The sequence below is a fragment of the Segeticoccus rhizosphaerae genome (genome assembly GCF_005222685.1).
Classification (GTDB): Bacteria; Actinomycetota; Actinomycetes; order Actinomycetales; family Dermatophilaceae; genus Segeticoccus; species Segeticoccus rhizosphaerae.
Window position 1 is genome coordinate 114087 of the sequence record NZ_SWMA01000006.1, and the last position, 42904, is coordinate 156990.

A 42904-nucleotide genomic window follows, 5' to 3' on the forward strand; every position below is an offset into this window, starting at 1 on the left:
AAGGCCAACGAGACCGGCGCGCGCCTCGTCACGGTGGGCATCCTGCCCACCCTCATGCCCGACGACTTCCACGCGGAGTGGATGAGCGCCAACGCCCGCTACGCGGCGCTCAACGACGCCATCTTCATCGCCCGCGGCGAGGACCTGTTCATCGACATCGAGGGTCCCGACGGCGAGCGGCTCGCGATGTATTCCGACACGATCGCCCCGGAGAGCGCCTGCACCTCCGTGCAACTGCACCTGCAGGTCGCGCCGCAGGACTTCGCGCCCCACTGGAACGCGGCGCAGGCGCTCGCCGGCCCGCAGATCGGCTTGGGTGCCAACTCGCCGTACTTCTTCGGCAAGCGGCTGTGGGCCGAGACGCGAATCGCGTTGTTCGAGCAGGCGACCGACACCCGGGCCGTGGAGCTGAAGAACCAGGGAGTGCGCCCGCGCGTCTTCTTCGGGGAGCGGTGGATCACCTCGATCTTCGACCTGTTCGAGGAGAACGTCCGCTACTTCCCGTCGCTGCTGCCCGAGGTGAGCGACGAGGACCCGGTGGCCGTGCTGGAGGCGGGCGAGGCCCCACGCCTCTCGGAGCTGCGGCTGCACAACGGCACGGTCTACCGCTGGAATCGGCCGATCTACGACATCGTCAAGGGCCGCCCGCACCTGCGCGTCGAGAACCGCGTGCTGCCGGCCGGCCCGAGCATCGTTGACACCATGGCCAACTCGGCGTTCTACTACGGCACGCTGCGGATGCTCGCGGAGGAGGATCGTCCGGTCTGGACGCAGATGAGCTTCGCCGCGGCCGCGGACAACTTCCGGTCGGCCGCCCAGCGCGGCATGGACGCCCGGGTCTACTGGCCGGGATACGGCGAAGTGCCGATCCCCGAGCTGGTGCTGCGGCACCTGCTGCCGCTGGCCCACGAGGGGCTCGCGCGCTGGGGCGTGTCTGCGGCGGTGCGCGACCGCTTCCTCGGCGTGATCGCCGACCGGTGCAGGTCCGGAGTGAACGGCTCGGCGTGGCAGGTGGCCGCGGTCGAGCGCCTCGAGGCGCAGGGACTGGACCGGGTGGCCGCGCTGCGCGCGATGCTGGAGCGCTACGTCGAGGGGATGCACAGCAACGAGCCGGTCCACACCTGGAAGCTCCCGGGCGGCTGAGACTGCGCCGTGGCGCGCCTGCTGGTGTGCCCTGTCCCGGCATTCCCGGCATTCACGAAGGAGCGGGACGGGCAGGTCGGGGCGAGGGTCAGAGGCGGGGGGAGCGGTTCCAGGTGACGATCGCGGGATCCTCGTGCTTGTGGCCCAGCACGCTCACCGATCCGGCGTGCAGGTCGAGCTGGGCGCCGAACCGCGGCTCCTGCCGCAACCACACGGAGGCGAGGATGCGCAGGCAGTGTCCGTGCCCGGCCAGTGCGACGTCGCCCTCCGCCAGGGCGGGCAGTGCGCGGTCGATGACCTTGCGGGCGCGGGCCGCGACGTCCTCGACAGTCTCGCCCGGCGTGTCGCCCGGCACCACGCCCTGGTGGAAGACGTTCCAGTCGTAGCCGAGCTCGGCGCGGATCTCCTCGGTCGTGCGACCTTCGTAGCCGCCGTAGTCCCACTCGAGGAGGTTCTCGTCCACCTGCGCCCCGGTGAGGCCGGCGAGCTCTGCGGTACGCCGGGCGCGCTGCAAGGGAGAGGTGAGGACCAGCGCGAAGTCGCGGCTCGCCAGCAGCGGCGCGGTCGCCCGGGCCGCCATCTCACCGTTCTCGGTGAGGGGCAAGTCGGTGAGTCCGGTGTGCCTGCCGGAGAGGGACCACTCGGTCTCGCCGTGGCGCAACAGCACGAGCTTGCCGGGGGGTGGCTGGGGGATTCCCGTGGTCGTCACTCTGGCAGGCTAGGCCCATGGCCACGTCTGACGCCCACCGCTCCGTCTCTCTCACGCGCACCAGCTCAGGCCGGTATGTCGCCGCGAACGCCCGCGGGGGCGAGCTCGCCTTCGGCAGTGGTGCGGATGACGACTTCACCCCGGTCGAGTTGCTGCTGGCCGCGATCGCCGGGTGCTCGGCCGTCGACGTTGACATCCTGACCACTCGGCGGGCGGAGCCGGAGACGTTCGACGTGACCGTGGGGGCCGAAAAGGTGCGGGACGACCAGGGCAACCACCTCGGCCCGGTCGACATGGTCTTCCGGGTGCGCTTCCCCGAGGGGGACGACGGCGATGCCGCCCGCGACCTGCTGCCTGACGCGGTGCGCAAGTCGCACGACCGCCTCTGCACGGTCAGCCGCACGGTGGAGCTGTCCGCGCCCGTGCGTGTCCACATCGAGAGCGGGCACTGACCCGGTGGCCGCACGCACCGTCGGGATCGAGGAGGAGCTCCTCCTGGTCGACGCCGAGACGGGCGCTGCCAGGGCGGTCGCCAACGTCGTGCTCCAGGAGCTCGCCGCCGACGAACGGCGCTCGTCCCCGGACGGTGATCGGGAGGAGCAGTCCGAGCAAGTGCTCGAAGCCGAGCTGCATCGGCAACAGATCGAGACCCACACCCAACCCCGGGAACGGCTGGGTGACCTGGTGGACGAGCTGCGGTCGCGTCGGGCGGAGGCCGACCGGCGTGCCCGTCGCAGCGGGGCACGCGTTGCGGCACTGGCCACCTCGCCGCTACCGGTGGATGCGGAGGTCATGCCGGTCGCCCGTTACCAGCGGATGATCGGACACCTCGGCCTGACCACGAGGCAGCAGCTGATCTGTGGCGCGCACGTCCACGTCTCGGTGGAGTCCGACGAGGAGGCGATCGCGGTGCTCGACCGCATTCGCCCCTGGCTGCCGGTATTGCTGGCCCTCAGCACCAACTCGCCGTTCTGGCAGGGCGAGGACACGGCATACGCCAGCTTCCGCTCCCAGGTGGCGAGCCGGTGGCCCTCCCACGGGCCGATGGACGTGTTCGGATCCGTCCAGGACTACCGGCGGATCGTCGAGGCGATGGTGGCCACCGGCGTGCTGTTGGACTCCGCTATGGTCTCGTTCGACGCCCGGTCCTCCGAGCGCTATCCCACCGTCGAGATCCGGGTTGCGGACATCTGCCTCGACGTGCGCGACTCAGTTGTCATCGCCGGATTGACGCGCGCCTTGGTGGAAACCGCCGCCCGGGAGTGGCGAGCGGGCCAGGCTCCGGCCGACGTGCCGACGGCGGTCCTGCGCCTGGCCAACTGGCGCGCCGGCCGTTCCTCCGTCGACGGGCCGCTGCTCGATCCCCTGACCGGACGGCCCCGGGCGGCCGGCGACGTGGTCGGCAAGCTGGTGGAGCACGTCCTCGACGCCCTGCACTCCACCGGTGACCAGTCCTGGGTCGTCGACGGAGTCAAACGCATCCTCACCGAGGGCACCGGGGCGCACCAGCAGCGTGCGGCGTTCGAGCGTGGCGGTGACCTGCGGTCGGTGGTGCTGTCGGCAGCCGAGGCGACCCGGCAGTGAGCCGCAGCCGCCTCGGTCACTAACCTGACGTCGAGACGACCACTGGGCGCCGTCCCCGGTCTGGTCCGCGGGGGCACTGACGGCGCTCTCGGACCGAAGGAGCCGATATGCCAGCAGCACCGCTTTCAGCCGACGCGCTCGAAATGCTCCGGCAGCCCAATCCCGCCGTCATCACGTCCGTTCGCGCGGACGGTCAGCCTGTCTCCGTCGCCACGTGGTACCTCGTCGAGGAAGACGGCCGGATTCTCGTCAACATGGATGCCCGACGTGCGCGCCTGAAGTACCTACGTGCCGACCCTCGGGTCTCGCTCACCGCGCTCGCCGAGGGCAACTGGTACGACCACGTCAGCGTCCAGGGCCGGGTCGTCGAGTTCGCCGACGACACCGACCTCTCCGACATCGACCGGCTCTCCCGGCTCTACGGGGGAGACGCCTACCCCAACCGGGAGCGTCCCCGCGTGAGCGCCTGGATCGAGGTCGAGCGCTGGCACGGCTGGGGCGCCTACAGCTGACTTCCGACCGGTCCGGCGGCGCGCGCTGCCCAGCAGCACCCCGGTCACCACGATGAGGCCGCCGACGATCTCGGTGCGGCTCACCGACTCGTCCAGGAGCAACCACGCGGCCGACATGCCGACCACCGGCACGAGCATCGAGAAGGGCGCGACGATCCCGGCGGGGTGCCGGGCCATCAGCCACGTCCACACGCCCGAGCCCACCACAGTGCCGATGACGACCGTGTAGAGCAGGCCGAGCAGGGCGGGGACTGCGGCGGCGCTGCCGGCGGTGGCGAGAGATGTGCCGATGCGGTGCGGCCCCTCGAACGCCAGGGCCAGGGCGAGCATCGGGAGCGGTGGCACGACCGACATCCACAGGGTGAGGTGCAGCGGACTCGGAGGACGCGCCTGACGGTTGCAGAGGTTGCCGACCGCCCAGCCGAAGGCCCCGGCGAGGGTGAGCAGGAAGGGCGTGAGGTCGGCCACCTCGGCCCGGTACGACCCGACCAGGGCCAGGCCGGCCACGGCGATGAGTATGCCGGCCACCTGGCGACCGGAGACGCGCTCGCGAAGCACCGTGGCACCCAGCACGACGGTGAACGGCGCGGAGGCCTGCAGCACCAGCGAGGCGAGCCCGGTCGGCATGCCCGCAGCCATGCCCCAGTAGAGGAACAGGAACTGCAGGGTGCCGAAGCCCAGGCCGTAACCCACCAGCCACCGCAGCCGCACGTGCGGGCGAGGCACGAGCAGCACGGTCGGGACGGCGATGAGCCCGAAGCGCAGGGCGACGAGGAAGAGCGGCGGGAAGTGCTCCAGCGACAGGTGGATCGCCAGGAAGTTCAGGCCCCACATCACCGCGACGGAGGCGGCGAGGGCCCGGTGGCTGAGCGGCATTGCTCCAGAATCACCTTGAACCGGAGTTGAGCACAAGCGAATAGATGTGCACCTATTGTGTAGCATCGCTACATGGACGTTCGGCACCTCGAGCTGCTGCGTGACCTGGCCGAGCGGGGGAGTGTGACGGCCGTCGCCGCAGCCACGCGCCGCACGCCTTCGGCGGTGTCGCAGCAGTTGAAGGTGGCATCTCGTGAATTCGGTGCGATGCTGGTGGAACCGGCCGGTCGCGGGCTGCGGTTGACCGAGGCCGGCCGGCTGTTGGCGGGCGGTGGCCTCGAGGTCGCGGAGGCGGTCGAGCGGGTGCAGGCCACGTGGGACAAGTTCCGCAATGCTCCCAGCGGCGCCGTGGCCCTCGCGATGCTGCCGAGCGCCGCCACCTTCCTGCTTCCCCAGGTGATGCACGAGCTTCGCGGGGAGCGGATCGAGCTGCGCTGCACCGACGTGGACCTGGCCGAGGCCGAGTTCGGTGGGCTGGTGGCCGATCACGACATCGTGCTGGCGCACAGCCTGACCAGCCGTGCTCCGGCCGGGACCGAGGGCCTGCGGGCCGTACGACTCGTCCGGGAGCCGCTCGACATCGCCCTCCCTGCCAAGCACCCACTCACCCGGCGGCAGGCGGTCAGCGCCGAGGATCTCGTGGACGAGGACTGGATCGGTGTGCCTGTCGGCTATCCCTTCGACACGGTGCTGCAGGCGATCGAGCGGAAGACCGGAAACAGCCTGCGGGTCACCCAGCGCTTGCGCGACAACAGGCTCATCGAGGCCCTGGTCGCCTCTGGGCAGGGCCTCGCGGTGCTGCCACGGTTCACCACGCGGGAGGAGCGCGGTCTGGCTCTTCGACCATTGCTTGGGATCCCCTCCAGGCGCTACGTCTTCGCCGTCATGCGACGCGACCGAGCCGAGCGGCTGGCTGTGCGGCGCGTCCTGGACGCGTTCGTCCGGGTCGCGGACGCCGTGACGCAGATGGGAGCGTGAGGCAGGGCTTCGACCCGCCCGCCGGCGGCTCAGCCGACCTAGACTGCCCGCATGGCCACCTCACCGACCTTGCGCATCGCCCAGGAGCCTGCCGCCGACGAGCTGCTCAGCAAGGATCCCTTCGCCCTGCTCACCGGAATGCTGCTCGACCAGCAGTTCCCCATGGAGCACGCCTTCCGCGGACCGGCCAAGGTGCTGGAGCGCTTCGGGACGCTGGCCCCGGCCGCGATCGCCGCCGCCGAGCCGGAGGCGTTCGCCGACCTGTGCGCGACACCACCGGCGGTGCACCGTTACGGGCGTTCGATGGCGGCTCGCATCCAGGCCCTGGCGAGCGTCGTGGTGCAGGAGTACGAGGGACAGGCAGAGCGGATCTGGACGGAGGCGAAGAACGGCAAGGACCTGGTGGCCCGGCTGCGGGCCCTGCCCGGCTTCGGGGAGCAGAAGGCGAGGATCTTCGCCGCACTCGTCGGCAAGCAGCTCGGTGTCGCTCCCGAGGGGTGGCGGGAGGCGGCCGGTGCCTACGGCGACGAGGGCTCGTTCCGCTCGGTCGCGGACGTGGTGGACGAGGAGTCGCTGCAGAAGGTGCGCACGTTCAAGAAGCAGGCGAAAGCCGCCGCCAAGGCAAAGGACTGAACCGGGTCGGTCCGGCTGCGGTCGGGCTCATCCGTCGCTCCCTTCCGGGGGCGCCGTCTTCGGGCCGGACCCGACGCGGCCGCCTGGCAGGCGACCCAGCACCGCAAGTGCGACCACCGCCAAAGCCAGCGCGACGGCCAGCGCGCCCACGAAGGGCCAGCGGCCCCCCGTGCCGACCAGCAGCCCGAAGGCCAGCCCGGCCGCTGCGATCGCCAGCGCCGAGCCGATGGCGTCGGCGATGGCGAGTGCCGAGCTGTTGAAGCCACGGTCGCGCTCGCTCGAGAGCGCCAGCATGCTGGTCGACAGCCGTGGATAGGTCAGGCCCATGCCGAAGCCACCCAGGGTCCAGCCGACCACGGCCACGAGCGCCGGAAGTCCGACGATGGTCGTCACCCACGTGTTCGCGATCGCGATGGAGACGAGCACCGCGCCGATGCTCACCGCGCGTCGGTGGGTGAGCTGCACGGCATACCGGCCCTGGATCGCTGAGCCGACCGACCAGGCGAGCGCGCCTGCGGTCAGCGCCAGTCCGGCGACCGACGGCGTCCACCGGTAGTGCCTGGTCAGGAGGTAGGGCAGGTAGACCTCGGCGCTGCCGAAGGCACCGCCCACCAGACCTCGCAGCAGGATCACGGTCGGCAGACCGGCCGCCGCCCGCAGGGTGTGGCGGGGGAGCAGGGGCCGGAGCGCCAGCAGGGCCAGCGCGGCCGCAGCCATCGTGCAGATCCACCGCAGGGCGGTCGGCAGCGGCGAGACGAGGTCGACGGCGAGCACCGCGCCGGCGGCGATGGCCGACCAGGACAGGCGCTTGAGGCTCCACGGGACGTCTGTCGCCGGCGCCGGGCGGCCCACCATGCGCAAGGCAGGGAGCACCATGATCATCGCGGGTACCACGAGCACGATGACGCCGAGGAAGACCCACTGCCAGCCGATGTACTGCGCGACGAGCCCTGCTGCGAAGGGTCCGATGAGCGAGGGAATCACCCAGGCCGCAGCGAATCCCGCGAAGATGCTCGGATGCAGGCGGGCGGGATAGATCTGCGCGAGCATGACGTAGAGCGCCACCGTCAGGCCGCCCCCACCCAGTCCGTGGACGAGGCGTCCCACCACCAGCATCGGCATCGTGTGCGACAGGCCGGCCAGCAGCAGCCCCGTGGCGAAGAGACCGACGGCCGTGAACAGCGGGGGAGTGGGGCCGGCGCGGTCCGACCAGTTTCCCGCGAGCACCATGCCGATGACGCCGACGGCGAGCGGCCCCGCGAACGCGAGTGCGTAGAGGGACGCGCCGTCGAGCTCCCGGCTGATGGTCGGCATGACGGTGGTGACCGCCAGGGCCTCGAAGGCAGCGAGGAACACCAGCGCACACATGCCGATGGTGATCCAACGGAAGCGTGCGCCGAGCACTCTGTCCACCGGGTGGTCCGGTGCGAGCGCGGGATCGGTCAGCACAGGGGGACTGTAGAGCCTCAACCGGACTTGAGGTCAATCAGTTTGCGCCCTCCCGCAACGGTGGCGGGCCCCGTCGCCGGCGACGCTACTTCTTCTCCCGGGGGACCCGCCCCATGAGGTAGAACTCCGGATTCGGCATCGTGCGGGTGACGCTGGCCACCCGGTTGCTCAGCCCGAAGAACGCGGTGATGGCGGCGATGTCCCACGCGTCCTCGTCGTCCAGCCCGTGTTCGCGCAGGGCCGCGAAGTCGGCGTCCCCGACGTCGTGACTGTGGGTGTTGACCTTGTGCGCGAAATCGAGCACCGCGTGCTGTCTCGGCGTGATGTCGGCGGTGTGGTGGTTGACCGCGACCTGGTCGGCGACGAGAGGTTTCTTCTCGAAGATCCGCAGCAGCGCACCGTGCGCGACAACGCAGTAGGTGCACCGGTTGATGCCGGAGATGCTGACCACGATCATCTCGCGGTCGCCCTTGGTCAGGTGCGATTCCTCTCTCTCCATGAGCGCGTCGTGGTAGGCGAAGAATGCGCGGAACTCTGCGGGACGGCGGGCGAGCAGCAGGAAGACGTTGGGGACGAAGCCCGACTTCTCCTGCACCTGGAGGATGGCCTCCCGGATGTCGTCAGGGACGTCGGAGAGCTGGGCGGGAGGAAACCGTGTGGACATGGCTCGATGGTGCCACTTCCCGCTGCGAAGATCGGCGCCCCACAAGGGGTGTACGACCGCGTCGGCTGGGTACTGTGCGGGCAGGCGAGACACGCCGAGGAGGAGGCTCGACATGGGACTCAGCGACAAGATGAAGCACTCTGCGGAAGACGCGAAGGGCAAGGTCAAGGAAGGTACCGGTAAGGCCACCGACGACGAGCAGCTCGAGGCCGAGGGTCAGACGGACCAGACCTCTGCGAAGGTCAAGAAGGTCGGTGACGACGTCAAGGACGTCTTCAACAAGTGACGACGGCCCGCCCGGCGCCCCACCCACGGGACGTCGGGCGGAGTTGTGCCCGGTCAGCCGTGCTCCGCGGAGCACGGCTGTCTCATTCTGTGGCCATCGAGTGCGCGAGCTCTACGTGCGTCGGTAATCTCCTGTGCTACAACCGAATACCGCTCATCCCGAGGGGCAGAGGGAACGGCCCGCTGAAGCCCCGGCAACCCGACCGCATGCTGGTCGGCCTCCACCGGAGGCCAGCGGTCGACAGGTGCCACGTCCGTCCCGCACTGCGGGAGAGATGAGGAAGACCACATCATGTCCCACACGATCGCCCTGCTGCTGACGCGTCGACGCCACGTCGACCTCTCTCGCGTCACCAGCAGCAGTTGTCGCCACTGACCGCCCGAGCGCCCTTGCGGCCCACGCGAGCCGACGCAGGTCGGTGACGCCCCCAATTCACAGCACGAATGGCACGCGGTATGCCGCTGCGTCGCCCTGCCCGGAGAGAGGCACCATGACCACCACGACCACCACCACGACCACCCACGAGCCCCAGCTCATCCACCCCGAGGTGCTCGCCAGCCATGTGTCGGGAACACCCACCGAGGTGTCCGTCCGGGCTGGCCGCCACGCCTTCACGATCGACGAACCGTCCACCCTCGGCGGCACGGACCTCGGCGCGAACCCCGTGGAGCACCTGCTGGCGGCGCTCGGCTCCTGCCAGGTGATCACCTTCCAGGTCTGGGCCGCCCAGCTGGGCATCACCGTGGACGACGTCGACGTGACGTTGACCGGTGAACTCGACCTGCGCGGCTTCTTGGGGCTGGATGACGAGGTGCGACCCGGGTTCTCGTCGGTCGACGTCTCGGTGCAGCTCACCGGGCCGGAGAGCCCCGAGCGCTACCAGGAACTCATCGACGCGGTCGAGAAGCACTGCCCGGTGCTGGACAGCCTCGCCGGCACGGTCCCCGTGCGCTCCACCTACGCGACCGCCTGAAGCCTTCGTAGCCCACCGCACCGGCGCCTTCCCGGCAGCGACGCGTGGTCGTGGCCGGGAAGGTGCCCTGCGGTCCTGCTCCGGATCGTCCTCGTGGCAGGCCGTCAGGTGACGATCCGCAGCGGCTGCTCGAGCAGGCGGACCAGGTCGCGCAGGAACCTCGCGCCGGTGGCGCCGTCGAGGACGCGGTGGTCGACGGTCAGGTTCAATCGCATGATGGTGGTGGTGCTGAGCTCGCCGTCCTTCAGCACCGGTGCCGGGGCCCCGGCGCCGACGGCGAGGATGGCTGCCTCGGGCGGGTTGATCACGGCGGTGAACTCGGTGATGCCGAACATCCCAAGGTTGCTCACCGTGAAGGTGCCACCGGTGAACTCGTCGAGCTTGAGCTTGCCGGCACGGGCGCGGTCCCCGAGGTCGTGCGCCTCTTCGGCGATCTCCCGGAGCGTCTTGCGGTCCGCATCCGTGACGACCGGGACGATGAGACCGTCCTCGATGGCGACCGCGATGCCCACGTTGACGTGACCCCGCCGGATGATGTGGTCGCCGGCCCACGCAGCGTTGACCTCCGGGTGGGATCGCAGGGCCACTGCGCACGCACGCACCAGCAGGTCGGTCACGCTGACCCGGACCCCGTCGTCGGTGAGCTGCTCGTTGAGCTGTTTGCGGAAGGCGAGCAGGGCGGTCAGGTCGACCGGCATGGTTAGGTGGAAGTGTGGCGCGGCGGCGCTCTCGGTCAGCCGCTGTGCGGTGACGCGACGCATCTGGCTGAGGGGCACCGTCTCGTCGTCGGGGCCAGCGGTGGGGGCAGGCCCGGAGGGTGTAGAGGGTGCGGAGGGTGCAGGCGTCGACGTCGCAGGTGCCGGTGCGGTGGCGTCCTCGCCAGCCCCCTGACCGGTGAGGACCGTGTCCAGGTCGGCCCTGACGATCCGGCCGCCGGGGCCGGACCCCCGAACGGTGGTGAGGTCGATGCCGCGTTCACGAGCCAGGGAGCGCACCAGCGGCGTCGCACGGATCTGGTCGGCTGGCGTGCGCGTGGCCGCCGGGGCACCCTGTCGGCCGGTCGGCTCCGCCGATGGCGGGGCCTGTGACTCGGTCGAGGCGGACGCCGCCTCCTGTCCGGCCTGGGTCTCGGCGTCCTCCGACCTGGCCGCCTCGGAATTCGCTCCGCTGGCGTCGGATTCGCTCTCGCCGCCGGTGGCCTGCTGATCGTCCCCGGATCCGGAGGAACTGACCGCGCCCGGCTCACCGATGACCGCCAGGGGCTCGCCGATCGGCACGGTGGAGCCGGCCTGGGCGATGATCCGTGTCAGCGTGCCGGTGTCGTAGGCCTCCAGGTCCATGGTGGCCTTGTCGGTCTCGATCTCGGCGAGGACGTCGCCGCGGTGGACCTCGTCGCCCTCGGACATGAGCCACTGCGAGACGACGCCCTCGGTCATCGTGTCGGACAGGCGAGGCATGAGCACGTCAGGCATGTGATCTCTCCTAGCGGGTGAACCTGGTCGCGTCGAGGACCTCGCCCACGACCTTCGTCAGGTCCTGGGCGGTCGGCAGGGCAGCATTCTCCAGGGGCTTGGCGTAGGGGAGGGGGACCTCCGCAGCAGCCACGCGCCGCACCGGCGCGTCGAGCCGGTCGAAGGCTCCCTCCTGGATGGTCGCGGCGATCTCCGCGCCCACCCCGTAGGTCAGCCAGTCGTCCTCGAGGACCACGGCTCGGGTGGTCTTGCGGACCGATGCGCAGACCGTTTCCCGGTCCAGGGGCCGGAGGCTGCGCAGGTCGACGACCTCGACGGAGACGCCTTCGGACTCGAACTGACGGGCCACCTCGAGCGCGATGAGGGTGGCCCGCGAGTAGCTGATGACCGTGATGTCGGAGCCCTCCCGGGCGATGGCGGCGCGGCCGATCTCCCCGACCTGCTCACCGTCCGGCACCTCGCCCTTGGTGTTGTAGAGGGACAGGTTCTCCAGGAAGAGGACGGGGTCGTCGTCGCGGATGGACGCGGTGAGCAGGGCCTTGGCGTCGGCCGGGTTGGAGGGCGCGACGACCTTCAGACCGGGGACGTGGGCATACCAGACCTCGAGGTTCTGCGAGTGCGTAGCCGCCAGCTGCTGCCCGCCGCCACCGGGAGTCCGGATGACCATGGGCACCGAGGTCTGGCCGCCGAACATACCGAAGATCTTGGCGCCGTGATTGACGATCTGGTCGATCGCCAGCAGGGTGAAGTTGAGCGTCATGATCTCCACGACCGGGCGCAGGCCGAGCATCGCCATACCGACCGCGGCGCCGGTGAAGCCCTCTTCGGCGATCGGCGTGTCGATGACCCGCTGGTCGCCGAATTCGGTGAGCATGCCCGCGGTGATCTTGTAGGAGCCCTCGAAGATCCCGATCTCCTCGCCGAGGAGGACGACCGCGTCGTCGCGCAGCATCTCGGCTCGCAGGGTGTCGTGCAACGCCTGCCGGTAGGTCATCTCGGTCATGAGGCACCTCCGGTCGAGTCGTCGGCAACGGGGAAGACGGGCTCAGCAGGGAGGCGCCTCGACGCGTTGGCAACGTCCGTCGCGTAGGCGTAGTTGAACAGGTCCTTCACCTGGGGGTCCGGGCTCTTGTCGGCGAAGTCCACCGCCTCGGCGACCTGCTGCTCGGCTTCCTCCTCGAGCGCCTTCGCGTCGTCGTCGTCCAGGACGCCGGCCTCGATGAGCCGGCTGCGAAAGGCGGGAAGCGGGTCGAGGTCGCGGACCCGTTGCGACTCCTCCCGCGAGCGGTAGGTGGCCGGGTCCACCACGGAGTGGCCCTTGAGCCGGTAGCTCATGGTCTCCAGGAGGGACGGCTGACGCTCGGTGCGTGCCCGCGTCAGCGCCGCGCGGGCTGCCTCGCGGACGGCCACCGGGTCGTCGCCGTCGACGCGTTCGCCGGGCATCCGGTAGGAACAGCCCCGCTTGAACAGCTCCGGCTCGGCCGAGGCACGCTCCACCGTGGTGCCCATGCCGAGCCTGTTGTTCACGATGACGTAGACGATCGGGAGGTGCCAGATGGCCGCCAGGTTCAGCGACTCGTGGAAGGCGCCGATGTTGGTGGTGCCGTCACCGAGCAGACACATCACGGCCTCGGCGTCGGGGCCGGGGTCCCCGCGATAGGTCAGAGCCTTGGCGGCGCCGGTGGCCGGCGGGATCTGCCCACCCACGATGCCATAGCCGCCGAGCATCCGCGCCTTGGCATCGAACAGGTGCATCGAGCCGCCGAGGCCCTTGGAGACTCCGGTCGACTTCCCGAACAACTCGGCCATGACGGCGCCGGGGGCAAGCCCTCGAGCGAGCGCATATCCGTGGTCCCGGTAGGTCGTGAACAGGTAGTCGCGCTTCTCCAGCGCCGACATGAGGCCGACGACCGTCGCCTCCTCGCCGAGGTTCAGGTGGCAGTAGCCACCGATCTTCGCGCGTCGGTACATCTCGTTGGCCCGCAGCTCGAACGCCCGGATCAAGGTCATCTGTCGGTAGTAGTCGCGGAGGGTCGCGGGCGGTTCGGCGCGAAGATCCGGGGGCGCGAAACCGGAGTCGGCCTTGCCCTTTGTCCTGCTCGCCATCACCTCTCCTGTCTGCCGGTCGTATGCCGTGCGACCACCTGAGTGCTGACCATCAGAATCCGGGGGACTGCTCCACGAGGTCGAACCGGTTGCTCGTGGCGTGGCAGCGTGGGCACGTCTCCGGGGCGCGGTCGCCACGGACCGACTCACCGCAGACCTGGCACACCCACTCCGTCGCCAACAGCGCGATGACGTCACCGCGGCTGACGATGCCGACCAGTGTGCCGCCCTCCACGACGGGGACGCGCCGGATCCGCCGATCCACAAGCAGGTGGCGCACGTCCGAGATGAGCGTGCCCGTGCTGACACTGATCACGCTCTTGGTCATGACATCCGCCGCGGTGGTGCCCGAACGGGCAAGCAGGTCGTACTCACTGACCAAACCCGCCAGTGCGCCGTTCGACCCGAGGACCGGCGCGCCGCTGATCCGGTTGGCTCGCAGCGTGTCTGCGACCGCACCGACCGTCGACTCGAGGGACACCGTGATCACCGGAGACGTCATGATCTCTCCCGCAGTGGTCGCAGGGTGCCCGGAGACGCTGGATTCAGGTGACACGCTGAGAGTCTATCGGCAGGGGAGTGCGAAGCCGGGGCACACACCCCACGTCTCGTCCGGGTCGATTCAGGCGACGAGGAGGCAGAACGGGTGGCCGGCCGGATCGGCCAGCACGTAGAGCGGTTCGTCGAGGTCGTCCGTGCGATCGAGCAGGACTCGCGCGCCGAGCAGCTCGGCGCGCGCCCGGTGCCGCTCGAGCTCGTCGACATCAGAGACGCTGTAGTCGATGTGCAGCTGCATCGGGACCGCATGAGACGGCCAGGTCGACGGGGTCAGCTGCTCGACCTTCTGGATCGCGAGCACGCGGCGGCCCTGGTCGTCCACCAGCACCAGCCAGTCCGCGTCCGTGTCCTGGCTGCCGTCAGTCGGCGGCTCGTCACCGGGCCGGTAGCGCAGGCCCAGGAGATCGCGATAGAACTCGGCCAGTCCACGGGCGTCGGTCGTGTCCAGCACCGTGTGCAGGAATCGGGGATAGGTGGCCATGGCAACTCCTCGCGCGGGTCACAGGCGGCTGGAATCGGTTCTGCCCGACGCTGTCGCAACTGACGCTGGCATTACTCGACGACACGCCGAACGACACACCTGTATGACGCCCGCTCACCGAAGTAACGCCAGCGCGAGTTGCGCTCCAACCGGCCCGATCCAGATCAGGGGAGTGACCTCGTTGGCGCACGACCGGTGGTGCAGTGGGATCGCTTTAGTTGACATAATGTCGATTATCGGCGTCTCTACACGAGGGTCTCGGGACTGCTGGCGCTGCCATCAATCGCTGCCTTCCGCACGTGGCATCGCGGAGCCCATCATCGGGTGACGGTGAAGCTGTCGCTGAAGGCCGTGTCCTGGCTGGAGGTGCCGACATACACGGTGTAGTCACCGGGTTGGACCACGAAGTCCCTTTCCGCGTGGCTCCACACCGACAACGGATGGTGCGTCGCGGCCGGGTCGACCAGCAGCTTCTGGAACCCCGACGAGCCGCTTCGGCGGCTGGTTCTCGGCCCGCAGCCCGGCCACCGCCGTGCGGTGCAGGCAGGCCCCCGGCCCTCGAGGACGTGCTGGCCGAGAGTGGCCGTCTCGGATCCGATGATCGACCCATAGTCGCGCGCCAGCTCGCGGTCGAAGCCGGCGGCCAACCCGATCGTCGTGGGTAGTGACGTGGCGGGCGGGCTCGGGGTTCCGCCAGCGAGTCCAGGTCCTCGCCGGCCTCCTGGGCCCGACGGCTGAGCTCGTAGATGTCGATGGTCTCCATGGCGCCGTGCAGCTGCGCGATCTTCTGCTCGAGCGACATCGCCGCGACGAGCGCCTCGGCACGGCGGCGCGGGCTCTTCGTCTGGTCCTCCCAGAGCCGGGTCCGGTCGTCACTGCCGTTGTGCTGTGGCACGCGGATCACTTCCTTCATGGATTCGGGTGCGGAGCATGCCGCCGACCCCATAGTGCCGTGATCGCAGCGCTCTGGCACCCGAGGGCGCCGAAGGCGCCGGCACGGACCTCGCCGTCACGCCCCCACGTAGGCCGCGAGGTGCTGCCCGGTGAGGGTGGAGCGGTCGGCCACGACTTTGCCGGGGGTTCCCTCGAAGACGAGGCGTCCGCCGTCGTGCCCGGCGCCGGGGCCGAGGTCGATGATCCAGTCGGCATGAGCCATCACGGCCTGATGGTGCTCGATGACGATGACCGACTTGCCGGAGTCGACGATGCGGTCCAGCAGGCCGAGCAGCTGCTCGACGTCGGCGAGGTGGAGGCCGGTCGTCGGCTCGTCGAGGATGTAGACGCCGCCCTTCTCCCCCAGGTGGGTTGCCAGCTTGAGCCGCTGCCGCTCCCCGCCCGACAGGGTGGTGAGCGGCTGGCCGAGGGTCAGGTACCCCAGCCCCACGTCCTCCAGCCGCTGCAGGATCTTCGCGGCGGCAGCCACACCCACGCCCTCGTCGCCGAAGAAGGCATGCGCGTCGGCGACGGACATCGCGAGCACCTGGCTGATGTCCTTGCCGCCGAGCTCGTACTCGAGCACTTCGGCCTGGAACCGCTTGCCGCCGCACTCCTCGCAGGGGGACTCGACGGTCGCCATGATGCCCAGTTCGGTGTAGACCACGCCTGCACCGTTGCACGTTGGGCAGGCGCCCTCCGAGTTCGCAGAGAAGAGAGCCGGTTTCACGCCGTTCGCCTTCGCGAAGGCCTTGCGGATGGGGTCGAGGACGCCTGTGTAGGTCGCCGGGTTGCTCCGGCGGGAACCCTTGATCGCTCCCTGGTCGACCGAGACGACGCCGTCCCGGCTTGCCACCGAGCCGGTGATCAACGAGCTCTTGCCCGAACCCGCCACCCCGGTGACGACCACCAGCACGCCGAGCGGGAGGTCGACGTCCACGCCCTGCAGGTTGTGGGTGCGGGCGTCGCGCACCTCCAGCGCACCCGACGGCTCGCGGACCGAGGCCTTGAGGGAGGCGCGGTCGTCCAGGTGCTTGCCGGTCAGGGTGCCGCTGCTCCGCAGCTCGTCCACCGTCCCCTCGAACACGACCTCTCCCCCGGCGCTGCCGGCACCCGGACCGAGGTCGACGACGTGGTCGGCGATCTCGATCGTTTCCGGCTTGTGCTCCACCACGAGCACCGTGTTGCCCTTGTCACGCAGTCGCAGCAGCAGCTCGTTCATCCGCTGTATGTCGTGCGGGTGCAGCCCGATGGTGGGCTCGTCGAAGACGTACGTAACGTCGGTGAGAGAGGACCCGAGGTGGCGAATCATCTTGGTGCGCTGGGCCTCTCCCCCGGACAGGGTGCCTGCGGGTCGCTCGAGGGAGAGATATCCCAGCCCGATCTCGGTGAACGAGTCGAGCAGGTGCTGCAGCCCGGTCAGCAGCGGGGCGATCGACCGCTCGTCCAGCTCGCGGAGCCAGTCGGCCAGATCGCTGATCTGCATCGAGCACAGGTCGGCGATGCTCTTGCCGCGGATCTTCGACGACCGCGCCTCCGGCGTGAGCCGGGTGCCTTCGCAGTCCGGGCAGGTCTGGAATGCCACCGCCCTCTCCACGAAGCGACGCACGTGCGGCTGCATCGCCTCCGGGTCCTTGGACAGCATGGACTTCTGGATCCGGGGGACGATCCCTTCGAAGGTCAGGTTGACCCCTTCGACCTTGATCTTTGTCGGCTCGGCGTAGAGCATCGTCTCGAGCTGCTTCTTGGTGAACGTGGCGATCGGCTTGTCCATCGGCAGTCCGATGCCTTCGAAGAGTCGGCCGTACCAGCCGTCCATCGAGTATCCGGGCACGGTGAGCGCACCGTCCCGCAGCGACTTCGAGTCGTCATAGAGCGCCGTCAGGTCGATGTCGCTGACGTGGCCCATGCCTTCGCAGCGCGGGCACATGCCACCCAGGTACACGGCCTGCTTCACCACGTTCTTCTCGACTCGGCCAGCCTTCTCCGTCGACATCACCCCGCTGGCCCTGCGGGTGGGCACGTTGAAGGAGTAGGCCGTCGGCGGCCCGACGTGCGGGTCTCCCAGCCGGCTGAACAGGATGCGCAGCATCGCGTTGGCGTCCGTGGCGGTGCCGACGGTCGAGCGCGGGTTGGCACCCATCCGCTCCTGGTCGACGATGATCGCGGTGGTGAGCCCCTCGAGGTGATCGACGTCCGGTCGGGCCAGTGTGGGCATGAACCCCTGGACGAAGGCGCTGTAGGTCTCGTTGATCATCCGCTGCGACTCCGCGGCGATCGTGTCGAAGACGAGCGAGCTCTTGCCGGAGCCGGAGACGCCCGTGAACACCGATAGCCGTCGCTTCGGCAGCTCGACGCTGATGTCCTTGAGGTTGTTCTCCCGGGCGCCCTGCACACGGAGCAGGTCGTGGCTGTCCGCAGCGGGCAGTGCGTTCTTCTTCGCGGGCCTGTTCATCGTGTCTTCTCCTCGTGCGGGACAGCTGGCGAAAGGTGTCCCCGGCCGCCGATCTCACCAGTGTGCAGGTCGCGTTGAGTCACCGTGCCACGCGGCTCAGTGCACTTCCTGGATGCGCACGAGGTTGCCGGCGGGGTCGCGGAAGGCGCAGTCCCGGACGCCATACGGCTGCTGGGTGGGCTCCTGCACCACCTCCGCGTGGCTGGCCTGGATCTGCTCGAAAGTCGCGTCGAGGTCCTTCGTCGCCAACATGATCCAGCCGTAGGTGCCCTTGGCCATCATCTCGAGGATGGTGCGGCGCTCGTCGTCGGTGACGCCGGGATCGGTGACCGGCGGAGCCAGGAGGATGGAGGTGCCTGGCTGGCCCTCGGGCCCCACCGTGATCCAGCGCATCGTTCCCTTGCCGACGTCGATCCGTACCTCGAAACCGAGCGTGTCGCGGTAGAACGCCACTGACGCCTCCGGGTCATCGTGGGGAAGGACAGTGGTGTGAATGGTGAGGTCCATGTCGGCCAGATTAGCGGCGGCTCGAGGACGGCTGCTTCTCGATTCCTGATCAGTGCAGCGCCGGCGCGAAGCTGCGGCCGCAGGATCCGGACGGCTTCCGCGAGGCGTGGGCGATCCTGGAGCGTCTCTGGGAGGACACGATCGCGCGAGCCCGGTCGTTTCCCCCCGAAGCGCTGCACGCCACCGTCGACGACGAGTGGTCCTTCATCCAGACCCTGCGGCACCTGAACTTCGCCAGTGCGGCGTGGGTCGGTCGGATGATCCTCGGCGACCCCTCACCGTGGCATCGCCTCGACCTTCCGTGGGACGAGGCGCCCGGGTGGGACGGGATCCCGCGGGACCGCGAGGCGCGACCGTCGCTCGACGACGTCCTCGCGGTGCGCCGGCAGCGCCAGGACATGGTGCGCGACGTCATCGAGGCCCTCACCGCTGACCAGCTCGCCGCCACCGTGAGCCGCACCGAGCCGGGTTGGCCACAGCAGCAGGACTTTCCGGTCAGGCAGTGCCTGCTCATCGCCTTGAACGAGGAGTGGGAGCACCGCCTGTATGCCGAGCGCGACCTGAGCCGGTTGGAGCAGCGATGACTCGCACCATCATGGCGCCCGGCGCGGCCGGAGGCCCCTGGCCGAGCTCGGCGGATCAGGCGTCCGGAAGGGAGACCGCACCCAGGAGCCGCTCCCCCAGTTCTCGCACCGCCGCCCGGATCTCGGGACCGCCCTCGACCCGGAAGGGTGCCGGGATGCGGGTGAGCTGCTCGGCATACCAGGGTGGATTGCTCGTGCTTCCGAGGAGGCGGGTCACCTCGCCGTCGACCGGCTCGAGCCGCCCCAGCGGCCCGGGGACCAGCCCGGACAGCCGCTCGATGGGCGCATCGATGAGCACCTCAGCAGCGAACTCCCAGCCGGCCCCGAGGTGATGCTCCAGCTCGCTGACCGGGTCGAGTCCGTCCGGCGGGTCGAACCCGCGGTCGAGCACCTCGACGTGCTGGACGCGGTCGATCCGGAACGCGCGAACCGCCTCAGCCGGCAGCGAGAGGCACAGGAGGTACCAGCGACCGTAGCGGACCACGACCGCCCACGGCTCGGCCTCGAGGCTCCACTGCGACCCCGCCTCGGACCGGTAGTCGAGCCGCACGACGCGGCGCTCCGAACATGCGGTCACGAGCGTCGCGGCCTTCAGCGGATCCGGCCGGACGGCAGTGCGGTTCGGCGCCGGCGCAGTGGCCCGTCGGACGGCGTCCGCCTGGGTGGCCACCGACTTGGGCATGGCCCGCAGGATCTTGCCCAGGGCGTCGCCCACGGGGTCACCGGGATCGGTGGCCTCGTGACGTCCCTCGAGGACGGCCATCACCAGGCCCAGCGCCTCTGCGTGGTTGAACAGCAGCGGTGGCAGCCGCAGACCACGACCGGGACGGTATCCCCCGGCCGGCCCGCTGACCGAGTCGATCGGGATCTCTGCCTCGCGCAGGATGGCGATGTAGCGCCGCGCCGCACGCGAGGTGACTCCGAGCCGTTCGGCGATCCGGTCGGCCGTGATGCCGGGTCGGTTCTGCACCAGCTCGAGGGTCAGCAGCGCCCGAGCGGTGGGGCTCACCTCGGATCGCATGGCCTCTCCTCGCAACTCGGAAGCAGAATGTCCGCGATGAAGTCTACCGGCCTGCCACCATTCCGAGTGGTCTTCGAGGGGGACCGGGTCAGGGCCAGCCTGCGCCGGCCGCCGGCGCCGGATAGGCCCAGACCTGCCCGGTGGGCTCGGCGCCTTCAGTCCCGCCGTAGGCCTGGCCGACGATGAAGAGCACAGGACGCTCGTCACGGCTGAGTGCACACGCGAACGCGCCACGGTCCACCTCGATCGTCTGGAGCACCTCGCCGCCCTCCCGGACCCGCACGCAGTGCCGGTTGCCGACGTCGGCGTACCAGACCGCGCCCTCGACATCGACACAGATGCCGTCGGGGTGGTCGCCGGGCGTCTCGGCCCAGGCCTTCGGTGGTCGAGTGTGCCGTCCGGGCCGAGGTCGAAGGCGGTGAGTCGGCAGCCGTGGGACTCGGCGACGATCAAGGTGCTCTCGTCGGCCGTGATCGCCATCCCGTTGGGGAAGGCCAGGTCATCGGCGACGACACGGGCCACTCCCCCCGGCGAGATCAGGGCGACGAGGCCGGGTGCGGGTTCGCCACCGGGGAAGTCGAAGCCGATGCTGTTGACGTAGGCGTTGCCGTTGCGGTCGACGACGATGTCGTTCCATGGCTTGTCGGAGATCGCCGAGAGGTCGGCGTGCGTGGTCATCGAGCCGACGGCATTGCGACGCAACAGCTGACGACCTGCCGAGTCCACCACGAGCAGCTGACCGTCCGGCAGGAAGTCGATGCACATCGGGAAGGACTCGACGCGAGCCACCACCTCATGGCGACCCTCCCGGTCGAGGGCAATCACCTGGTGCGCGCCCCAGTCGGAGAACCAGAGCCTGCCTGCGTGCCAGCGGGGCGACTCACCGAAGACGATGCCCTTCATCAACACGGCCATGCCATGAAGACCGCCACTGCGGTCAGGACGCATCGCCGATGAGGTCCCAGGCTAGACGCGACACCGCGGCCAGCAACTCGGTCGCCTCCGCCTCCGCATAGCCCCGCGTGCAGACCGCGACCACGTAGGTGTCAGCGCCATCGAGATCACCCGAGGGCGCGACGAAGGCGACGTCGTGCTGGATGCCCTGGACCCACCCCGACTTCGAGCCGAAGCGGGTGCCTTCGGGCAGACCGGCACCCAGGTAGGCGATCTGCTGGGCCTCCAGCATCGACACCATGACCCCGGTCGACTTCGGCGAGGCGGCGAGGCCGCTGACGATGGCGCGCATGACCGCGGCCAGGTCGCGGGCGGTCACCAGGTGGGTCAGCCCGGCATCCCGGCCCTCCAGGTCGTAGATGAGCCGTTGCATCATGGACCGGTCGGTGCCGCACAGGGCGAAGGCCTCGGCGACGGCGTCCAGCCCGACCCGACGGACCGCCATGTTGGTGGCCTCGTTGGAGGACACCGCCACCATCCGCCAGAGGACGTCGCGCAACGAGATGGGCGAACCCTCCACGGGCATGCCGGGGTCGAGCGACTCCTCTTCCATCGTGAACTCGTTGCCCCCCGGGGCGGCCGAGACGAACCGCCGGGTCGAGGTCAGCTCCTGGTCGAGCGACAGCGTCCCGTCGTCCACCGCGCGCATGGCCGCCACCAGCACCGCGAGCTTCACCGTCGAGGCGGCATAGAACTGCCGGTCAGGCTCGCGCTCGGCGAGCACCCTCCCTCCACGATCGGTGACCTGGAAGGAGACCACCGGGACCCCGTCGCTCTCGGCACCCTGCTGACCCACTGCTGCTCCCTGACATCGACCGGCACCGTCATTCTCGCGGCGCTCTCGTCACGCTAGCGCCACTCCGCCACGCGCGTAGCAGGCGGGCCGGTGTCCGCGCGGCTCAGGCGCGAGCGCCGGCCTTGGCGCTCACCTGCTCCTCCATCAGGGCGAACTCGTCGTCGATGACCGAGTTTTCGCGAGCAGTGAGCCGGGAGACGATGACGGCGACGATGATGTTCAGCAGGAACGCCGGGACGATCTCGTACATGTGGTCGTGCAGCGCGGCGGTCTTGCCCCACACGAAGACGGTGACCGTGGCGACGGCCAGGCCGGCGATCGCGCCGGGCGCGGTGAGCCCGCGCCAGTAGAGCGACAGCAGCACCAGCGGGCCGAAGGCGGCACCGAACCCGGCCCACGCGAACGACACGAGCTGCAGCACGCTGGAGTCGCGGTTCAAGGCGATGAGGAAGGCGATCACCGCGATGACGAGGACCCCTGACCGCCCCAGGATGACCTGCTTGCGAGCGGTGGTCTCGCGGCCCACGATGTTGTAGAGGTCCTCCACCAAGGCCGACGACGAGACGATCAGCTGGGACGAGATCGTCGACATGATGGCGGCGAGAACCGCTGCCAGCACCAGCCCGGCAATGAACGGGTGGAAGAAGATCTGGCTGAGCAGCAGGAACACGGTCTCGGGATCCTCGAGCGCGCTTGCCGGCTTGTCCGAGAAGTAGGCGAGCCCGATCAGGGCGGTGCAGATCGCCCCGAGCGCCGTCAGGACCATCCAGCCGATCCCGATCCGTCGCCCGGCCTTGGCGTCCTGGGGCGTGCGCAGGGCCATGAACCGGACGATGATGTGGGGCTGCCCGAAGTAACCGAGTCCCCATGCGGCCGTGGAGAAGATGCCGAGCGCCCACACGAGGTTGTTGCCCTCGCCGAAGCCGGTGAAGAGGTTGAGCGCGTCGGGGTTCACGTCGCGCATCCGGTCCACCGTGGTCCCGATGCCACCGGTCCGAAAGACCGCCACTATGGGTACCGCGACCAAGGCGGCGAACATCAGCAGCCCCTGCGCGACGTCGGTCAGCGTCGCCCCCAGGAAGCCGCCGAAGAGCGTGTAGGTCAAGGTGACGACGGCAACGGTGGCCATCCCGGCCATGTAGTGCCACCCGAACGAGCTCTCGAAGAACTTGCCGGCCGCGACCATCCCGGAGGAGACGTAGAAGGTGAAGAACACCAGCACCACCACCGAGGCTGAGATTCTCAGGATGTGCGAGTTGTCCTTGAGCCGCTTCTCGAAGAAGCTCGGGATGGTGATCGCGTTCTGTGCCACCTCGGTGTAGGAGCGCAGACGCGGGGCGACGAACTTCCAGTTGAGCCAGGCGCCGACGGTCAGGCCGATGGCGATCCAGGACTCGACCAGGCCGGAGGCGTAGATCGCACCGGGCAGTCCCATGAGCAGCCAACCCGACATGTCCGACGCACCGGCGGACAGGGCGGCGACGCCGGGTCGAAGACCCCGTCCGGCGAGCATGTAGTCGTCGAGGTCGCTCGTCTGACGGAAGGCGAAGTAGCCGATCGCGAGCATCCCCGCGAGGTAGACACAGATGGCCAATAGCTGGAAGGCGTGGTCAGACATCGTGGGAGTATGGCAGACCAGCGTCTTCGCTGGGTCATGCCCCGCACCAGATCTCGCCGGCGCGATGCACGAGCGCTCTGCGTCGGCTCACGACTGCACCGTCACCGGATCCGCCGGGCGCAACACCGTGCGGTAGAGGTGCGCCAACATCCCGAGGAACGTCACGGTCCACACCGCGAGGGCGACCCACAGCTCGACCTGCCCGATCTGCTCCACCCATGGAAGGCCCTCGGCCCTGCCGAGCTCCATCGACGCCACGGCATACATCCCGAGGGGGAAGACCATGCTCCAGAGGTTCACGTCGTAGGCGAGCGAGTCGCGCTGCCACAGGTGCCGCCAGCAGAACGCCACCACCAGCATCGGCACCAGCCAGGTCGCCAGGGCCCAGAACATCACCGTGGCGCCGTCGACGACGTCGTGGACGCTCCCGATGATCGCCGTCCCGGGAGCGTCGAGGAGCTCCGCACCGGCCAGCACCGTGATGGAGGCCGCGCCCATGGCCACCCAGTAGGACGGCGCGAAGTCCGCGTCGTAGAGCATCTCCCGCAGCGCGATCAGTAGGCTCTCCGCGCCGTAGAGGAAGACGCCCACCGACCACGCGACCACGGACAACACGGCCAACAGGTGCTGCCCCCGGTGCAGTTCGCGTTCGAGGATCGCGGCGAGGGCTGCCACCGACTGGCTGGCGACGACCCACAGGAACCAGGACCCGTTGGCGTTGCGCACCGTCGACCGGTGACCTCGGTCGAGCATGGTCGCCCACGGCACGCCATAGCCCAGCAGCAGCCACCCGATGATGGCGATGACGAAAAGCGCCAGGGCCCAATGGGTCTGGCCCCCCGCCGCGAGCCGGCTGCCGAGCACGCCCGCACCGGCCACCAGCGTGAAGTAACCGAACGCCCGCTCCGGGTCGAAGAAGTCGAGCACCACGTACCGACGGAAGCGGGCCAGCCGCCACCCGTTCAGCACGACGAGCAGGACGAAACTGATGGCGGCAACCACGAGCAGCAGCGTCGACAGGATCGCGGCGCCCGTCTGGTGCAGCCCGTCCGAGATGATGCCGCTGGCCATGACCAGGGCGAAATATCCCGGCGACAGCCTGCCGACGGCAGCTCGAGACCGGTGCATCCCTCCGGCGAACACGACCCGACGTTACCGTGGCCGCGCGCGGGGACGGGGAGGTTGCCAGACGTATGCCGTGCCGGTCACCCGGGTGTCGGCACGCGTGTCGCGCCTACTCGTCCTCGCCCGGCACCCGTTCGGAGCGAACCCGCGTGCGCCAGGGCGCCGTCGGGAAGAACTCCCGGACGTGCAGAACCCGTTCCAGCGCCCGCTCCTCGCGCAGGTCGCGCAGCCTCCCGGCAAGCAGGTCGACCAGGGTGATGAGTCCGACCAACCGGCGCGGGTCGTCGCGATCCACGACCGGCATCCGGGACACGCCGAGGTCGGCCATGCGATAGGCGACGGTGCGCAGGGTCTCGTCGGGGAAGCAGACCGCCGGGTCGGTGATGGCGAGCTCGTCGACCGGGGCGTCCTTCCCGTCACCGGACAGGGCGACGTTGAGCATGTCCCGGCGCGTGACGACGCCGACCAGCCGGTCCTGGGCGTCGACCACCGGGTAGAGCCGCTGCCGGTGCTGCTCGTTGCGCACCTGCCGTTGCTCCGCCACGAAGGTGCTGGCCGCCTCACCGGCGGGGGTGCCCGACTCGAAGGAGACGAGGTCCAGCTTCAGTGCCTCGTGGACGAACAGCACCTCGAGCGGATCGACGTCGTACTCGCGGGTGAGGTGGTAGCCGCGACGCGCGATCTTCTCGGTGAGCACCGACCGCTTGAGGACCAGCGCCGAGAGCCCGTGGGCCAGTGTCGCCGCCAGCAGCAGGGGCAGCAGCGCACCCCACTCGTGGGTCAGTTCGAGCGAGAAGATCACTCCGGTGAAGGGCGAACGCATGACCCCGCCGACCACTGCGGCCAGCGCCACGAGGGCCCAGAAGCCCGGGCTGACCCCGGGCAGCACGTGACCGACGAGGGCGCCGAGCGACCCGCCGATCATGAAGACGGGAGCGAGGACGCCGCCGGAAGTGCCCGAGCCCAACGACAACGACCAGATGAGCGTCTTGACGATGAGGATGCCGAGGATCAGGCTCATGCTCGCCGAACCGTCCAGCAACGACTGGATGACGTCGTAGCCGACCCCGAGGGCGCGCGGCTCGATCAGCCCACCGATGCCGATGATCGCGCCACCGATCGCCGGCCACCACATCCAGTGGATCGGCAGCCGCTTGAAGCCGTCCTCGGCGAGGTAGACGAGCTGGGTGGCGATCACCGCCAGTCCCCCGCCGAGCAGCCCGATGACGATGGCGCCGCCGTAGACGGCGATGTCGATGTCCCCCAGTGCGTGCGGCACGGGGAACACCGGCGCCGTGCCGATGACGTAGCCGCGGACGATCGTCGCGGCGCAGACGGAGACGGCCACCGGGACGAAGCTGCGCGGCCGCCACTCGAACAACAACAGCTCGACCGCGAGCAGGACGGAGGCCAGCGGGGCGTTGAACGTCGCAGCCATACCCCCCGCGGCGCCGGCGACCAGCAGGGTCTTGCGCTCGTCGGCGGTCAGCTTGAGGAACTGCGCTCCGATCGAGCCGAAAGCCCCACCGGTCATGATGATCGGGCCCTCGGCGCCGAACGGCCCCCCGGTGCCGATGGTGATCGCTGCCGAGATCGGCTTGAGGATCGCCACGCGCGGCTTGACCTTGCTGCCGCCGATGAGGATGGCCTCGATCGCCTCGGGCATGCCGTGCCCGCGGATCTTCTCGGAGCCGTAGCGTGCCATCAGGCCGACGACCAGACCGCCGCAGATCGGGGCGGCGAGGACCAGCAGCGGGTTGTGGTCGGTGGCGCCGGGGGCGACGAGGGCGGTGTCCCAGCGCTGGTAGAAGACCAGGTTGGTGACCAGCCCGATGAGGTTGAGCAGCAGCCAGGCGACCAGTGCGCTGACACATCCGACGACCACCGCGATCCCGGTGATACGCACCATCCGCCACCCGACGCGGAAGTCTCCGAGGTGCTCGATCGCCGGACGGGGCACGGCACTGCTCTGGGACAAGGTTCTCCGACTGTTCTGACGCGATGGGTCGAGGGGCGCCGGCGGCACGGGCCCGAGAGTCGCTGGGCCGGCCCGACGGCGAGCGGGAGGCTATCAGTCAGCAGGGGGGTGGCGCAGGTCGCTGCTGGTCGGGCACCGGTCCGACCTCGCTTCCTCTCGGGGCCGGACACGCCTGTGGGCGCCCGGGTCAGACCGGGCGCCCACAGCAGAGTCGTGGTCTCGTCAAGGCCCTTCGGGCTTCCGACGCGATCGGTGGGGAGACATCGCCATACCTCCTATCGATCGACTCAATCGATCTCATGAAGGTAACCCTCCTGTGACGTGGTTACAAGGGTTCGCGCGGCGGGTCCCACGGTCTGGACCGGGCGCGGTGCGGCAGACTGGTCGTGATGTCCACCAGCACTCCCCCGCGCCCGGCGCACGTCTGGTACGCGTCGTACGGCTCCAACATGTACCGCGGCCGGTTCCTCAACTACCTGCAGGGTGGGCGTCCCGCTGGCGCCGCTCGCAGCTACCCCGGCTGCAGCGACTGCGCTCCCCCGGGCGCCGACACCCCCATCCGGTGGGCTGGCAGGCTGCACTTCGCCACCCGCTCCCCCACCTGGGGAGGTGGCGTCGCGTTCGCCGACGAGGCCGAGCGACCCGGGCAGGAGATCCTCGGTCGGGCCTACCTGATCACCACCGAGCAGTTCGACCAGGTGGTCCACTTCGAGAACTCCGGCACGATCGCCGCAGAGGCGCCCCCGGTCCCGCTGAACGAGGTGATCCGACGCGGCCGCACCAGGTGTGGCACCGGCATCTACGCCGTGCTCTGCCACCTCGGTGACCGGGAGGACGTTCCCGTGGTCACCTTCACCTCCGAGTTCACCTCCGCGGCCGCCCTGCGGGGCGATGAGTATGCCGTCCGCGGCGGCCAGCGCTTCCTGGTCCAGACGCACCCGCCCAGCCCGGCCTACGCACGGATGATCGGAGGCGGTCTGGCCGAGACGTTCGGCATGGAGTCGGAGGCCCAGGCCGACTACATCCACGGCTGCCCCGGCGGCGACGAGTGGGACCGGCAGGAACTGGTCGCCGCACTCCAGCGCTGCTGAGCCGGTGGCAACAGACGCTCCCCGCCGGGCGCAGCCGGCCGTCCCGGCTTCGCCGACGCGGGTGTGCCCGTGTGGCAGGCTGCCGCCATGACGTACGCGGCCTTGGGGGGAACAGCGTCGGCACCCACCGACCACCAACGCCGCCACCAGCGGGCGTGGTACTGGTACGACTGGGCCAACTCGGCCTACGTCACGACCACGGCGACCGTGCTGTTCTCGCCCTACCTGACGTCGGTGGCCAAGAAGGCGGCCTGCCCCGACCAGCCGAGCGACGTCGCCTGCCACACCAACCTGCACGTGTTGGGCATACCCATCGCGCCGGGCTCGCTCGCTCCCTACACCCTCACCATCTCGACCATCGTCTCCGCACTCATCCTGATCTACGTCGGTGCCATCGCCGACCGTTCACGGTACCCGACTCGCCTGCTCGGCGGCTTCGCGTGGGTGGGCTCGGCCGCGGCGTGCCTCATGTTCTTCGTCGCAGGCAGCAACTGGCAGCTCGGGGTGCTCCTGCTGATCGTGGGAAACCTCTGCCTGGGGTCGTCCCTGGTGGTGTATGACGCGCTCCTGTGCCGGATCGCGGTACCCGACGACCGCGACAAGGTGTCGAGCCGCGGCTGGGCGCTCGGCTACCTCGGCGGTGGCCTCCTGCTCGCGCTCAACCTGGTGCTGCTGACCGCCTACGAGTCGTTCGGCCTGAGCTACGGCACCGCGATCCGCACCAGCCTGCTCTCCGCCGGTGCGTGGTGGGCGGTGTTCACCCTCGTGCCCGTGCTGGGCCTGCGCGATGTGACCGGCACCACCGCGACACCGGTGGCCCGCGAGGCTGGCGTCATCGGTGGCAGCATCCGCCAGCTCGTCACCACCTTCCGTGACCTGCGCCACTATCCGCACACGTTGACGTTCCTGCTCGCCTACCTCTTCTTCAACGACGGCATCCAGACGGTCATCGGCTCCTCCAGCCTCTACGGCAAGGAGGAGCTGAAGTTCACCGACAGCCAGCTGATCATCACCATCCTGCTGGTCCAGTTCGTGGCGTTCGGCGGGGCGCTGCTGTTCGGCCGCCTCGCCGGCCACTTCGGCGCCTGGCGGGTCGTGTTGTACAGCCTCGGGGTGTGGACCCTGGTGGTGGCCCTCGCCTTCTTCGTGCCCACCGGGTCCTACCCGCTCTGGCTGGCGCTGGCGGTGCTCATCGGCATCGTGCTCGGCGGCAGCCAGGCTCTGTCGCGGTCGCTCTACAGCCAGCTGGTCCCTCGGGGGCGCGAGACCGAGTACTTCAGCCTCTACCAGGCGATGGAGCGGGGCACGAGCTGGTTCGGCACCCTGTTGTTCGGGCTGGTCTACCAGTTCGCCCACTCCTACCGGCTCTCGATCATGGCCCTCGTCGTGTTCTTCGTCCTCGGTGCCGCGCTGCTGTCCAGGGTCGACATGCGCCGGGGCATCCTCGATGCCGGCAACCAGCTCCCCGCCGTGCTCTGACCTGCACCGCTCGGGGCGTCTCCGGGGGGTGGGTTGGCGCTCGTGGTGTGATCCGGCATACAATCGCATCTTTGTGGCCAAAACGGGCACGGGATCGGAACATCCTGCGGGGAAGACTCGTTGTCACCTATGAACCCCACGCAGCACCTGCGCGTGGCAAGCACGTTGGGAGACCGTCATGGCCGAACGATCACTGCGAGGCACCAACCTGAGTTCGCTCTCGATGGAGAGCGACGAGAACGTCGTGCTCAGCGATCGCCAGATCGTGCGCTACGCCTGCCCTCAGGGCCACATCAGCGAGCTGCCCTTCTCCGTCGAAGCCGACGTCCCCGCTCTGTGGGAGTGCCGCTGCGGCGAGGAGGCCAAGCTCATCGACGGGCCGGAGCCCGAGCGCAAGCCGACCAAGCACGTCCGCACCCACTGGGACATGCTGCTCGAACGCCGCTCCATCCCCGAGCTCGAAGAGCTCCTCGAGGAGCGCCTCACCGTCCTGCGCGCCTCACGCGGCGAGAAGCCGCGGCGCAAGCGCACCGCCTGAGCTGAGCGCTCGGGCGAAGCCCCCGCACCGGATCCCCTTCCTGGTGCGGGGGTCTTGTGTTCTCGGCGTCAGGTCACCTGCCGGGCGAAGGCGTGGATCCGGGTGGCGAGCGGACCTGCCGCGAGGGCCCACCGCACGTGGTCGAGCCTGGCGCCGGCCTCCTCCACGTCATAGTGGTGCCGGGTCACCGGTGCCGCGCAGGTCCAGTCCCACCGCCCGGTCAGAGGATCTCGCCCTCGATGACGTCGTCGTCAGGCGGCGGTTTGCGCCCCGGTCCGGTGCCGGAGGGGCCGCCCATCCCGGGCGGAACACCGGGCGTGCACAGCAGTCGTCGGCCCACGGCCAGCTCCAGCCAGCGGCGGGTGACCGGCCGGGTGAAGGGCAGCAGGAAGAACAGCCCGACTGCGGCAGTGACGAAGCCGGGGGTCAGCAGCAGCACCCCGCCGACCAGCACCAGGGCGGCGTCGGCGATCTCCTTGGCCGGCATCCTCCCGCTGGCCAGGGCCTTGCGGAGCGCGCCCCAGGTCCGGCTGCCTTCGCGCTTGATCAGCACCGCGCCGAGCAGCGAACACGCGACCAGCAGGACGAAGGTGAGCCAGCCGCCGATGGCCTGACCGACGGCGATGATGACCACGATCTCGATGAGCGGCACGAGCAGCAGGACCAGCAGGGTCATCCGCAGCCACCGCGGCCGGGAGGCGCGCGCCGGTCGGCCCGACGGCGCGCCGCCGCCCGGCGGGTTCAGTCCTCGAGCTGGTGCCACGTCGGCTCCCGCCGGGCCACCCTCGGCAGGCCCTTGAGCTGCTCGAGGCGATAGCGCACGCCCCGGCGGGTCACCCGCACCGCCGAGTCCTTGATGATGTCCTGGCTCATCTTGGAGGCCCCCACCTCGCGCTCCACGAACGTGATGGGCACCTCGACGATCCGCAGCCCGGCCCGGACCGCGCGCCAGGTCAGGTCGACCTGGAAGAAGTAGCCCTGGGCCGTGTCGTCACCTAGGCCGAGGGTCCGCAGCGCCGAGGCACGGTAGGCCCGGAACCCGGCCGTGGCGTCGTGGACCGGCATGCCGAGCAGGATCCGGGTGTAGAGGTTGCTGCCGCGGCTGAGCAGCTCGCGGTGCCTCGGCCAGTTGACCACCGAGCCTCCGGGGATCCAGCGGGAGCCGATCACGACGTCCGCGTCCCGCAGCGCTTCCAGCATCGCCGGGAGGCGGTCCGGCGGGTGCGAGCCGTCCGCGTCCAGCTCGACCAGCACGTCATACCCGTGGGCGAGGGCCCACTCGAATCCGGCCAGGTAGGCCGCGCCGAGTCCTTCCTTGCCGGGCCGGTGCAGCACCCGCACCTGCCGGTCGTCACGGGCCAGGTCGTCGGCGACCGCGCCGGTGCCGTCCGGGGAGTTGTCATCGAGGACGAGCACGTCCGCCTCCGGGACCGCCGTGCGCATCCGGGCCACGATCTGTGGGAGATTCTCCCGCTCGTTGAAGGTGGGGATCAGCACGACGACCTGGCCCACCGGACCCCGGCGGGATCCGGTGGAGCCGACGGAAGCCTGTGTCATTCGCGTCCTCAGGGTTCGCGGGTCTGGGGTTCGGGGCGTTGCGCCACCCTACCGAGCCGTCGCCGCCCGATCCCGACCAGGATCAGCAACGCCGCGGTCGCCGACGCCACACCCTCGGGCCAGTCCCCCACGCGGTCGGCGAGCGTGATGTCGTCCCGCAGGGGCAGCTGCCCCGAGAGCAGCGCTGCTGTGAACAACGAACTGCGCTGGTGGACCGTTCCGTCGGGGGTGATCAGTCCACTGACCCCGACCGTGGAGATGTGCACCACGGAGCGGCCGTGTTCGACCGCCCGCAGCCGCGAGATCGCGAGCTGCTGCCGCGACTCGTCGGAGTAGCCGAAGGTGGCGTTGTTGGTCTGGACCACGAGCAGGTTGGCGCCCGCGTCCACCGCGTCGCGCACGAGGCCGTCGTAGGCGACCTCGAAGCAGATGGTCGGGCCGGCCACGATCGTCCCTGCGTGCCGGGACGGGACCGTGAAGATGCCCACCTTGTGGCCGGCCGTGAAGTCCCGGCTGACCAGGTCGACCTTGTCGCTGAAGTGCCGGAAGAACGACCGGTAGGGGATGTACTCGGCGAACGGCACCGGGTGTCGCTTGATGTAGCGGTCCACGGGCCCCTTGCCGGGCAGGTAGAGCAGGCTGGCGTTGGACACGTCCGGGGCGGGCTGGTCGAGCACCGCACCGACGATGACGGGGGCGTCGATGTCACGGACCGCGTGGTTGATCTCCTCGGCGGCATCGGCGTTGCGCAGCGGGTCGATGTCGGAGGAGTTCTCCGGCCAGACCACGAGGTCGGGCTGCGGCAGGTCGCCCGAGCGCACCTCGCGTGCCGCGGTCTCGGTCAGCGTGGCGTGGTTGTCGAGGACGGCCCGCCGCTGCGCGTTGAACTCCAGCCCGGCCTGAGGGACGTTGCCCTGGACCCCCATCACGGTGACCTTCGGTCCGTCCACCGGGGTCGGGATCAGGACCGGCAGGAAGGTGAGTGCGACCGCCCCGGCCACGGCTGGGACGCCCTTGAGCACCCGCGCGAGCACGCCCCTCTCGGTCCGTGCCCACACCACCCGGGCGACACCGGCTGCGAGCCCTCCCCCGGCCAGCGCCACCGCGAACGTGACCAGCGGCGCACCCGCCCAGGCCGCGAGGTGGACGAGCGGCGAATCGGCCTGGCTGAAGGCGAGGCGTCCCCAGGGGAACCCGCCGAACGGCTGCCTGGAGCGCAACCACTCCTGGGCGACCCAGAGCAGGGCGATGACCAGCGGTCGCACCCGCTGGTGACCGGCGAGCGACGGCCACCGCTGGCGCCGTCCGAGGAACGGCCGACCCTGCAGCAGCCCGCTGGCGCATCCGAGCAACGCGATGAAGAGGGCCTCCAGGACCGACAGCGCGAACCAGGGCGGTCGGCCGACGTAGATGCCCGACCAGGACAGCAGGGGGATGAAGCAGGCGCAGCCGCTGACCAGGCCCAGCAGGAACCCACGCCCCGGCCCGGCGTCCCGGGTGGCCAGCGCCAGGAGGGCAACGCCGACGATGGCGAGGGGCCACAGGTTGTGGTCGGGAAACGCCAACCAGAGCGCGAGGCCGGAGCCGATCGCGAGGAGGTAGCGGTGCACGAAGCCACGTTAGGACACGAGAGAGCCCGTGCTGCCGTTGGGACCAACTCCGTGCCGACCGGCTGCCGACACAGGGCTGTTGTCTACTAAGCGCACGGGCTCTCCCGTCGTCCGCATCCCGAGGGAACAACTGGCAGACGGGCGGCAGTCTCCGTGGATCTGGTTGCACGGCGGCTGCGCGCGCAAGCCGCCCTGGACCCCGGTTCTACCTCGCCGTCGACCGCCGAACTCTGGGAGGAACTGCGGGCAACTCGCCAAAACCTACCCCTTGCCAGTTCTCTGTCAACCGGCCGCTGACCTGCGACGATGCGCAAAGGCGCAGGTCAGCGGCTCTGCCACGAAATTGCCCGCGCGACAGTCTTTTTGGGCCCCTCGGCGTGTCGCGGACGACACGCCGAAAGGTCAGGTAAAGGCTTCACCAAGTCGCTCGGAAGGCGTGGTTGTTGCTGGTGGAAGGCGTCACCGATGACGCCCTCCGCCAGCAACAAGGGGAAGACATTTCAGTCGAACGCGCCCTCGCGATCGAAGACGGTCCGCCCCCGGACGACGGTGCGAAGGTTGACCGGCAGGTCGGCGTCCTCCGACAGGTCGGGCAGTCCGGGCGTGCCCGAACGGGGGTCGGTGCTCCAGGTCTGGATGCGGTCGTCCGGTGCCTGCACGACCAGGTCGCCGACCGACCAGACGGCGAAGGTCGCCGGCTGCCCGAGGTCGAGGTAGCCCCGGTCGTCGATGCCCGCGGCTCGCCAGCCCCCGCGGGTGTGTGCGAGGAAGGCCGACCGGGCAGAGATGCGCTGGCTCGGCTCGTGGTGGTTGACGCAGGCGCGGATCGCCTCCCACGGCCCGAAGGGCGTGACCGGCGTGTCCGAGCCGAGAACGAGCGCCACTCCGGCGGCCGCCATGCTGCCGTAGGGGTTGCTGGCCAGGCTCCGTGACGCACCCAGCCGGGCGCCATACATCCCGTCCTTGCCGCCCCACCAGGCTTCGAAGACCGGCTGCACGCTCGCGTAGATCCCCAGCTCGACGAGCGTGGCGATGGCCGCCTCGTCGACCATCTCGATGTGCTCGAGGCGGTGCCGGGCAGCTCGGACGCGGTCGGCTCCGACGAGCTCCGCGGCGGCGCGGAAGCCCTCGGTGATGGTGTCGAGGGCGGCGTCGCCGATCACGTGGAAGCCAGCCTGCAGCCCCGCCAACGTGCAGGCTGCGACGTGGTCGCGCACGGTGTCCACGTTGAGGTATCCGTAGCCGCAGTTGTCCGGGTCCGCCCCGTCGAGGTAGGGCGAGCGCACGTGAGCCGTCCGCGAGCCGATCGAGCCGTCCGCACACAGGTCGCCGGCCAGACCGCGGACGCCGTAGGCGCGCGCGAGCTCCCGGGCCCTGGCCTCGCCGTCGACCAGCTCACCCCAGTAGGGGACCACCTGCGGCCCGTCGCCCCGTTCGCCCGCGGCGACGACGTCGGCCAGGTCCTCGGGAGCGCCGATGTGTGGCGCTGCCATCTCGTGGACCAGCCCGATGCCGGCCTCGGCCGCCGCGCGCATCGACAGGTCGATGTAGTGGCGTCGGTCCGCCGGGGTGATGCCGGCGTAGAACATGTCGCGCACCGCGTGGTGGGCCTCCCGGACCACGACCCCGGTGCCGCCCCAACCGTCGAGTCCCTGGGCCCGCGCCGAGGTGGCCAGGGCGGTCGTGACGCAGGCGGAGTGCGCGTCGACGCGTGGCATGTAGACGACCCCGCCGAAGGTGGCCCGGTCGAGCTCCTCACTCGTGGCCGGCCGCCCCTCCGGCCAGTTGGTCTCGTCCCAGGAATGCGCATAGAGCGGCCGCCCCCGGCCGTGGCGCGCCGCCGTCTCGATGAGCCGCAGTGCCTCCGTCAGGGAGGAGGTCTGCGACAGGTCGACGCCGTCGAGCCCCTGCCCGGTCATCGAGGAGTGCACGTGCCCGTCGACGAACGCGGGTGTCACCAGGCTCCCGTCGAGCTCGACCACCTCGTCGACACTGTCCGCGTGCCCGGCGGCGGCCTCGTCGGAACCGACCCAGGCGATCTCCCCGTCCTGCACCACCATGGCCGTGGCGAACGGGTCGACGGGGCTGTAGACGAACCCACCGCGGTACAGGGTGGACGAGGGCGATGCGGCTTCCTGCTGAGTCATGTGCTCAGTCTCTCCGCCTGCCGGCACCGTTCGGCACCGGGGTCGGCGCGGGCGTGGCTCAGCCCAGCGCCCGCACGTGGTCGAGCAGCTCGCACCGCAGCGGGGCGACGTCGAGCCGCTCACGCAGCGGGTGGACCGCGTTGGTGAGCAGCACCGTGGTGCGGTGCAGGTCGCGGTCGATGACCAGGGCGGTGCCGGTGAACCCGCCGTGTCCGACGCTCTCGTGGCTGCTGCGGCCGCCGAGGCGCAGGTTGCCGAGCCGCAACCCGATGCCCTGCTCGAACTCCGCCTCGACGCCGTCGGGCAGTTGCTGCCGCGTCATCTCCCCCACCGCGGACTCCGAGAGGATGCGCCGGCCGGTCGCCGGGTCCTCGCCACCGCAGCGCAGCATCTCCCCGAATCGCAGGACATCGCCCGCCGTCGCGAACAGGCCCGCGTTGCCGCCCTCGCCACCCAGCTTCCAGCTCGCCTCGTCGTGCACCACGCCCTGCACCATGCCCCGCGCGTTCTGCGACTGGTGCTCCGTGGCGGCGCACCGCGTGCGGTCCTCGGCCCCCGGGTGGAACATCGTGTCCCGCAGGCCCATCGGCCCGGTGATGAACCGGTCCACCAGCTCGGGGAGTCGCGCACCCGCCACGGCACGCAGCACCAGGGTGGTGACCAGGTAACCGACGCACGAGTACTCGTGGCGCGCGCCCACCGCAGCCTCCCGGCCGGTGGCGCGCACCACGTTCCACCGCTGCTCGACGTCCTCGGGCCAGGCCTGCCACTGGGTCACCGACGGCAGCCCGGACGTGTGGGTGAGCAGGTGGCGCAGCGTGACCTCCTCGCCGGCGCCGAGGCCCGGCACGTACTTCGCCGCCGGGTCGTCCAGGGCCAGCGCGCCCTCGTCGACCAGGCGCAGCACGACGGCCGCCGTGTAGAGCTTGGTCACCGAGGCGAGGTCGAACAAGGTAGTGGGCCGCACCTGCTCGAGCCGATCCTGCGGCAGCCGTTGCTCGGCGCTCTGCCAGGTCGCCAGGTGCCCGGCCTGCTCCTCGTGCACCACGGCGCCATCGAGCGCAGCGGCCAGGGCGGCGCCGGACACACCTGCGCGGATCAGTGGGGCAAGGAGTGCGGTCGTCACCGGGCCAGCCAAGCACACGGCATACCGGAGCGAGGCGGGTCAGGCACCCTGACGGTACTGTCCCCAGGAGAGCGACCAGTCGCCGTAGACGTCCCAGACCGGCAGAGCCTTGCCGCCGGAGTGGCTCACCTCCACCACGTCCCCGATGCCGAAGTGGCGGTAGAACCACTTCGCGTTGGCGGGACTGAGGTTGATGCAGCCGTGGGAGACGTTGCGCGAGCCCTGCTCCGCCACCGACTCCGGGTTCTCGTGGACGTACTCGCCGCTGTTGGAGATGCGCAGGGCCCAGTACTCGGTGAGCTTGTAGGCCTTGGGACCCGAGCACACGCCATACGTGCAGGAGTCCATCACGACCTTTTGCTGCTTGGACGAGATGACGTGGATCCCGCTGTGCGTCGGCATGTCCGGCTTGCCGAGCGAGATCGGCAAGCTCCTGACCCGGTGCCCCTGGTGGTAGACGGTCAGCGTCTTGGTGGCGCCGTTCGCCCTGGCGACCCACGCGTCGTGCACGTGGTAGGTGGCCTCGTTGTCCGCCGCGCCGTAGACCCCTCCGCCGAGGTCGGTGCCGAAGACGTCGGCGCGCAGGTGGATCGTCGTGCCGGGCTTCCAGAAGTGCTTCGGCCGGTAGTGCACGTGCTGGTCGTCGATCCAGCGCCACGCGCCGGGCTGAGCCGGTGTGGAGGTGACGTGGAGCTGTTCGAGAGCCGCCTTGCGGTCGGTGACCGGCTTGGTGAACTGCACGCCGATCGGCAGGCCGATGCCCACCTGGTCACCGACGATCTCCGGCGCCGGCACGACCTGGGCGTATGCCGTGCTGCGCGGCGACAGGGTGGACACCGTGGTGGCGTCCCGGCTGGTGCGCCCGTCGCCGTTCAGGCCCACCGTGCGGACGCGGTAGTCGGTGCCGAAGTCGAGGTCGCCGTGCGACGTCCAGCGGTGGTGGTCCTGGGCGAAGTCGCCCGGGACGTGGTGGCCGGCGTCGTCGGTGACGGCCACCGAGCGGAGCCGTCCCTCGCTGGCGGTCACGACGATGGGGGTCACCGGGCTGATGTCGTTGCTTGCCCGCGGGCGCACGGTGATGGCGACCGGGGGCGCCTGTGGAGCGGCCGAGGAGGTCGCCGTCGAAGGGGTGGCGGAGGGGGCCGACCGGTCGGCGGGCGAGGATGCCGAGCCGGGGCCGGGCGAGGTCGCGGTGCCGGAGCAAGCGGCGAGGGCCAACGCGACGGCAGCCGTGGACACGGCCAGCCGGGTGCTGCTCCAGGTCATGCGTCGGTGCCTCGGTCTTCCGGTGGGGGTGTTGGGGCGCCCACCAAACTACCTCGGCGGCACCTGTGGACCGGTCGAGCCGCGCCGCGGTGCGGCGTCGGCAACGAGCCGTATCCTGCGACCAGGCAACACCACTTCAGGAAGGGGCGTCGTGAGGAGACCAGACCGGTCCGGCTCGGACCGTGCAACCGGGGCCCCGGGGGCGCCTGACGACCTCGGAGCAGTCGCGGCGGCCGTGACGCCCCGCGGACGCTGAGGCATGGGCAAGCGGGCACGTCCGACCCACGCGGGGACCCCGGCCACCACGGTGCTCACCCGGGCTGGCATCGCCTTCGAGGTGCTGACCTACGACCACGACCCGGGTGCCGGGTCGTTCGGTCTGGAGGCGGCCGCGGCCCTCGGGGTCGAACCCGGTCGGGTCTTCAAGACGCTGCTGGTCACCACCGACCACGGGCTGGCCGTCGGCATCGTGCCGGTCGATCGGAGCCTGGACCTCAAGGCGATCGCCACGGCGCTGAGGGTGAAGAAGGCGGCGATGGCCGAGCCCGGCGACGCTGAGCGGAGCAGCGGCTACGTCGTCGGGGGTATCAGCCCGATCGGGCAGAAACGAGCCCTGCCAACGGTGCTCGACGAGTCGGCGAACGACCACGACACGATCCTGGTCTCGGGCGGCCGTCGGGGGTTAGACGTCGAGCTCTCACCCACCGATCTTGCTTCGGTCACCCGCGCCAGCTGTGCGCCGATCAGCCGGTGAGGGCTATCGTGGTGCCGTGCACGTGACCACGACGTCCTGGTGGGCCGCCTGACCGGCGGCCCCTCCAGCGTGCGCACGCATCCCTGGCCGCCTCGTCGAGGCGGCCCTTTTCAGGTTCGGGCGTGTTCGTCGAGGTGGCCCACCTCGACGAAAGGCCCGTTCCATGGTCACGCTCTCCGGCATCACACCGTCCGGCCGACTCACGCTCGGCAACTACCTCGGCGCCTTGCAACGCTTTGCCACGGTCGACGAGCCCGACGACGCCTACTTCTTCGTCGCTGACCTCCACGCCCTGACCACACCGCACGACGCTGCGAGGTCGGCGCGACTGGCACGGGAGTCGGTGCTGCTCTTCCTTGCTGCCGGCCTGCCGCCGGGCACCGTCTTCCTCCAGTCCCAGGTGCCAGCCCATGCCCAGCTGGCCTACCTGCTCGAGTGCACGGCGACGGTCGGCGAGCTGTCCCGGATGATCCAGTTCAAGGAGAAGTCACGGCGCTCCGGCGACCGGTCGGTACGGGCGAGCCTGTTCACCTACCCGTGCCTGATGGCGGCGGACATCCTGTTGTACGGCGCCACCCGCGTCCCGGTCGGAGGTGACCAGGACCAGCACGTCGAGCTGGCCCGAGACCTCGCGATCCGCTTCAACCGCACCTACGGCGAGACCTTCGTCGTGCCGGAGCTCGGCCGGGCGGAGGTGGCCGCCCGGGTCTGCGACCTGCAGGACCCGACCGCCAAGATGAGCAAGTCCGCTCCCGAAGATGCACCCGGCGTCATCCGGATGCTGGACGCGCCGGAAGCCATCCGCCGCAAGGTGGCCCGCGCGGTCACCGACTCGGAGGGGATCGTCCGCTACGACCCGGCCGGCAAGCCAGGGGTCAGCAACCTGCTGGAGATCCTCTCGGCCTGCACCGGGAGTCCACCTGTCGTGCTGGCGAAGGACTACACCCGCTACGGCGAGCTGAAGTCAGCGGTGGCCGACGCCGTCATCGCCGTCCTCGAGCCGGTGCGAGGCCGCTGCATCGAGCTGGAGTCGGCACCGGGCGTCGTGCGGGAGGCCCTCGATGCCGGCCGTCGCCGGGCCGAGGCGGTGGCGGTGCCGACGCTGGAGCGGGCCACGCGAGCCATCGGCCTGGCCTCGGTCGAGCCCGTCTGCTGAGCCGTTCAGTCGCCGGGGCCGAGGGTGGGCCGGTCCTCCCACGGCGTCGACAGCACCACGGTGGTGCGGGTGGCGACGCTCGCGGCCGAGCGGATTCGCGCCAGCAGGTCCTCGAGCTCGTTGGGAGTCGCGACCCGGACCTTGAGGATGTAGCTCTCCTCCCCCGCGACCGAGTGACAGGCCTCGATCTCTGGCAGGCCGCGCAGCCGGTCAGGGACGTCGTCCGGAGCGGCGGGGTCGAAGGGCGACACCGAGATGAAGGCGGTCAGGGGAACGTCGACCGCGCCGTGGTCGACCACGGCCTGGTAGCCCAGCAGGACTCCACGCTCCTCCAGTCGACGGACCCGTTGGTGCGCCGCGGAGGTGGACAGACCGGTCGCCTTGGCCAGGTCGGTGAAACTCATCCGACCGTCCTTGGCGAGCAGGCCGACGATCTTGCGGTCCAGGTCTTCCACGGGGCCAGCGTACGCAGATCGCCGTCCGGACTGGCACGATGGCGCGCATGAGCCCACCCCACGAAGTTCTCCGCTGCGCTCCGATACTTCGCGGGGGCCCCGGCATGAGCCCACCCCACGAAGTTCTCCGCTGCGCTCCGATACTTCGCGGGGGCCCCGGCATGAGCCCACCCCACGAAGTTCTCCGCTGCGCTCCGATACTTCGCGGGGGCCCCGGCATGAGCCCACCCCACGAAGTTCTCCGCTGCGCTCCGATACTTCGCGGGACCCCTCATGACTGAGCGACTCATGCTGCTGGACACGGCCTCGCTCTACTACCGGGCCTTCTACGGCGTGCCCGACCGGCGCGCTTCACCCGGCGCTCCACCCAACAACGCGGTGCGCGGCCTGCTGGACATGGTCGCGACCCTGCTCACCACCTACCGGCCGACGCACCTCGCTGCCTGCTGGGACAACGACTGGCGCCCCGCATTCCGGGTAGAGGCGATCCCGACCTACAAGGCGCACCGCGCGGTGGAGGGCCGCCCCGACGTCGAGGACACCCCGGAGGCGCTGGTCCCCCAGGTGCCGGTCATCGTCGAGGTCCTGGCCGCACTCGGCCTCCCCCGGCTCGGGGCCGACGGGTACGAGGCCGACGACGTGATCGGCACGCTCGTGCACCGGCACCGCGGCCGGGGCCCGGTCGACGTCGTCACAGGCGACCGCGACCTGTTCCAGCTCGTCGACGACGAGGCGAGCGTCCGGGTGCTCTACACGGCGCGCGGCGGGGTCCGAGACCCCGACATCGTGACCCAGTCGTTCCTGCGCAACAAGTACGACATCGACACCGGCCCGGCATACGCCGACATGGCGACCCTGCGCGGTGACACCAGCGACGGCCTGCCCGGGGTTGCCGGCATCGGCGAGAAGACGGCCGCGGCGCTCATCAACCGGTATGGCGGGCTGGCAGCCCTGCGAGCGGCGCTCGCCGAGGGGGACCCTCACCTCAAGGGCGCTCGGCGCGCCCGGCTGGAAGAGGCGAGTGACTACCTCGACGTCGCACCGAAGGTGGTGGCCGTGGCGACCGACTGTCCCATCGAGGAGACGGACCTGAGCCTGCCGGAGGCCGTGGCCCACCCCGACCTGCTGCTGGACCTGGTGGACTCGCACGACCTGCGCAGCCCGGTCAATCGCGTGCTCGCCGCGCTGCAGGTCGCGATCGACTGACGCGTCCCATACCACCCCTGCCGGGGCGTGTCGGGTGATCAGTCGAGGCGGTCCGCGGCGACGACCCCGCGCATCACCGCGTCCATCGCGCGACGCGCCGTGGCCGACAGGGCGGGCTGCGGGGCCGCCTCCGCGATCTGGCCGAGGAGGTCGACGACCTGCTTGCACCGTCGCACGAAGTCGCCCGCCGCCATGTCGGAATCGCGCAGCACCTCGTCGAGCGCCCGTCCGGACGCCCAGCGGTGGATCATCCAGGCCATGCCCGCGTCCGGCGCCCCGGTCGGCGGAAGGACGTGCTCCTGTTCGCGGTCCTCCAGCCCGCTCCACAGTCGCACCATCGCGTCATACGCCTCATGGACGTCGTCGGTGGGCAGTCGCGGCGCCAGGTCGGTGTCGTCGCGGCGCGGTTCGTAGACCAGCATCGACACGACGGCTGCCAACCCGGCGGCATCGAGCCGTTGCCAGATGCCGTGCCGCAGGCACTCCGCGGCGAGCAGATCCTTCTCGGTGTAGAGCCGGCGCAGGTGCTCACCCTGCCGGGTGACCGACTCACCGCCCGCACCGAGGTAGTCGAGGTCGACGAGCAGGTCGCAGATCCGGTCGAACGTGCGCGCCACGGAGTTGGTGCGGCCCGCCACCTTGCGTTGCAGTCCGTCGGTCTCGCGCCGCAGCCGCCACCATCGTTCGGCCCAGCGCGCGTGGTCCTCCCGCTCCGGGCAGGCGTGGCACGGGTGGGCCCTCATCTCGCGCCGCAGCCGGGCGACCTCGCGGTCCTCCCGCTGCTCGTCCTGGCCGGAGCTCTTCTTCGGCGGCGGGTCATGGGGCACCTTGACCCGCAACGTCGCAGCGAGGTCCCGCCGCGACCTCGCGTTCCGCGCGTTGAAGTGCTTCGGTATGGCGATCGTGGTCACGGGCTCGACCGGCGCCGACACGTCGTGCGCGGTGATGCGCCGCACCTGGCCGTCCGAGGTCAGCACGGTGGGTGAGGCTGCCTCCCTCTTGCCCCCACGGTTACCCGCCAGGACGACGACGTAGCCGGCGCGTCGCCCGGTCGGGACCTTGAACACGTCGCCGGGGTGCATCCGCTCCAGGCTGAGTGTCGTCTCGGCGCGTCGGCTCGCCGACCGCTGCTTCGCGGCAGCCTTCTCCAGGTCGCGGATCTGGTTGCGCAGCGCGGCATACTCCCTGAAGTCCCCGAGGTGGCAACTCATCGCCTCGGCGTAGCCCTCCAGTGCCTCCTCGTTGCGTCGGACAGCGGCGGCCATCCCGACCACGGAGCGGTCCGCCTGGAACTGCGCGAAGGAGGTCTCGAGGATCTCTCGCGCGGTCTCGCGACCGACCTGGGACACCAGGTTGACGGCCATGTTGTAGGTCGGCCGGAAGCTCGAACGCAACGGGTAGGTGCGGGTCGAGGCGAGCCCGCCCACGGCCTCCGGGTCGAGCCCGCGACCGAAGAGCACCACAGCGTGCCCCTCCACGTCGATGCCGCGCCGACCGGCACGGCCGGTCAGCTGGGTGTACTCCGCCGGCGTGATGTCGGCGTGCGTCTCGCCGTTGTACTTGACCAGTCGCTCGATCACCACCGTGCGGGCCGGCATGTTGATGCCCAGGGCCAGCGTCTCGGTGGCGAAGACCGCCCGGATCCGCCCGGCGGTGAAGAGCTCCTCCACGATCTCCCGGAAGGTCGGCAGCATCCCCGCGTGGTGGGCGGCGAAACCCCGGGTGAGGCCCTCGACGAAGTCCCAGTAGCCGATGACGGCCAGGTCCTCGTCGGCCAGCGAGGACACCCGCTCCTCGACGTGTCGGCGGATGCGCTCCCCCTCGTCCTCGGGGATCAGCCGGGTGCCCCACGCCAGCAGCTGGCCGACGGCCGCCGTGCAGCCGGCCCTGCTGAAGATGAAGGTGATCGCCGGCAGCAGCCCGTCGCGCTCGAGCCGCTCGATGACCTCGGCGCGGCTCGGTCCGCCTCCCGGCCGCCGCCCGGGACGTGGGCCGCCGCCGGGGTCGCCGTGCCCGTTGCCCCGCCCACCGTGCGGACCACCGCGACCCCGGGGTTTCGCGCGTCGTCGAGGATGAGCCGCTTGGGGTACATGCCCGGGTCGTGGGTGAGCACCCCGGCGAGGA

39 protein-coding genes, 1 pseudogene and 1 riboswitch (1 of these 41 running past the window's edge) are annotated in these 42904 nt (G+C 70.2%); of the genes and pseudogenes, 15 read left to right on the forward strand and 25 right to left on the reverse strand.

Annotation, left to right across the window (positions count from 1 at the left end):
* Window positions 1–1143, forward strand: the 3' portion of a protein-coding gene (locus tag FCN22_RS07025) for a glutamate-cysteine ligase family protein (protein WP_137120835.1). Its footprint begins 345 nt before the window's first position; 1143 of the gene's 1488 nt are visible here — the last part of the coding sequence; its start codon lies beyond the left edge, outside the window; it ends in the stop codon at window positions 1141–1143.
* Between the two features lie 88 nt (window positions 1144–1231).
* On the opposite strand, the gene FCN22_RS07030 is transcribed toward FCN22_RS07025, so the two are convergent.
* A complete protein-coding gene (locus tag FCN22_RS07030; RefSeq protein WP_238384570.1) occupies window positions 1232–1852 on the reverse strand; it encodes a histidine phosphatase family protein in 621 nt (206 codons plus the stop codon).
* Between the two features lie 17 nt (window positions 1853–1869).
* Between FCN22_RS07030 and FCN22_RS07035 the strand changes: the two genes are divergently transcribed.
* The 3 genes from FCN22_RS07035 (at window position 1870) to FCN22_RS07045 (ending at window position 3948) form a co-directional block, all read left to right on the forward strand.
* Complete coding sequence (locus tag FCN22_RS07035) at window positions 1870–2304, forward strand: OsmC family protein (protein ID WP_137120836.1); 435 nt, start codon at window positions 1870–1872, stop codon at window positions 2302–2304.
* A 4-nt stretch (window positions 2305–2308) separates the two neighbouring features.
* Window positions 2309–3436, forward strand: a complete 1128-nt coding sequence (locus tag FCN22_RS07040; protein WP_137120837.1) for a carboxylate-amine ligase — start codon at window positions 2309–2311, stop codon at window positions 3434–3436.
* Window positions 3437–3579: 143 nt separating this feature from the next.
* Window positions 3580–3948 (forward strand): TIGR03618 family F420-dependent PPOX class oxidoreductase, encoded by a 369-nt coding sequence (locus FCN22_RS07045; protein ID WP_238384578.1) that lies wholly within the window; start codon window positions 3580–3582, stop codon window positions 3946–3948.
* Between the two features lie 90 nt (window positions 3949–4038).
* Here the strand turns inward: FCN22_RS07045 and FCN22_RS07050 are convergent.
* Window positions 4039–4890: pseudogene (locus tag FCN22_RS07050) on the reverse strand (EamA family transporter); the annotation flags it as partial.
* A gap of 6 nt (window positions 4891–4896) precedes the next feature.
* Here FCN22_RS07050 and FCN22_RS07055 point away from each other — a divergent pair.
* Both FCN22_RS07055 and FCN22_RS07060 read left to right on the forward strand, forming a co-directional pair.
* Window positions 4897–5802: a LysR family transcriptional regulator gene (locus FCN22_RS07055; RefSeq protein ID WP_137120839.1), complete on the forward strand. Its 906-nt coding sequence runs from the start codon at window positions 4897–4899 to the stop codon at window positions 5800–5802.
* A 51-nt stretch (window positions 5803–5853) separates the two neighbouring features.
* The gene (locus FCN22_RS07060; protein WP_137120840.1) at window positions 5854–6435 is read left to right on the forward strand and encodes an HhH-GPD-type base excision DNA repair protein; all 582 of its coding nucleotides are present in this window, start codon (window positions 5854–5856) and stop codon (window positions 6433–6435) included.
* A 27-nt stretch (window positions 6436–6462) separates the two neighbouring features.
* Here FCN22_RS07060 and FCN22_RS07065 read toward each other — a convergent pair whose 3' ends face one another.
* Together FCN22_RS07065 and FCN22_RS07070 are read right to left on the reverse strand one after the other, a co-directional pair.
* A complete protein-coding gene (locus FCN22_RS07065; RefSeq protein ID WP_238384571.1) occupies window positions 6463–7884 on the reverse strand; it encodes an MFS transporter in 1422 nt (473 codons plus the stop codon).
* Between the two features lie 85 nt (window positions 7885–7969).
* Window positions 7970–8548 (reverse strand): peroxidase-related enzyme, encoded by a 579-nt coding sequence (locus tag FCN22_RS07070; protein ID WP_137120841.1) that lies wholly within the window; start codon window positions 8546–8548, stop codon window positions 7970–7972.
* Between the two features lie 112 nt (window positions 8549–8660).
* Here FCN22_RS07070 and FCN22_RS07075 point away from each other — a divergent pair, with 112 nt between their 5' ends.
* On the forward strand, window positions 8661–8834 hold the full coding sequence (locus FCN22_RS07075; RefSeq protein ID WP_137120842.1) for a CsbD family protein: 174 nt from the start codon (window positions 8661–8663) through the stop codon (window positions 8832–8834).
* A gap of 150 nt (window positions 8835–8984) precedes the next feature.
* Window positions 8985–9115, forward strand: a riboswitch (SAM riboswitch).
* Window positions 9116–9324: 209 nt separating this feature from the next.
* Window positions 9325–9807 (forward strand): OsmC family protein, encoded by a 483-nt coding sequence (locus FCN22_RS07080; RefSeq protein ID WP_137120843.1) that lies wholly within the window; start codon window positions 9325–9327, stop codon window positions 9805–9807.
* 104 nt (window positions 9808–9911) lie between these two features.
* Here the strand turns inward: FCN22_RS07080 and FCN22_RS07085 are convergent, their stop codons facing one another.
* From FCN22_RS07085 to FCN22_RS07120, 8 genes are all read right to left on the reverse strand, one after another.
* Window positions 9912–11279: a dihydrolipoamide acetyltransferase family protein gene (locus FCN22_RS07085; RefSeq protein ID WP_202911451.1), complete on the reverse strand. Its 1368-nt coding sequence runs from the start codon at window positions 11277–11279 to the stop codon at window positions 9912–9914.
* A 10-nt stretch (window positions 11280–11289) separates the two neighbouring features.
* A complete protein-coding gene (locus FCN22_RS07090; RefSeq protein ID WP_137120844.1) occupies window positions 11290–12282 on the reverse strand; it encodes an alpha-ketoacid dehydrogenase subunit beta in 993 nt (330 codons plus the stop codon).
* A complete protein-coding gene (pdhA, locus tag FCN22_RS07095) occupies window positions 12279–13385 on the reverse strand; it encodes a pyruvate dehydrogenase (acetyl-transferring) E1 component subunit alpha (protein WP_137120845.1) in 1107 nt (368 codons plus the stop codon). The genes FCN22_RS07090 and pdhA overlap by 4 nt, the downstream gene beginning before the upstream one ends.
* Before the next feature lie 52 nt (window positions 13386–13437).
* Window positions 13438–13887 carry a CBS domain-containing protein gene (locus FCN22_RS07100; RefSeq protein ID WP_137120882.1) on the reverse strand — a complete coding sequence of 150 codons (450 nt, stop codon included), beginning with the start codon at window positions 13885–13887 and terminating at the stop codon, window positions 13438–13440.
* Between the two features lie 120 nt (window positions 13888–14007).
* Window positions 14008–14424 carry a VOC family protein gene (locus FCN22_RS07105; RefSeq protein WP_137120846.1) on the reverse strand — a complete coding sequence of 139 codons (417 nt, stop codon included), beginning with the start codon at window positions 14422–14424 and terminating at the stop codon, window positions 14008–14010.
* Window positions 14425–14741: 317 nt separating this feature from the next.
* Window positions 14742–15071, reverse strand: a complete 330-nt coding sequence (locus FCN22_RS07110; RefSeq protein WP_137120847.1) for a fibronectin type III-like domain-contianing protein — start codon at window positions 15069–15071, stop codon at window positions 14742–14744.
* A 362-nt stretch (window positions 15072–15433) separates the two neighbouring features.
* Complete coding sequence (locus FCN22_RS07115; RefSeq protein WP_137120848.1) at window positions 15434–17812, reverse strand: ATP-binding cassette domain-containing protein; 2379 nt, start codon at window positions 17810–17812, stop codon at window positions 15434–15436.
* 96 nt (window positions 17813–17908) lie between these two features.
* Window positions 17909–18319: a VOC family protein gene (locus FCN22_RS07120; protein ID WP_137120849.1), complete on the reverse strand. Its 411-nt coding sequence runs from the start codon at window positions 18317–18319 to the stop codon at window positions 17909–17911.
* A gap of 116 nt (window positions 18320–18435) precedes the next feature.
* Between FCN22_RS07120 and FCN22_RS07125 the strand changes: the two genes are divergently transcribed.
* Window positions 18436–18903 carry a DinB family protein gene (locus tag FCN22_RS07125; RefSeq protein ID WP_274381549.1) on the forward strand — a complete coding sequence of 156 codons (468 nt, stop codon included), beginning with the start codon at window positions 18436–18438 and terminating at the stop codon, window positions 18901–18903.
* A 55-nt stretch (window positions 18904–18958) separates the two neighbouring features.
* Here FCN22_RS07125 and FCN22_RS22930 read toward each other — a convergent pair whose 3' ends face one another.
* The 5 genes from FCN22_RS22930 to FCN22_RS07155 form a co-directional block, all read right to left on the reverse strand.
* Window positions 18959–20839, reverse strand: coding sequence for an SMP-30/gluconolactonase/LRE family protein (locus FCN22_RS22930; protein WP_202911453.1), 1881 nt, complete (start codon window positions 20837–20839; stop codon window positions 18959–18961).
* 22 nt (window positions 20840–20861) lie between these two features.
* The gene (locus tag FCN22_RS07140; protein ID WP_137120852.1) at window positions 20862–21674 is read right to left on the reverse strand and encodes a serine hydrolase; all 813 of its coding nucleotides are present in this window, start codon (window positions 21672–21674) and stop codon (window positions 20862–20864) included.
* Window positions 21675–21777: 103 nt separating this feature from the next.
* On the reverse strand, window positions 21778–23292 hold the full coding sequence (gene putP / locus FCN22_RS07145; protein WP_137120853.1) for a sodium/proline symporter PutP: 1515 nt from the start codon (window positions 23290–23292) through the stop codon (window positions 21778–21780).
* A gap of 87 nt (window positions 23293–23379) precedes the next feature.
* Window positions 23380–24435 carry a tellurite resistance/C4-dicarboxylate transporter family protein gene (locus FCN22_RS07150; protein WP_238384572.1) on the reverse strand — a complete coding sequence of 352 codons (1056 nt, stop codon included), beginning with the start codon at window positions 24433–24435 and terminating at the stop codon, window positions 23380–23382.
* A 91-nt stretch (window positions 24436–24526) separates the two neighbouring features.
* A complete protein-coding gene (locus FCN22_RS07155) occupies window positions 24527–26395 on the reverse strand; it encodes a chloride channel protein (protein ID WP_202911454.1) in 1869 nt (622 codons plus the stop codon).
* A gap of 389 nt (window positions 26396–26784) precedes the next feature.
* Here FCN22_RS07155 and FCN22_RS07160 point away from each other — a divergent pair, with 389 nt between their 5' ends.
* The 3 genes from FCN22_RS07160 to FCN22_RS07170 all read left to right on the forward strand — a co-directional run bounded on the left by FCN22_RS07160 (window position 26785) and on the right by FCN22_RS07170 (window position 29503).
* Window positions 26785–27486: a histone deacetylase gene (locus FCN22_RS07160; protein WP_137120854.1), complete on the forward strand. Its 702-nt coding sequence runs from the start codon at window positions 26785–26787 to the stop codon at window positions 27484–27486.
* Between the two features lie 87 nt (window positions 27487–27573).
* The gene (locus tag FCN22_RS07165) at window positions 27574–28965 is read left to right on the forward strand and encodes an MFS transporter (protein ID WP_137120855.1); all 1392 of its coding nucleotides are present in this window, start codon (window positions 27574–27576) and stop codon (window positions 28963–28965) included.
* Between the two features lie 178 nt (window positions 28966–29143).
* Window positions 29144–29503, forward strand: coding sequence for an RNA polymerase-binding protein RbpA (locus FCN22_RS07170; RefSeq protein WP_137120856.1), 360 nt, complete (start codon window positions 29144–29146; stop codon window positions 29501–29503).
* 220 nt (window positions 29504–29723) lie between these two features.
* Here the strand turns inward: FCN22_RS07170 and FCN22_RS07175 are convergent, their stop codons facing one another.
* From FCN22_RS07175 to FCN22_RS07200, 6 genes are all read right to left on the reverse strand, one after another.
* On the reverse strand, window positions 29724–30179 hold the full coding sequence (locus FCN22_RS07175) for an FxsA family protein (protein WP_137120857.1): 456 nt from the start codon (window positions 30177–30179) through the stop codon (window positions 29724–29726).
* 65 nt (window positions 30180–30244) lie between these two features.
* Window positions 30245–31060 carry a polyprenol monophosphomannose synthase gene (locus tag FCN22_RS07180; protein ID WP_137120858.1) on the reverse strand — a complete coding sequence of 272 codons (816 nt, stop codon included), beginning with the start codon at window positions 31058–31060 and terminating at the stop codon, window positions 30245–30247.
* 8 nt (window positions 31061–31068) lie between these two features.
* Window positions 31069–32670 (reverse strand): apolipoprotein N-acyltransferase, encoded by a 1602-nt coding sequence (gene lnt / locus FCN22_RS07185; protein WP_137120859.1) that lies wholly within the window; start codon window positions 32668–32670, stop codon window positions 31069–31071.
* 500 nt (window positions 32671–33170) lie between these two features.
* A complete protein-coding gene (locus tag FCN22_RS07190) occupies window positions 33171–34817 on the reverse strand; it encodes an amidohydrolase (RefSeq protein WP_137120860.1) in 1647 nt (548 codons plus the stop codon).
* Window positions 34818–34875: 58 nt separating this feature from the next.
* Window positions 34876–35943, reverse strand: a complete 1068-nt coding sequence (locus FCN22_RS07195; protein WP_162308151.1) for a serine hydrolase domain-containing protein — start codon at window positions 35941–35943, stop codon at window positions 34876–34878.
* Window positions 35944–35982: 39 nt separating this feature from the next.
* On the reverse strand, window positions 35983–37209 hold the full coding sequence (locus tag FCN22_RS07200; protein ID WP_137120862.1) for a L,D-transpeptidase: 1227 nt from the start codon (window positions 37207–37209) through the stop codon (window positions 35983–35985).
* 259 nt (window positions 37210–37468) lie between these two features.
* Between FCN22_RS07200 and ybaK the strand changes: the two genes are divergently transcribed.
* A complete protein-coding gene (ybaK, locus tag FCN22_RS07205; protein WP_137120863.1) occupies window positions 37469–37963 on the forward strand; it encodes a Cys-tRNA(Pro) deacylase in 495 nt (164 codons plus the stop codon).
* Between the two features lie 163 nt (window positions 37964–38126).
* On the forward strand, window positions 38127–39119 hold the full coding sequence (gene trpS, locus FCN22_RS07210; protein WP_137120864.1) for a tryptophan--tRNA ligase: 993 nt from the start codon (window positions 38127–38129) through the stop codon (window positions 39117–39119).
* Between the two features lie 5 nt (window positions 39120–39124).
* Here the strand turns inward: trpS and FCN22_RS07215 are convergent, their stop codons facing one another.
* Window positions 39125–39574 carry an Lrp/AsnC family transcriptional regulator gene (locus FCN22_RS07215; protein WP_137120865.1) on the reverse strand — a complete coding sequence of 150 codons (450 nt, stop codon included), beginning with the start codon at window positions 39572–39574 and terminating at the stop codon, window positions 39125–39127.
* 273 nt (window positions 39575–39847) lie between these two features.
* Here FCN22_RS07215 and FCN22_RS07220 point away from each other — a divergent pair, with 273 nt between their 5' ends.
* A complete protein-coding gene (locus FCN22_RS07220; protein ID WP_238384573.1) occupies window positions 39848–40780 on the forward strand; it encodes a 5'-3' exonuclease in 933 nt (310 codons plus the stop codon).
* A gap of 38 nt (window positions 40781–40818) precedes the next feature.
* On the opposite strand, the gene FCN22_RS07225 is transcribed toward FCN22_RS07220, so the two are convergent.
* Window positions 40819–42904: DEAD/DEAH box helicase (locus FCN22_RS07225; RefSeq protein ID WP_137120866.1), on the reverse strand; the 2086-nt coding region annotated here is incomplete at its 5' end.

What these genes read in the sequence shown, in the direction of transcription:
- FCN22_RS07055 (WP_137120839.1), top strand. Translation starts at nt 4,897, where the DNA reads ATGGACGTTCGGCACCTCGAGCTGCTGCGTGACCTGGCCGAGCGGGGG.
- FCN22_RS07120 (WP_137120849.1), bottom strand. Translation starts at nt 18,319, where the DNA reads ATGGACCTCACCATTCACACCACTGTCCTTCCCCACGATGACCCGGAG.
- FCN22_RS07200 (WP_137120862.1), bottom strand. Translation starts at nt 37,209, where the DNA reads ATGACCTGGAGCAGCACCCGGCTGGCCGTGTCCACGGCTGCCGTCGCG.
- FCN22_RS07080 (WP_137120843.1), top strand. Translation starts at nt 9,325, where the DNA reads ATGACCACCACGACCACCACCACGACCACCCACGAGCCCCAGCTCATC.
- FCN22_RS07160 (WP_137120854.1), top strand. Translation starts at nt 26,785, where the DNA reads ATGTCCACCAGCACTCCCCCGCGCCCGGCGCACGTCTGGTACGCGTCG.
- FCN22_RS07105 (WP_137120846.1), bottom strand. Translation starts at nt 14,424, where the DNA reads ATGGCCACCTATCCCCGATTCCTGCACACGGTGCTGGACACGACCGAC.
- FCN22_RS07045 (WP_238384578.1), top strand. Translation starts at nt 3,580, where the DNA reads ATGCTCCGGCAGCCCAATCCCGCCGTCATCACGTCCGTTCGCGCGGAC.
- FCN22_RS07075 (WP_137120842.1), top strand. Translation starts at nt 8,661, where the DNA reads ATGGGACTCAGCGACAAGATGAAGCACTCTGCGGAAGACGCGAAGGGC.
- FCN22_RS07115 (WP_137120848.1), bottom strand. Translation starts at nt 17,812, where the DNA reads ATGAACAGGCCCGCGAAGAAGAACGCACTGCCCGCTGCGGACAGCCAC.
- pdhA (WP_137120845.1), bottom strand. Translation starts at nt 13,385, where the DNA reads ATGGCGAGCAGGACAAAGGGCAAGGCCGACTCCGGTTTCGCGCCCCCG.
- FCN22_RS07180 (WP_137120858.1), bottom strand. Translation starts at nt 31,060, where the DNA reads ATGACACAGGCTTCCGTCGGCTCCACCGGATCCCGCCGGGGTCCGGTG.
- FCN22_RS07100 (WP_137120882.1), bottom strand. Translation starts at nt 13,887, where the DNA reads ATGACGTCTCCGGTGATCACGGTGTCCCTCGAGTCGACGGTCGGTGCG.
- FCN22_RS07175 (WP_137120857.1), bottom strand. Translation starts at nt 30,179, where the DNA reads ATGACCCTGCTGGTCCTGCTGCTCGTGCCGCTCATCGAGATCGTGGTC.
- FCN22_RS07085 (WP_202911451.1), bottom strand. Translation starts at nt 11,279, where the DNA reads ATGCCTGACGTGCTCATGCCTCGCCTGTCCGACACGATGACCGAGGGC.
- FCN22_RS07190 (WP_137120860.1), bottom strand. Translation starts at nt 34,817, where the DNA reads ATGACTCAGCAGGAAGCCGCATCGCCCTCGTCCACCCTGTACCGCGGT.
- FCN22_RS07070 (WP_137120841.1), bottom strand. Translation starts at nt 8,548, where the DNA reads ATGTCCACACGGTTTCCTCCCGCCCAGCTCTCCGACGTCCCTGACGAC.
- FCN22_RS22930 (WP_202911453.1), bottom strand. Translation starts at nt 20,839, where the DNA reads ATGGCCGTGTTGATGAAGGGCATCGTCTTCGGTGAGTCGCCCCGCTGG.
- FCN22_RS07165 (WP_137120855.1), top strand. Translation starts at nt 27,574, where the DNA reads ATGACGTACGCGGCCTTGGGGGGAACAGCGTCGGCACCCACCGACCAC.
- trpS (WP_137120864.1), top strand. Translation starts at nt 38,127, where the DNA reads ATGGTCACGCTCTCCGGCATCACACCGTCCGGCCGACTCACGCTCGGC.
- FCN22_RS07090 (WP_137120844.1), bottom strand. Translation starts at nt 12,282, where the DNA reads ATGACCGAGATGACCTACCGGCAGGCGTTGCACGACACCCTGCGAGCC.
- putP (WP_137120853.1), bottom strand. Translation starts at nt 23,292, where the DNA reads ATGTCTGACCACGCCTTCCAGCTATTGGCCATCTGTGTCTACCTCGCG.
- FCN22_RS07220 (WP_238384573.1), top strand. Translation starts at nt 39,848, where the DNA reads ATGACTGAGCGACTCATGCTGCTGGACACGGCCTCGCTCTACTACCGG.
- ybaK (WP_137120863.1), top strand. Translation starts at nt 37,469, where the DNA reads ATGGGCAAGCGGGCACGTCCGACCCACGCGGGGACCCCGGCCACCACG.
- FCN22_RS07035 (WP_137120836.1), top strand. Translation starts at nt 1,870, where the DNA reads ATGGCCACGTCTGACGCCCACCGCTCCGTCTCTCTCACGCGCACCAGC.
- FCN22_RS07060 (WP_137120840.1), top strand. Translation starts at nt 5,854, where the DNA reads ATGGCCACCTCACCGACCTTGCGCATCGCCCAGGAGCCTGCCGCCGAC.
- FCN22_RS07170 (WP_137120856.1), top strand. Translation starts at nt 29,144, where the DNA reads ATGGCCGAACGATCACTGCGAGGCACCAACCTGAGTTCGCTCTCGATG.